Origin of the sequence: Microbacterium sp. cf046, assembly GCF_900114345.1 — a bacterium.
Taxonomy (GTDB): Bacteria; Actinomycetota; Actinomycetes; order Actinomycetales; family Microbacteriaceae; genus Microbacterium.
On sequence record NZ_FOZJ01000001.1, the window covers coordinates 56,384 to 113,536 of the forward strand.

At 69.5% G+C, this 57,153-nt stretch carries 53 protein-coding genes (2 of these 53 only partly in view); 25 read left to right on the top strand and 28 right to left on the bottom strand.

The window, feature by feature from the left end:
• The 4 genes from BM349_RS00285 to BM349_RS00300 form a co-directional block, all read left to right on the top strand.
• Window positions 1–305: the end of a response regulator gene (locus BM349_RS00285; RefSeq protein WP_091700841.1), read on the top strand. The gene continues 358 nt to the left of window position 1, outside the view; only the last 305 of its 663 coding nucleotides appear in the window; the start codon falls outside the window, past its left edge; the stop codon is at window positions 303–305.
• A gap of 78 nt (window positions 306–383) precedes the next feature.
• Window positions 384–1,268 carry an ABC transporter ATP-binding protein gene (locus BM349_RS00290; RefSeq protein ID WP_091700846.1) on the top strand — a complete coding sequence of 295 codons (885 nt, stop codon included), beginning with the start codon at window positions 384–386 and terminating at the stop codon, window positions 1,266–1,268.
• A complete protein-coding gene (locus tag BM349_RS00295) occupies window positions 1,265–2,407 on the top strand; it encodes an ABC transporter permease (RefSeq protein WP_091700850.1) in 1,143 nt (380 codons plus the stop codon). Before BM349_RS00290 ends, BM349_RS00295 begins: the two co-directional genes overlap by 4 nt.
• 121 nt (window positions 2,408–2,528) lie before the next feature.
• Window positions 2,529–3,113 (top strand): nitroreductase family protein, encoded by a 585-nt coding sequence (locus BM349_RS00300; protein ID WP_091700855.1) that lies wholly within the window; start codon window positions 2,529–2,531, stop codon window positions 3,111–3,113.
• 34 nt (window positions 3,114–3,147) lie between these two features.
• Here BM349_RS00300 and BM349_RS00305 read toward each other — a convergent pair whose 3' ends face one another.
• The 3 genes from BM349_RS00305 to BM349_RS00315 all read right to left on the bottom strand — a co-directional run bounded on the left by BM349_RS00305 (window position 3,148) and on the right by BM349_RS00315 (window position 4,769).
• Window positions 3,148–3,525, bottom strand: coding sequence for a VOC family protein (locus BM349_RS00305; protein WP_091700858.1), 378 nt, complete (start codon window positions 3,523–3,525; stop codon window positions 3,148–3,150).
• 50 nt (window positions 3,526–3,575) lie between these two features.
• Window positions 3,576–4,073, bottom strand: a complete 498-nt coding sequence (gene rraA / locus BM349_RS00310) for a ribonuclease E activity regulator RraA (protein WP_091700862.1) — start codon at window positions 4,071–4,073, stop codon at window positions 3,576–3,578.
• 165 nt (window positions 4,074–4,238) lie between these two features.
• Window positions 4,239–4,769 carry a winged helix-turn-helix domain-containing protein gene (locus BM349_RS00315; RefSeq protein WP_091700868.1) on the bottom strand — a complete coding sequence of 177 codons (531 nt, stop codon included), beginning with the start codon at window positions 4,767–4,769 and terminating at the stop codon, window positions 4,239–4,241.
• Between the two features lie 57 nt (window positions 4,770–4,826).
• Between BM349_RS00315 and BM349_RS00320 the strand changes: the two genes are divergently transcribed.
• Genes BM349_RS00320 through BM349_RS00335 form a run of 4 tightly spaced genes read left to right on the top strand, consistent with a single transcriptional unit; the run spans window position 4,827 to window position 9,290 of the window.
• A complete protein-coding gene (locus BM349_RS00320; RefSeq protein WP_091700873.1) occupies window positions 4,827–6,272 on the top strand; it encodes an MFS transporter in 1,446 nt (481 codons plus the stop codon).
• 48 nt (window positions 6,273–6,320) lie between these two features.
• Window positions 6,321–7,454, top strand: coding sequence for a type III polyketide synthase (locus BM349_RS00325; protein WP_091700876.1), 1,134 nt, complete (start codon window positions 6,321–6,323; stop codon window positions 7,452–7,454).
• Entirely contained in the window at window positions 7,451–8,152 is a 702-nt protein-coding gene (locus BM349_RS00330; protein ID WP_091700879.1) for a methyltransferase domain-containing protein, read from the top strand. Before BM349_RS00325 ends, BM349_RS00330 begins: the two co-directional genes overlap by 4 nt.
• Window positions 8,145–9,290 (top strand): FAD-dependent oxidoreductase, encoded by a 1,146-nt coding sequence (locus BM349_RS00335; RefSeq protein ID WP_091700882.1) that lies wholly within the window; start codon window positions 8,145–8,147, stop codon window positions 9,288–9,290. The genes BM349_RS00330 and BM349_RS00335 overlap by 8 nt, the downstream gene beginning before the upstream one ends.
• 34 nt (window positions 9,291–9,324) lie before the next feature.
• Here the strand turns inward: BM349_RS00335 and BM349_RS00340 are convergent, their stop codons facing one another.
• The 8 genes from BM349_RS00340 to BM349_RS00375 all read right to left on the bottom strand — a co-directional run bounded on the left by BM349_RS00340 (window position 9,325) and on the right by BM349_RS00375 (window position 20,385).
• Window positions 9,325–10,194: a UbiA family prenyltransferase gene (locus BM349_RS00340; protein WP_254773665.1), complete on the bottom strand. Its 870-nt coding sequence runs from the start codon at window positions 10,192–10,194 to the stop codon at window positions 9,325–9,327.
• Between the two features lie 4 nt (window positions 10,195–10,198).
• Window positions 10,199–10,669 (bottom strand): hypothetical protein, encoded by a 471-nt coding sequence (locus tag BM349_RS00345; protein ID WP_091700885.1) that lies wholly within the window; start codon window positions 10,667–10,669, stop codon window positions 10,199–10,201.
• Window positions 10,670–10,779: 110 nt separating this feature from the next.
• The gene (locus BM349_RS00350) at window positions 10,780–12,984 is read right to left on the bottom strand and encodes an ATP-dependent Clp protease ATP-binding subunit (RefSeq protein WP_091700888.1); all 2,205 of its coding nucleotides are present in this window, start codon (window positions 12,982–12,984) and stop codon (window positions 10,780–10,782) included.
• 181 nt (window positions 12,985–13,165) lie between these two features.
• Window positions 13,166–14,620 carry an Hsp70 family protein gene (locus tag BM349_RS00355; protein ID WP_091700891.1) on the bottom strand — a complete coding sequence of 485 codons (1,455 nt, stop codon included), beginning with the start codon at window positions 14,618–14,620 and terminating at the stop codon, window positions 13,166–13,168.
• A gap of 167 nt (window positions 14,621–14,787) precedes the next feature.
• Entirely contained in the window at window positions 14,788–16,458 is a 1,671-nt protein-coding gene (locus BM349_RS00360) for a SulP family inorganic anion transporter (RefSeq protein WP_091704566.1), read from the bottom strand.
• 52 nt (window positions 16,459–16,510) lie between these two features.
• A complete protein-coding gene (locus BM349_RS00365; RefSeq protein WP_091700894.1) occupies window positions 16,511–17,533 on the bottom strand; it encodes a GlxA family transcriptional regulator in 1,023 nt (340 codons plus the stop codon).
• A gap of 386 nt (window positions 17,534–17,919) precedes the next feature.
• A complete protein-coding gene (locus tag BM349_RS00370; RefSeq protein WP_368086665.1) occupies window positions 17,920–19,149 on the bottom strand; it encodes a glycosyltransferase in 1,230 nt (409 codons plus the stop codon).
• A 15-nt stretch (window positions 19,150–19,164) separates the two neighbouring features.
• Window positions 19,165–20,385 carry a glycosyltransferase gene (locus BM349_RS00375; RefSeq protein WP_091700900.1) on the bottom strand — a complete coding sequence of 407 codons (1,221 nt, stop codon included), beginning with the start codon at window positions 20,383–20,385 and terminating at the stop codon, window positions 19,165–19,167.
• 129 nt (window positions 20,386–20,514) lie between these two features.
• Between BM349_RS00375 and BM349_RS00380 the strand changes: the two genes are divergently transcribed.
• Window positions 20,515–21,105, top strand: coding sequence for a hypothetical protein (locus tag BM349_RS00380; RefSeq protein WP_091700903.1), 591 nt, complete (start codon window positions 20,515–20,517; stop codon window positions 21,103–21,105).
• Window positions 21,106–21,198: 93 nt separating this feature from the next.
• On the top strand, window positions 21,199–23,202 hold the full coding sequence (locus BM349_RS00385) for a winged helix-turn-helix domain-containing protein (protein WP_139230857.1): 2,004 nt from the start codon (window positions 21,199–21,201) through the stop codon (window positions 23,200–23,202).
• A gap of 7 nt (window positions 23,203–23,209) precedes the next feature.
• Here the strand turns inward: BM349_RS00385 and BM349_RS00390 are convergent, their stop codons facing one another.
• The 11 genes from BM349_RS00390 to BM349_RS00440 all read right to left on the bottom strand — a co-directional run bounded on the left by BM349_RS00390 (window position 23,210) and on the right by BM349_RS00440 (window position 36,433).
• Window positions 23,210–25,618: an arylsulfatase gene (locus tag BM349_RS00390; RefSeq protein ID WP_091700910.1), complete on the bottom strand. Its 2,409-nt coding sequence runs from the start codon at window positions 25,616–25,618 to the stop codon at window positions 23,210–23,212.
• 54 nt (window positions 25,619–25,672) lie between these two features.
• Window positions 25,673–26,812 carry an AI-2E family transporter gene (locus tag BM349_RS00395; RefSeq protein ID WP_091700913.1) on the bottom strand — a complete coding sequence of 380 codons (1,140 nt, stop codon included), beginning with the start codon at window positions 26,810–26,812 and terminating at the stop codon, window positions 25,673–25,675.
• An 85-nt stretch (window positions 26,813–26,897) separates the two neighbouring features.
• Window positions 26,898–28,004, bottom strand: a complete 1,107-nt coding sequence (locus BM349_RS00400) for an AI-2E family transporter (protein WP_091700917.1) — start codon at window positions 28,002–28,004, stop codon at window positions 26,898–26,900.
• A complete protein-coding gene (locus BM349_RS00405) occupies window positions 28,001–28,801 on the bottom strand; it encodes an ion channel (protein ID WP_091700921.1) in 801 nt (266 codons plus the stop codon). The genes BM349_RS00400 and BM349_RS00405 overlap by 4 nt, the downstream gene beginning before the upstream one ends.
• 79 nt (window positions 28,802–28,880) lie before the next feature.
• Complete coding sequence (locus BM349_RS00410) at window positions 28,881–29,984, bottom strand: Gfo/Idh/MocA family protein (RefSeq protein ID WP_091700926.1); 1,104 nt, start codon at window positions 29,982–29,984, stop codon at window positions 28,881–28,883.
• Window positions 29,963–30,664, bottom strand: a complete 702-nt coding sequence (locus BM349_RS00415) for a ThuA domain-containing protein (protein ID WP_091700930.1) — start codon at window positions 30,662–30,664, stop codon at window positions 29,963–29,965. Before BM349_RS00415 ends, BM349_RS00410 begins: the two co-directional genes overlap by 22 nt.
• A 68-nt stretch (window positions 30,665–30,732) precedes the next feature.
• Window positions 30,733–31,212, bottom strand: a complete 480-nt coding sequence (locus BM349_RS00420) for a heat shock protein transcriptional repressor HspR (RefSeq protein WP_091700933.1) — start codon at window positions 31,210–31,212, stop codon at window positions 30,733–30,735.
• Between the two features lie 12 nt (window positions 31,213–31,224).
• The gene (locus tag BM349_RS00425) at window positions 31,225–32,211 is read right to left on the bottom strand and encodes a DnaJ C-terminal domain-containing protein (protein ID WP_091700938.1); all 987 of its coding nucleotides are present in this window, start codon (window positions 32,209–32,211) and stop codon (window positions 31,225–31,227) included.
• Window positions 32,212–32,227: 16 nt separating this feature from the next.
• Window positions 32,228–32,830: a nucleotide exchange factor GrpE gene (locus BM349_RS00430; RefSeq protein WP_091700942.1), complete on the bottom strand. Its 603-nt coding sequence runs from the start codon at window positions 32,828–32,830 to the stop codon at window positions 32,228–32,230.
• A gap of 9 nt (window positions 32,831–32,839) precedes the next feature.
• Window positions 32,840–34,720, bottom strand: a complete 1,881-nt coding sequence (gene dnaK, locus BM349_RS00435; RefSeq protein WP_091700946.1) for a molecular chaperone DnaK — start codon at window positions 34,718–34,720, stop codon at window positions 32,840–32,842.
• A 132-nt stretch (window positions 34,721–34,852) separates the two neighbouring features.
• Window positions 34,853–36,433: an MFS transporter gene (locus BM349_RS00440; RefSeq protein ID WP_091700949.1), complete on the bottom strand. Its 1,581-nt coding sequence runs from the start codon at window positions 36,431–36,433 to the stop codon at window positions 34,853–34,855.
• Window positions 36,434–36,586: 153 nt separating this feature from the next.
• Here BM349_RS00440 and BM349_RS00445 point away from each other — a divergent pair, with 153 nt between their 5' ends.
• Window positions 36,587–37,159: a GNAT family N-acetyltransferase gene (locus BM349_RS00445; protein ID WP_175525138.1), complete on the top strand. Its 573-nt coding sequence runs from the start codon at window positions 36,587–36,589 to the stop codon at window positions 37,157–37,159.
• Here the strand turns inward: BM349_RS00445 and BM349_RS00450 are convergent.
• A complete protein-coding gene (locus BM349_RS00450) occupies window positions 37,147–38,340 on the bottom strand; it encodes a cation:proton antiporter (RefSeq protein ID WP_091700957.1) in 1,194 nt (397 codons plus the stop codon). The two genes, BM349_RS00445 and BM349_RS00450, sit on opposite strands and share 13 nt — an antisense overlap.
• Window positions 38,341–38,347: 7 nt before the next feature.
• The gene (locus BM349_RS00455) at window positions 38,348–38,836 is read right to left on the bottom strand and encodes a cation:proton antiporter regulatory subunit (protein WP_091700962.1); all 489 of its coding nucleotides are present in this window, start codon (window positions 38,834–38,836) and stop codon (window positions 38,348–38,350) included.
• A gap of 139 nt (window positions 38,837–38,975) precedes the next feature.
• Here BM349_RS00455 and BM349_RS00460 point away from each other — a divergent pair, with 139 nt between their 5' ends.
• Complete coding sequence (locus BM349_RS00460; protein WP_254773666.1) at window positions 38,976–40,358, top strand: MFS transporter; 1,383 nt, start codon at window positions 38,976–38,978, stop codon at window positions 40,356–40,358.
• Between the two features lie 11 nt (window positions 40,359–40,369).
• Here the strand turns inward: BM349_RS00460 and BM349_RS00465 are convergent, their stop codons facing one another.
• Window positions 40,370–40,903, bottom strand: coding sequence for a MarR family winged helix-turn-helix transcriptional regulator (locus BM349_RS00465; protein WP_254773667.1), 534 nt, complete (start codon window positions 40,901–40,903; stop codon window positions 40,370–40,372).
• A gap of 119 nt (window positions 40,904–41,022) precedes the next feature.
• Between BM349_RS00465 and BM349_RS00470 the strand changes: the two genes are divergently transcribed.
• The 13 genes from BM349_RS00470 to BM349_RS00530 all read left to right on the top strand — a co-directional run bounded on the left by BM349_RS00470 (window position 41,023) and on the right by BM349_RS00530 (window position 54,163).
• On the top strand, window positions 41,023–41,922 hold the full coding sequence (locus BM349_RS00470; protein WP_254773668.1) for a MarR family winged helix-turn-helix transcriptional regulator: 900 nt from the start codon (window positions 41,023–41,025) through the stop codon (window positions 41,920–41,922).
• Between the two features lie 73 nt (window positions 41,923–41,995).
• On the top strand, window positions 41,996–42,709 hold the full coding sequence (locus tag BM349_RS00475; protein ID WP_091700967.1) for a sirohydrochlorin chelatase: 714 nt from the start codon (window positions 41,996–41,998) through the stop codon (window positions 42,707–42,709).
• Between the two features lie 177 nt (window positions 42,710–42,886).
• Window positions 42,887–44,587, top strand: coding sequence for a nitrite/sulfite reductase (locus BM349_RS00480; protein WP_175525201.1), 1,701 nt, complete (start codon window positions 42,887–42,889; stop codon window positions 44,585–44,587).
• Window positions 44,584–45,327, top strand: a complete 744-nt coding sequence (locus BM349_RS00485; RefSeq protein ID WP_091700971.1) for a phosphoadenylyl-sulfate reductase — start codon at window positions 44,584–44,586, stop codon at window positions 45,325–45,327. The genes BM349_RS00480 and BM349_RS00485 overlap by 4 nt, the downstream gene beginning before the upstream one ends.
• Entirely contained in the window at window positions 45,324–46,232 is a 909-nt protein-coding gene (gene cysD / locus BM349_RS00490) for a sulfate adenylyltransferase subunit CysD (RefSeq protein WP_175525139.1), read from the top strand. The genes BM349_RS00485 and cysD overlap by 4 nt, the downstream gene beginning before the upstream one ends.
• A complete protein-coding gene (locus BM349_RS00495) occupies window positions 46,232–47,647 on the top strand; it encodes a sulfate adenylyltransferase subunit 1 (RefSeq protein ID WP_091700976.1) in 1,416 nt (471 codons plus the stop codon). Before cysD ends, BM349_RS00495 begins: the two co-directional genes overlap by 1 nt.
• 51 nt (window positions 47,648–47,698) lie before the next feature.
• Window positions 47,699–48,787, top strand: a complete 1,089-nt coding sequence (locus BM349_RS00500; protein ID WP_091700978.1) for an ABC transporter substrate-binding protein — start codon at window positions 47,699–47,701, stop codon at window positions 48,785–48,787.
• A 1-nt stretch (window position 48,788) separates the two neighbouring features.
• The gene (locus BM349_RS00505) at window positions 48,789–49,691 is read left to right on the top strand and encodes an ABC transporter ATP-binding protein (RefSeq protein ID WP_091700981.1); all 903 of its coding nucleotides are present in this window, start codon (window positions 48,789–48,791) and stop codon (window positions 49,689–49,691) included.
• On the top strand, window positions 49,681–50,616 hold the full coding sequence (locus tag BM349_RS00510) for an ABC transporter permease (protein ID WP_091700984.1): 936 nt from the start codon (window positions 49,681–49,683) through the stop codon (window positions 50,614–50,616). The genes BM349_RS00505 and BM349_RS00510 overlap by 11 nt, the downstream gene beginning before the upstream one ends.
• Entirely contained in the window at window positions 50,613–51,452 is an 840-nt protein-coding gene (gene cobA / locus BM349_RS00515) for a uroporphyrinogen-III C-methyltransferase (protein ID WP_091700988.1), read from the top strand. Before BM349_RS00510 ends, cobA begins: the two co-directional genes overlap by 4 nt.
• Entirely contained in the window at window positions 51,449–52,825 is a 1,377-nt protein-coding gene (locus BM349_RS00520; RefSeq protein WP_091700993.1) for an FAD-dependent oxidoreductase, read from the top strand. Before cobA ends, BM349_RS00520 begins: the two co-directional genes overlap by 4 nt.
• Window positions 52,822–53,196, top strand: a complete 375-nt coding sequence (fdxA, locus tag BM349_RS00525) for a ferredoxin (RefSeq protein WP_091700997.1) — start codon at window positions 52,822–52,824, stop codon at window positions 53,194–53,196. Before BM349_RS00520 ends, fdxA begins: the two co-directional genes overlap by 4 nt.
• On the top strand, window positions 53,189–54,163 hold the full coding sequence (locus BM349_RS00530) for an NAD(P)/FAD-dependent oxidoreductase (protein ID WP_091701001.1): 975 nt from the start codon (window positions 53,189–53,191) through the stop codon (window positions 54,161–54,163). The genes fdxA and BM349_RS00530 overlap by 8 nt, the downstream gene beginning before the upstream one ends.
• 211 nt (window positions 54,164–54,374) lie before the next feature.
• Here BM349_RS00530 and BM349_RS00535 read toward each other — a convergent pair whose 3' ends face one another.
• The 3 genes from BM349_RS00535 to BM349_RS00545 form a co-directional block, all read right to left on the bottom strand.
• Window positions 54,375–55,175: an ABC transporter permease gene (locus BM349_RS00535; protein WP_091701005.1), complete on the bottom strand. Its 801-nt coding sequence runs from the start codon at window positions 55,173–55,175 to the stop codon at window positions 54,375–54,377.
• Window positions 55,176–55,183: 8 nt separating this feature from the next.
• Window positions 55,184–56,110 carry an ABC transporter permease gene (locus BM349_RS00540; RefSeq protein ID WP_091701009.1) on the bottom strand — a complete coding sequence of 309 codons (927 nt, stop codon included), beginning with the start codon at window positions 56,108–56,110 and terminating at the stop codon, window positions 55,184–55,186.
• Between the two features lie 65 nt (window positions 56,111–56,175).
• Window positions 56,176–57,153 carry the 3' portion of an ABC transporter substrate-binding protein gene (locus BM349_RS00545; protein WP_091701013.1) on the bottom strand. 204 nt of this gene lie beyond the right edge of the window, so the window shows 978 of its 1,182 coding nt (coding positions 205–1,182); its start codon lies off the right edge, out of view; it ends in the stop codon at window positions 56,176–56,178.

Below are 57,153 nucleotides of genomic sequence, written 5' to 3' on the forward strand. Positions count from 1 at the left end.
CGGGCGGCGATGCGCTGCTCGCCCCCGAGGTGACCAGGCGCGTGATCGAGCGCTACGCCGCGGCAACCGTGCCGGTGACAGCTCCACTCGCGGTCGCCTCGTGGTCTCCCGCGGACTCCCTCACCGACCGCGAGACGGAAGTCCTCCGGCTCGTCGCGCAAGCCCGCAGCAACGCCGAGATCGCCCGAGAGCTGTACATCGGCGAGGCGACCGTGAAGACGCACGTCTCGAACCTGCTGCAGAAGCTCGGCGCGCGCGACCGCGTGCACGCCGCCGTACTCGCCCATCAGCACGGACTCGTCTGAGAGTTCCGCGACGGCGACGGCCCGATCTCCCCCGCGCGGAGGATACGGCGGACCCGTCACATCCGTAGCGTGGGTCTCATGCTTCAACTGCGAAATCTCGACAAGAGCTACGCCACCCATCAGGTGCTCAGGGATGTCTCGTTCGACGTGCTCCCCGGACGCCTGACCGGCTTCGTGGGGGGCAACGGCGCCGGCAAGACGACGACGATGCGCATCGTGCTCGGTGTGCTGGCGGCGGATGCGGGGACCGTCACCCTCGACGGCGGCACGGTCGGCTCCGACGACCGCCGTCGCTTCGGGTACATGCCCGAAGAGCGCGGTCTGTATCCGAAGATGAAGGTGCTCGAGCAGATCGTGTACCTCGCGCGCCTGCACGGCTACTCTCGGGCGAGCGCGACCGACGCCGCCACCGCTCTGCTGGAGCGGCTCGGACTCGGCGAGCGCCTGAACGACAACGTCGAGACCCTCTCGCTCGGCAACCAGCAGCGCGCGCAGATCGCCGCCGCGCTCGTGCACGATCCCGATGTGCTGATCCTGGACGAGCCGTTCTCGGGGCTCGACCCGATCGCCGTGGATGCCGTCGCCGGGGTGCTGCAGGAGCGCGCCGCGGCGGGCACCGCTGTGCTGTTCTCGTCGCATCAGCTCGATCTGGTCGAGCGGCTCTGCGACGACCTGGTGATCATCGCGGCGGGTCAGATCCGCGCCGCCGGCGATCGCGAAGCCCTGCGGGCGCAGCACTCCACGAACCGCTACGAGCTGGTCTCGGCGGGTGACGCCGGCTGGCTGCGCGACGAGCCGGGCGTCCGCATCGTCGACTTCGAGGGGGCCTATGCCGTGTTCGACGTCGACTCCGACCAGACCGCACAGCGCATCCTGCGAGACGCCGTCGCGCGCGGCGATGTCGGCAGCTTCGCTCCGCAGCATCCCACCCTCGCCCAGATCTTCCGGGAGGTCGTCCGATGAGCGTCGGTACCAGCCCGCGCACCGCCTCCGCCGCGGACGCCCGCCCGCCGCGGCCCGCCGCGCCGAGCGAGGCCGCGGCGGTGTGGCTCGTCGCGGAGCGGGAGATCGCATCGAAGCTGCGCAGCAAGGCGTTCCTGATCTCGACGGCGGTGCTGTTCATCCTCGCCCTCGCAGGCATCGTGATCGGCGGCTTCGTCGCGCAGAACCAGACCGGCACGCCGGTGGCCGTCACCGTGGACGCGGTGTCCCTCGTTCCGGCCGACGATGGGCTCAAGATCACCGAGGTTCCGGATCGAGCGGCGGCCGAGAAGCTCGTGACCGAGGGCACCGTCGACGCCGCGATCGTCGGCGATCCGTCGGCTGAACCGTTCGGCTTCACGATCGTCGCGGACTCGTCGGCGCCGACCTCGCTCATGCTGCAGTTCGCGCAGGTGCCGACCGTCGAGCTGCTGAACCCCGAGCCGACCGACGAGGCGCTGCGCTATCTGGTCGCGATCGGCTTCGGAATCGTGTTCCTCACGGCCGCGAGCCTGTTCGGGTCGACGATCGCGCAGAGCGTCGTGGAGGAGAAGCAGACCCGCGTCGTGGAGATCCTGATCTCCGCGATCCGCGCGCGAACCCTCCTGGCCGGCAAGGTGATCGGCAACACCGTCCTGGCGATGGCGCAGATCCTCGTGCTCGCTGCGATCGCGATCGTGGGTCTCACGATCATCGGGCAGAGCGGGCTGCTGGGAGCACTCGGCGCTCCGATCCTCTGGTTCGCGGTGTTCTTCCTCTTCGGGTTCGTGCTGCTGGCCGCGCTGTTCGCGGCGGCCGCCGCGATGGTCTCGCGACAGGAGGACATCGGATCGACGACGTTCCCGCTGACCATCCTGATCATGGCGCCGTACTTCCTGGTGATCTTCTTCAACGACAACCCCGTCGTGCTGACGATCATGTCGTACGTGCCGTTCTCGGCGCCGGTCGGGATGCCGATGCGGCTCTTCCTCGGCGAGGCGCAGTGGTGGGAGCCGCTGATCTCGCTCGCCATCCTGATCGCCACCTGCGTCGGGGCGATCCTGGTCGGCGCGAAGATCTACCAGAATTCGCTGCTGCGTATGGGCGCCCGCGTCAAGCTCGGCGAGGCACTGCGCGGGTAGGGGCCCGGACACCGTGTCTCCGTGTTGCGGTGGGCTCGGCGGAATTTATTCACACGCATACGGTTGAAGATGATGGGCCAACGGCGACCCTTCTCATCCGAATCCAAGAAGCGAGGTCGCCATGACCATTCCCCTCCTCAACCGCACCGCTGAGACCGACGCCCCGGTGCTCGACGTGCTCGCCGACCGCTGGAGCCCCCGGGCCTACGCGTCCGACGACGCGATCGACGAGTCGCAGCTGGCCAGCGCGCTCGAAGCCGCCCGCTGGGCGCCGTCGGCCAACAACATCCAGCCCTGGCGGTTCATCGTGGCCCACCGCGGCACCGAGGCCCACGACCGCGTCCACGAGGCGCTGCTCGGCTTCAACAAGGTGTGGGCCGGCGATGCGGCCGTGCTGATCGTGGCAGTCGCGGAGACGGCGGACGCCGAAGGGAAGCCCCTCCCCTTCGCCGCGTACGACCTCGGCCAGTCGGTCGCCCACCTGTCGGTGCAGGCACACCACGACGGCCTCCACGTGCACCAGATGGGCGGCTTCGACCGCGATGGAGTGCGCGCGGCGTTCGGCCTGGACGACCGCTTCGAGCCGCTGACGGTCATCGCCCTCGGCCCGATCGGCGACCCGTCCGCTCTGCCCGAGGCGCTTCAGGAGCGCGAAGCGGCACCTCGGGTTCGGCGGCCTCTCGCCGATTCGCTCATCGCGGTCTGACACCGCGATCCGGCCGGATGCCGGGCGACAGGCGTCAGGACGTCTTGAGCACAGACAGCACGTTGCCGGCGGGGTCGCGGAACCATGCGATGTCGGGGCCGTAGCCCCGGGAGATGCCCTTCTCGTCCCCGCCGTACTCGCCGTCGTAGATCTTCGTGACGACGCCGCGCGCGTTCAGCTCGTCGACCGCAGCCTCGACGTCGTCGACGGGGAAGTTCAGGATCGTGAAGCCCGCCGGCTCATGATCGGGCTTGGGATACGCGATCACGTGGCCGCCCGAGCCCAGCGTGATGTCGAGGATGCCCATCTCGTTCAGCTCCACCGACAGGCCGAGGGTGTCGGCGTAGAAGGTGCGGGCGGCATCGATGTCGTCCACGGCGAAGCCGCTGAACGCGGGTGAGTTCTCCAACATGAGTGCTCCTGATCTCGGTCCGGGGTTCGTCTCCCAGCATCCGGCACCGGTCAGGCGCTGTCCAGAGCGCGCTCCACGAGCACGCCGTCGGCATCCGCCCACACATGCCTGCCGGGCACGAAGCTGACACCCGCGATCACGAGCTCGACATCGGCCTCTCCCGCGCCCAGCTTCGCGCTCTTGCGCGGGTTCGAACCCAGGGCCTTGATGCCGAGGGGCAGCATCCGGATCGCATCGCGATCGCGGATCGCCCCGTGCACGATCAGACCCGCCCATCCGTTCTCGACGGCGGACGCCGCGATCAGGTCGCCCACCAGCGCCGATTCGAGCGAGCCGCCTGCGTCGATCACGAGCACCGCGCCGTCGCCGGGTGTTGCGAGCGTCGCCCTGACCAGTGCGTTGTCGAGTGTTCCTTCAACCGCATGGCAGCGGATCGTGCGGATCGGCCCGTCGAGGGCGGTGCGTCCCCCGAGGTCGCGCAGCTGGAGCGACAGCGAATCGAGCGCGTCGCCGCGCTCGTCGTACAGGTCGGCGGTGGCGATCGTCATGCGCCCCACGCTACGACCGAGCCATGGCTACATGGTGGCCAGGATCCGCCGCAAGAACCCCCGAACTTCTGCAACCCTCACGAACCCACACTCTCCGCGCGAGCCCATGCGCTCCCAGGCCCCTGAACGTGAGGGTTCGCGGCGAGCGTGTGGGTTCGGGTGAGATCAGCGCGGCGCGGCGGGCGGGTTGAGGTCTGGGTGCAGCGCGGTGAACAGCGAGTACGGCCGGCCGTCGGCATCCGGGCCGCGCTCCTTGAACTCGTTGATCAGCTCGTACAGTCGGTTCGCGAGCTCTTCGCGGTGCTCGTCGTTGATCTTCAGGCCGAGCCAGGAGGTGTCGAGGTCGTCGGGCGGGAGCCCCGCGATCTGCTGGAGGAACGTCTCGACCAGCACGACCGAACCGCCCGGCATCGAGGTGCGCCACGACAGCCCCGTCGCCCGATACGGCACCTCCCGGGCGCCCTGCGCACCGGCGCGATCGGGCTCCGCGGCGAGGAACCCCGTCTGCACGAGGGTGCGCACATGATGCAGCATCGTGCCGGGGTTCACGTCGAGCAGTTCCGCGAGCTCCTTGTTCGTCCGCGACTCGTACGCGCAGAGACGGAGCACCCGCAGCCGGGTCACTGAGCTCAATGCCCGGATCCGCGCCTGCGCGGCAGGATCGTCCTCATTCAGGACGATCCGCTCTTCGCTCACACCCTCACTGTAGCCGACTGATTGACAAATCTCAATCGGTGACGCAGACTGATTGACATGTCCCAATCAAACGAGACGGATGCCGAGTCGAACGAGCTGCTCGACGAGGCCCGCGCCGAGAGTTCGCGACCCGGCGGTGTCGCCGGCCCGATCAGCGAATCCTCTGACGAAGACGGGATCGGCGTCCACGCCGCGGAGGACGGTGCCCCGGCACCAGCCGGTGTCCGTTCATCTCCGCGCTCCCTCTGGCACGATCGGAACTTCCTCACGCTCTGGAGCGGACAGGCTTTCAGCCAGTTCGGATCGCAGATCCAGGAGCTCGCGATTCCCGTGCTCGCTGTCCTCATACTGAATGCGAGCGAGCTCGAAGTCGGCGTTCTCAACGCGGCCGGAGTCGCGGCATTCCTCGTAGTGGGACTGCCGGCGGGCGCCTGGATCGACCGTTTGCGCAAGCGACACGTGATGATCTGGGCGGATGCCGTACGTGCGGTGGCACTCGCGACAATACCCGTGCTGTGGTGGCTCGGCGCCCTCCAGATGTGGCACCTGTACGCGGTCGCCCTGATCGTGGGCGTGGCCACGGTCTTCTTCGACGTCTCGTATCAGAGCATCATCCCGTCCCTGGTGCGGTCGTCTCAGATCGCCGAGGCGAACGGCAAGCTGCAGTCGACCTACGAACTGGCCAACATCGCCGGTCCGGGCATCGGCGGTTGGCTGGTGGGGATCCTCACCGCGCCGCTCGCAATTCTGACGACCGTCGGCACGTATCTGATCTCGTTCGTCGCCCTGCTCTTCACGCGTGACCACGAGCCGCAGCGCGCGCCAGAGGATCGCGCGCCGATCCTGCATGAGATCTGGGAGGGCCTGCATTTCGTCTTCACAGAGAAGCTGCTCCGGCGCATCGTCGGCACGACCGGCATGTCCAACTTCTTCAACATCATCTCGATGACGATGCTGCCGATCTTCATACTCCGTGAGCTCGGTCTGAGCCCCGCTTCGATGGGTGTGATCTTCTCGCTTGGAGCCGTCGGAGGGCTCGTCGGCGCGATCGCAACCCCGCACATCGTGCGACGACTCGGCGAGGCGAGATCGATTCCGATCAGCTCGATCGCATTCAGCGTCGTCGCCGTATTCCTGCCGGTCGCCGCGATGGTTCCCGCGATCGCCTTTCCCCTCCTCGTGGCGCAGGGCTTCGTCGGCAGCTTCACCGTGCTCCTCTACAACATCACCCAGGTCACCTTCCGCCAGCGCATCACTCCACCGCGACTGCTCGGTCGGATGAACGCGTCGGTGCGCTTCGTGGTGTGGGGGGTGATGCCGATCGCAGCTCTCCTGTCCGGCCTCCTCGGGACGTGGTTGGGCGTCGTCGCGACGATGTGGATCGGCGCCATCGGCGAGCTGTTCTCGGCGCTGTTCGTGGTCACCGGCCCCTTCTGGTCGATGCGGGACCTCCCCGGCGCGGAGCCTTCCGCCCCCGAGCCGGAGCGGACACGCGAGGACTGATCGCACAACCCCTTCGCGTCTGCGGCCTGGGCGGCATATCGTGACAGCATGACCGCACGCATCCTGTCGATCGGCACCGCGACTCCGCCGACCGTGATCACGCAGGATCGCGTCCGCGATTTCTTCGCCCGGCAGCCCGATGCGGACCGGCTCACACAGCGACTCATCCGCGCCACGTTCGACGCCGCTGAGATCGAGCGGCGCTACACGGTGCTCCCGGAACTGGGCGAAGCCGGAAGCGACGGCATCTTCATCGACGCTCAGGGCGTCCTTCGCTCCCCCGGCACCGCCCTGCGAAACGCCGAGTACATCCGGCAGGCGCCGGACCTCTCCCGTCAGGCCGCTCAGGCGGCGCTCGAGGAGGCCGGGGTTGCGGCATCCGAGATCACGCACGTCGTGACCGCGTCGTGCACCGGCTGCTTCGCTCCCGGCCCCGACTTCCGTCTCGTGCGCGACCTGGGCCTGGCCGACTCGACCGAGCGGTATCACCTCGGCTTCATCGGGTGCGCCGCGGCCTTTCCTGCGCTCCGCGCCGCAGCGCGCTTCTGCGCCGCGCAGCCCGACGCGGTCGTGCTGGTGGTGTGCACGGAGCTGTGCAGCCTGCACATCCGCCCGAGCAGCTCGCCCGACCAGATCGTCGCGTCCTCCGTCTTCGCGGACGGCTCGGCCGCCGCGATCGTCACCGCCGGTTCCGTGCAGCGAGGCGGGCTCGACCTCGAGCGATTCGGCACGACGCTCACGAGCGAGGGCGAGCAGGACATGGCGTGGACGATCGGCGACGACGGCTTCGAGATGGTGCTCACCGGCGAGGTCCCGCGCATCATCGGGCGCGAGATCCGCGGCGCAGTCGACGGCTTCCTCGACGGCAATGTCCCCGATGTGTGGGCGGTGCACCCGGGAGGGCGCAGCATCCTGGATCGGGTGCAGTCCGGGCTGGAGCTCGCGCCGGACGCGCTCGCCACGTCCCGTGCGGTCCTGCGCGACTACGGCAACATGTCCAGCGCGACCGTCATGTTCATCCTCCGCGAGACGCTGCACGACGACACGATCGCCGCGGGCGCGACGATCGCCGGGCTCGCGTTCGGACCCGGTCTGACCGTCGAATCGGCGCTGTTGACCAAGCGAACCGCGGCCGTGAGCCCCGCCTCCGGCCATGACCGTCACCTGGCAGTCGCGGGGTGAGTCTCGCCGAACGGGATGTCGCCCTGCGCGAGCTCATGGACGACCCGGAGTGCGACCCCGAGCTCCTGCGTGCCACCCTGCGCCGGTTCGACACGATCAACCGCGTGGTGTCGGGGTGGGGGCACATCTATCGCTCCCGCATCCGGCCGTACCTGTCCGCGCTGGATCGACCGGCGCGTGTTCTCGATCTCGGATGCGGCGGCGGTGACGTCATGACCCACCTCGCCGGGCGGGCCGAACGCGACGGGCTGCGAGCCGAGTGGATCGGGGTCGATCCCGATCCACGGGCGATCGAGGTCGCAACCGCACGCGACGCACCGACGAGCGTGCGGTTCGTGTGCACCGACAGCTCACGGCTGCTCGCCGACGGCGAGCGCTTCGACCTGGTGCTCTCCAACCACGTGCTGCATCACCTCTCCCCGGACGACCTCGACGTGTTCACCGACGAGTCCCGGCGGCTGTCGCAGGGCCTCGTGATGCACGGCGACATCGAACGCGGCCGCGTCGCCTACGGGCTGTACACGGTGTGGATCACCCCGTTCGCGCCGGGCACGTTCCTGCGCACCGACGGTCTGCGCTCGATCCGCCGCAGCTACCGGCAGGCCGAACTCGCCGACGTGCTCGGTTCGCCGTGGCGCATCGAGCGGCCATTCCCGTTCCGCGTGCTGGCGGTCGCCCCCGGACTCGCCGGTGACTGACGTCGTCGTGGTGGGCGCCGGCCCGGTCGGTGCCCTGCTCGCGGCGGAGCTGGTGCGGCACGGCGTCGACGTGCGCCTCCTCGAACGGCGCGTCACGCCGGGACTCGGGACCAGGGCGATCGGCGTGCACGCGCCGGTCCTCGCCGCGCTGGAGGAGTCCGGAATCACCGAGCGACTGCTCGAGAACGCCCTGCGGGTGCCGCGCGGCGAGGCGCGGTCGGGCGATCATGTCCTCGGAATCGTGCGCTTCGATCGGCTCTCCGCGCGCTTCCCGTTCGTGGCCACACTGCCTCAGGCCGACACTGAGGCGGTGCTCGCCGACGTCTCACCCGCAGCCGAGCGCGGCGCGGAGGTGACGTCCGTGCGCGTACGCGGAACCGAGGTGGATCTCGAGGTGAACCGCACGGACGGCACGGCCGTGGAGGTCACCGCGCCGATCGTCGTGCTCGCGGGCGGGTGGACGGCGCGACCGCTCGTGTACCGCGATGTTCCCACCACGACGTACCCGGATCGCTACCTCATGTCGGACATCGTGGTCGGCGATCGACCGGACGCCGACACCGCGATCGTGAACCTCGCGCCCGGTGGCGTGCTCGAGTCGTTCCCGCTCCCCGGCTCGATGCGCCGCGTCGTCGCGTGGGATGCCGCCGCCGAGCCCGCGGTCGACCTCGCGTCGGTGCGGGTGCAGCGACTGCAGGCCGCGCTGCGCGCCCGAGGCGAGGCATCCGTCGCCGACGCCGTCGAGACCGCGACCGCGTTCGGCGTGCGACGCGTCTGCGCGCCCCGGCTGCGCCGCGGACGCCTGTTCGTCATCGGCGACACCGCGCACGAGGTCAGCCCGATCGGCGGGCAGGGCATGAACCTCGGCCTGCTCGACGCTGCGGGACTCGCGCCGCTCCTGGCCCGATGGGTGCACGAGGGGACGGCGCCCGAAGCCGCCCTGGCGGCGTGGGAGCAGCGCCGCGTCCGCTCGGCGACGCGCGCCGGCCGTCTCGCGGCCGTGAACACCGTGCTCGGCAGACCCCGGCGCGGCGTCACCGACCTCGCGCGGCGCGCGATCGTGCGCGGGATGCTGATGCCTCCGCTCGGCCGTGGCTTCGCCTGGGCGTACGCGATGGGGCTGGACGCCGGCCCCTGAGCCCGGTGCCCCACCGGGCTCGCGAGCGGGGCAGTCAGGCGCCCAGCGCCTGGCCCGTTGCGGCGAGCTGCACGCACAGGAGCAGCGACGCGAGCATCACGAGCCGGAAGACCCAGCGGCCCGGCGGCCGCACGAGTGCGAGCACGAGTCCGGCGATCGCGATCACCACGACGCCCGTGAACGCGATGATTCCGAGCACGCTGATCGCGGCATCCGGCCCGAGCAGCACTGCGATCGCACCGACGACGAGGGCGACCGCCGCGATCACGGCCGAGGCACGACGCCCGAGCCGATGCGGAAGCCCGCGCACGCCGGTCTGGGCGTCGTCCTCCAGGTCGGGCAGCACATTCGTCAGATGGATCGCCACGCCGAGCGCGGCTCCCGCGACCCACGCCCACGCCGCGGCGACGGCCGGCGGATCGGCCGAGAGCGTCACCAACGAGGGCAGCAGGCCGAAGCTGACCATGAACGGCAGCACCGAGACTGGCGTCGACTTGAGCCCGGCGTTGTACGCCCACGCCGAGCCCAGCGCGACCAGGTGCGCCAGCCCCATCGCCCAGCTCAGCACGCACGAGAGCACGAGCGAGAGCACGAGCGCGCCGGATGCCGCGACCCACGCCATGCGGAGCGATACCTCGCCGCGCGCGATCGGCTTGTCGGTGCGCGCGGTGGCCCGGTCGCGAGGCGCGTCGATCGCATCGTTCGAGATGCCGACCGACAACTGTCCGAGCAGGATCGCGAGTCCCAGCACCGCGATCCGCCACGGTTCGAGACCGGTCGCGATCCCGAGCGTGATCGCGACCGCGGTGACCACGACGCTCGGCCCCGGATGCGACGAGCGCCACAGCGCGACGATGGGGGACGGATGCCGCCCGCTGCGCGTCTCGCCCACGGCCCCGCTCACCGGATCACGCGTCGAAGGGACGGCGCCAGCGCGCGATGCCGATGATCGCGAGCACGACGGTCGCCAGATACGCGAGTCCGATCGCGATGGCGGCGACGGTGAAGATCGCCTGGGACGTCTCGTATGTGATCCCGCCACCCGTCCAGGTCGTGAGCGCGGAATCGAGGTGGCCGCTGTCGCCCGAATCGGGAACCGTCAGCGACGCGAGCAGGAACGCTGCCCAGAGCACGAAGCTCGCGATGTCGTAGGCGAAGCGGGTCGCCTTGCCTCGTCGCACCGTCCGGTCGAACAGGGTCATGATCGGCGGCACGAGCAGGATCGCGACGACGAACAGGCCGTAGACGAACCCGATGATCCCCATCCAGCCGAGCTGAGCGCCGACCAGCCCGCGGCCGAGGAAGAAGAACACCGGCAGCAGCGCGGCGGCCACCCACTGGGCGACGAACACGAAACGGCCGGAGCGCGCGATATGCATGCCCCGACCGTATCGCGAGGGTTTCGTTTCGGCCGGTCGCTGCGCCCGTCGAATCGCATCCCGGCTGTTGAGCGAGCCGAGCGAGACGAACGCCGACCGCCCCGGGTTGCTCAGTCGTCGAGCAGCTCGGCCTCGATCACCTCGTCGTCGTCCACAGCATCCTCTGCCGCCGGACCGCTGCTCGTCAGCACGAGCGTCGAGCCGTCGGCGGCGACGTCGACCCGCACGAGGTCGCCGTCCCGCACACCGCCGGAGAGGATCGCCATCGCGAGCCGGTCCTGGATCTCCGACTGGATGAGCCGCCGCAGCGGCCGCGCACCGAACACCGGATCGTACCCGCGCTCGGCGAGCCACGCGCGCGCGTCGGGAGTGACGGCGAGCGTCAGCCTGCGGTCGCGCAGACGCCGCTGGAGCGCGAACACCGCGAGCTCGACGATCTGGGCGAGGTCGTCCTCGCTGAGCGCCTGGAAGATCACGATGTCATCGAGGCGGTTGACGAACTCGGGCTTGAACGCCCGGCGGACCAGCCCCTGCACGGCATCCCGCTTCTGCTCGAGCGTGAGCGTCGGGTCGATCAGGATCGGCGAGCCCAGGTTCGAGGTGAGGATCAGGATCACGTTCTTGAAGTCCACCGTGCGACCCTGACCGTCGGTCAGCCGACCGTCGTCCATGACCTGCAGCAGCACGTCGAACACCTCGGGGTGCGCCTTCTCGACCTCGTCCAGCAGCACGACGCTGTACGGGCGGCGACGGACCGCCTCGGTGAGCTGGCCGCCCTGCTCGTAGCCGATATAGCCAGGAGGGGCGCCGACCAGTCGCGAGACGGAGTGCTTCTCTCCGTACTCGGACATGTCGATGCGCACCATGGCGTGCTCGTCGTCGAAGAGGAAGTCGGCGAGCGACTTGGCGAGCTCGGTCTTGCCGACTCCCGTGGGGCCGAGGAACATGAACGAGCCGGTCGGCCGGTCGGGGTCGCTGATGCCCGCCCGCGAGCGCCGCACCGCATCGGAGACCGCCTTCACGGCCTCCTTCTGCCCGATGAGCCGCTTGCCGAGCTCGGTCTCGAGGTGCACGAGCTTCTCGGTCTCGCCCTGCAGGAGACGGCCGACCGGGATGCCGGTCCACGCGGCGATCACTGCCGCGATGTCTTCATCGGTGACCTGGTCGTTGACCATGCGATCGCCCGCGGGCTCCTCGCGTTCGGCCTCGATCAGCTGCCGCTCCAGAGCCGGGATCTCCGCGTAGAGCAGGCGCGACGCCTTCTCCAGGTTGCCTTCGCGCTGAGCGCGCTCCGCCTCCATGCGGGCCGCGTCGAGCTTGGTCTTGAGGTCGCCGACGCGGTTGAGCGATGCGCGCTCGCGCTCCCAGCGGTTCTGCAGCTCGGTGAGGCGCTCCTGCTCGCTGCCGAGCTGCTCGCGCAGGGCTGCGAGACGTTCCTTCGAAGCGTCGTCCTTCTCCTTCTTGAGCGCCAGTTCCTCGAGCTTCAGCCGGTCGACGTGGCGGCGTAGCTCATCGATCTCGAGCGGCGCGGAGTCGATCTCCATGCGCAGCCGCGACGCGGCCTCGTCGATCAGGTCGATCGCCTTGTCGGGCAGCTGGCGACTCGGAATGTACCGATTCGACAGGGATGCCGCAGCCACGAGCGCGGCATCCGCAATGGCGACCTTGTGGTGCGCCTCGTAGCGCTCCTTCAGCCCGCGCAGGATCGCCACGGTGTCCTCGACCGTGGGCTCGCCGACGTAGACCTGCTGGAAACGGCGCTCGAGGGCGGCATCCTTCTCGATGAACTCGCGGTACTCGTTGAGCGTCGTCGCGCCGATCATGCGCAGCTCGCCGCGCGCGAGCATGGGCTTGAGCATGTTGGATGCCGCAACCGACCCCTCGCCGCCGCCCGCGCCCATCAGCACGTGCAGCTCGTCGATGAACGTGATCACGCGTCCGTCGGACTCGGTGATCTCCTTCAGCACGGCCTTGAGCCGCTCCTCGAACTGACCGCGGTACATCGCGCCGGCAACGAGCGCCGACAGGTCGAGGCTGATCAGCTCCTTGTCCTTGAGCGACTCTGCGACGTCACCCGCGACGATGCGCTGGGCCAGGCCCTCGACGACGGCGGTCTTTCCGACGCCCGGCTCGCCGATGAGCACGGGGTTGTTCTTGGTGCGGCGGGTGAGCACCTGGCTGACCCGGCGGATCTCGCTGTCTCGCCCGATCACAGGGTCGAGCTTGCCCTGGCGGGCGCGGTCGGTGAGGTTGATCCCGAACTGCTCGAGGGCGCTCTGCTGCTCCTCCTGCCCGGGCTGTTGCGTGGCGTTCATGTGTCTCCTGAAGTCTGGTTCCAGCTCCCGATAAAGTTGAGCCGTGTTGACTCAAGTTTAGCAGAGAGCGGATGCCGCGGCAACGGCGCGCGGCAACGCATCCGGCGCAGTCCTAAAACTGCGTTCGCGTAGCGCTGCCTCCAAGAGGGGACGACGAACTGCGTGATTCGGCGTCAGCCGATCACGGCGCGCGGCCGCCGGGCTCGTCCGGTGGCGTCGGCGACGGCGCGGGCACGGTGGGCTCGGGCTCCGGTGTGGGTTCGGGCGTCGGGGACGGCTCCATCGTCGGCTCAGGGGCCGGACTCGGCGTGGGATCAGGGGTGAGAGTCGGCGCAGGAGTGCTCGCCGGCGGTGCGGCAGTGGGGCTGGGATTCGTCGGCGCCGGGGCCAGGACAGGGGTCGACGGCGTGGCGGAGTCCGGCGCCTCGCGGCTCACGGGCTCAGTCGGCGAATCGGGTGCAATCGGATCCGCGGCTGTCGGCGGCGGTACCGCATCGGGCGTCGGTTGAGGGGTCACCGAGGGAGTCGGAGTGCTGGTGCCACTCGAGGCCCGCTCGGCCGTCGATGAAAGGTCGGCTGCGGGAGGATCGGTCTCGCCGCCCGAGGGTGCGACACTGCCGATCGCGAACGCACCGGCGACGGCGGCGCCACTGACGAGCGCGGCTGCTCCGACCCCGATGGCGGCGAGCCACGCGGGCCGCCGATACCACGCGGGAGCAGCGACGCGCACGGGCGGAGCCGCCACGACAGGCGCGGCGGGCAGCTGCGCGATCTCCTCACGCCCGAGGGCGAGCGCCGCACCCGCGGCGGTCGCCCAGCCCGGATGCGGGTCGGTCTCAATCGGATCACCGAATCGCGCGGCCAGGAGTCTGCTGAAGTCGCCGAGACGATCGGATGCCCCGCTCAGCACGATCGCGTCGATCATGTCGATCTCCACGCCGGCCGCGCTCAGTGCGAGGGCGACGGAGTCGACGGCGCGTGCGTCGACGGCGTCGTCTTGAGCTCCACTCGGCGAGATCGGACTGTGGATCGGCGGGCTGATCTGCCGCGACCGGGTGCCCGGCATCTGGCGCACGAACGCCGCCTGAAGCGCGTGGTCGTCGACATCGCAGACGACCAGGGTCAGGTCGGGGTTCGAAGGATCGGTCCGGGCATATCGGCTCGCCAGCGCCTCGGGCGCCGTGATCAACTCGACCGCGGTGCGTCCGTCACGGTCGAATGCCTCTGCGACAGCATCCACCTGCGTTTCGACCCACCACGCCGGGATCACCGCCCAGATACCGGCTGGCTGGGCACCTCGGCTCGAGGCCACGCGCTGCGCCACATTGTCGACGGTCCACGCGTAGAGGTCCGCTGCCGCAAAGCGTTCGCCGTCGATCGTCTGAACGGCTGCCGGGTCGCCGACGCCCGGGACGAAGTCGCGGATCAGGCGGCTGGGCTCGGCGTCGCCGCGTGCGATCGCCTCCTCGCCGAAGAACAGCCGGTCGGGAGCGACGTAGACCGCCGTGGGCATCGCTGATCCTGAGCCGAGCAGGATCGGCTGCGTTCGGATCGCGTCGCTTCGGGAGCCCTCGGCGGCAGCGGCGGCGGTGATGTCGCCGCGAACGTCGATTGCCAGGTAGTAGGGCGAACTCATGTCCAGGCCTCCCCCCCCCAATGGGTTGGACCGAGTCAGGTCGTCAGTCGCCCCATGACGCTCGAGGGACCACGGTCCGAGCAGTCTAGGAGCGCAGATCGCGTGACCGACGGTGCGAAATCAAGAGTTAACACCCTCGACACCGGCCCGCGACGAACCGCGTCGCCTCAGCGCCGCCGGCGCTGCTCCTCGAGCGCGTCGGAGTAGGCCTGCCGCACCGTTTCGCCGATCCACTCCGTGCTGCGGTACACGTTGCCCTCGCCGAGCTCGGCCGCGAAGCCGCTCGATTCGATCTGATCGAGCACGAGCTTCTCGCTGATCACGAGCTTGAGCGAAGCATCCGCATCATTCAGGTCGTGCGCATATCGTCGCAGCACCTCGATCAGCGACAGGCCGATCTGATCGGTTCCACGCAGGCGGATGATCACGACGGCACCCTCGGACTCGCGGCTGACCACGGGGAGCTGATGCTCGAAGATCGGCGCACTCGCGAAGAAGAGGCTTCCGTACGGCTGGAGGATCACGACCGCACCCGCGGGAATCGTCGGCACCGGCTCGCTCTCGCGGATCCGGCCGCCCTCCAGCACGTGCACCTGCCGGACACGCACGCGATTGGACTGCTGCGCGACGAACAGGATGATGCCCAGCCCGACGCCGACCAGCACCGCGAACTGGAGCGGGATGACCAGTGTCAGACCGAACGTGACCGCCATGATCGCCGTCGGAAGCGGTCCGCTCTTGATGACCGAATACACCCGGCTCGGCTTGATCGCGCCGATGCCGATCACGATCAGCAGGCCGGCGAGCGCAGGCATCGCCACGAACCCGACGAGATCGGACGCCACCAGGATCACCAGAGCCATCACGGCGCCGGCGATGATGAACACGAGCCGCGTCCTGGCGCCCGCAGCGACGATGAGCGACGAGCCCGACATCGACCCGCCCACCGGCATCCCCTGGAAGAAGCCGGCCGCGATGTTGCCCGCGCCCTGCCCGATGAAGTCCCGCGAGGTGTCCGCGGGCTTGCCGTCGGGCGTCGGAAGGCTCGCCGACACGGCAGCGCCCTGGATGACCCCGACGAACGCGAGCGAGAACGCGGGCAGGAGCAGGAACGGCACATCCACGATGTTCGGCAGCACGGGGGCGGGCAGGCCACGCGGCACCTCGACGATGTCATCGAGGAGCAGCACAGGCGTGGCCAGCCAGATGTTCAGGAGCACCGCGAGACCGGAGCCGAGCACCACCGCGATCACGAGGCCGAGCGAGCCGACCGGCGTGAAGCGGAACAGGTAGATCAAGCCGATCACGAGCAGCCCGACGGTCACCGACGCCAGGCTCCACTGCGGCACGTGCAGCAGCAGGTCGAACAGCTTCGTCAGGCGGTTGGTCCCCTTCGAGTCGAATCCGGTGAAGTTCGACAACTGCCCGAGGATGATGTTCACCCCGACCGCCGTGAGGAATCCGGTCATGACGGCGGTGGGGACGAACCTGACGAGGCGCCCGCCGCCCAGCAGACCCGCGATGATCATGACGATGCCGGTCATGATCGCCAGCGTGTACAGCGCCCGGTCGGGGTCGGCACGGCTCTGCAGGTCGGAGTCCGAGACGATCAGGGCCATCGCCCCGGTCGCCTGAACGGCCATGAACGTGCTGCTGGTCAGGAAGGTCGCCCCGACCATGCCGAACAGGTACGCATACAGTCCGGCGAGCGGGTTGATCCCCGCGAGCAGGCCGGCGGCGAGGCCGTCGGGAACGGCTTCCACACCGAGAACCAGGCCCGCGACGGCATCCTTGCCGATCGTCTTTCGGGAGAAGAGCTTCCGGAGGGCCGCGCGCACGCTCACACGCTATCGAAGCGCGCCGTGGCGCGTGCGCTGATCGGTGCGCGACTCAGGCGGCCGAACCGGCGAGCTCCGACTCGCGCTCTGCGGCGCGGCGCTCCAGCGCCGAACCACCGGTGCCGATCTCGCAGCAGAACGTCGCCCGGTACGCGGTGGGAGTGGTCCCGAGCACCCGCGAGAAATTCTGTCGAAGGACGGATGCCGAGCCGAAGCCGCACTCGTACGCGATGCGATCCAGGCCCAGGTCGGTCTGCTCGAGCAGGCGCTGAGCGTGGATGATGCGCTGGCGTCCGAGCCAGGCCGCAGGGGTCGTGCCGTAGTCGGCCTTGAAGCGGCGGGCGAAGGTGCGCGGCGACATGTGGGCCTTCGTCGCGAGCTGGTCGACGGTGAGGTCCATCCGCAGGTTCTCCAGCATCCAGTCGGTGACCGGAGCGAGGGACAGGCTCGCGACCTCGGGCAGCGGGCGGAGGATGAACTGCGCCTGCCCGCCGTCGCGCTGGGGCGGAACGACCATACGGCGCGCGATCGTGTTGGTCATCTCGGCGCCGAGCTCCTGACGGAGCAGGTGGAGGCAGGCATCCAGTCCCGCCGCCGTGCCGGCGCTGGTGATGATGCGGCCGTCCTGCACATACAGCACGTCCGGGTCGACGTCGATCGCGGGGTACATCGCCGCCATGCGGTCCGCGTACATCCAGTGCGTGGTCGCTTTGCGCCCATCGAGCACGCCGGCCGCCGCCAGGATGAACGAGCCGCTGCACACGCTGAGCAGCCAGGCTCCGCGGGCGTCCGCGTGGCGCACGACATCGAGTACACGGGGGTCGGTGCGGCCCCACCACTCCTTCGGCGTCGGCGAGACGACCACGAGATCGGCTTCGTAGGCGAACGAGAGGTCGTTGTCGACGTTGAGCGAGAAGCCGAGCTTGGACTGCACGACCCCGGGAGTCGGGGTCACGATGCGGAAGTCGAAGTTCGGGATGCCGTCATCGGTGCGATCGAGGCCGAATGCCTCGCACGCGACGCCGAACTCGAACGGCGCGAATCCGTCTTGGACGATGACGGCGACGGTCTTCATTGGGGTCTCCTCGAGGCTGTGCCGGACGATTTCGGGATGCCGTGCTGCGGCATCCGCTGCGTGGCAGTTTTCGTACGATGCGTGTCTATTCTGCCACTCGTGGCTGAATAACGTCAAGCGTAGCGTTACTGCCATGTTGATGATCATTGCTCTCGGAGCCATTGCCGCCACCGCCATCGGCGCCTCGATCGTCGCTCTTCGGAACGACGGCTACCACCAGGTGCCGACCGACTACACCCGCCTTCCCTGACCCGCACGCCGCCTTCGCCGAACCCACAGGTCCGCGGCGAACCCACGCGTTCCCCGACACAGGAACGCATGGGTTCGCAACGAAGGGATGGGTTCGGCGCAGACGGCCGGAGACCCAGGCGTCAGAAGGCGGAAGTTCAGGCCGATACGCGGGCGTAGATGTCCGCCATCGCTGCGCTGCGCGAGGACTGACGGAAACGCTCGCGGATCGACGGGTCGGGCGAAACGCCCGTCCCGGCCACGATCTGCTCGGCCGCAGTGCGCAGAGTTGAGGCCAGTGCGCCGACGGAGCCATCCGCGACCTGCCAGTACCCGCTTCCGAGCTCGGCGCCGATATCGGGATCGCTCACGATCGCCGGCGTCCCCAGGGATGCCGCCTCGAACACGGTCATCCCCTGCGTCTCGAAGCCGATGGAGGTCTGCACGACCGCGTCGGCCGCCGCGATCCGGCGGAGCGTCTCGGCGTACGGCAGCCTGCCGGAGAACGAGACCGAATCCGTGAGGCCCAGCTTCTCGACCAGCCGCCGAGCCGCCTTCTCCTGCCCGCCGCCGCCGATGATCTCCACGTCCGCGTCGACCCCGGACGCCGCGATCGCCTCGAGGAAGGGGAGGAGGCGCTTCTCCGGGCTCATCCGGCCGAGCCAGACGAAGCGCGGCTTGCCGGGCGCCCGCACCGCCGGGCCCGCCGCGAGCGCGGCATCCAGCACGTCGTCATCGATCCCGTTCCACACGACGTCGACCGTCGGGAGCCCTCGACCCGCGACTGCGCCGTGCTGCTCCAGCCGTCGGCCGAAATGCGATGAGGGTGCCGTGACCGCGTCCGAGCGGCCGGCGAAACGGCGCAGATACGACCAGCCGTCGCGTCGGGGTTCGACCGGACCCGCGACCTCTCGCAGCGCACGGCGCTGCCACCGGTTGAGGAACCGCATCACCATGCGCGGAAACGGCGCGGTTGCCTCGATGCCGACATCCACGCGATTGTGCATCGTGTGCACGACCGGCAGCCCGTGCCGCGCAGCGAACCGATGGCCGATGAACGCACCCCAGAAGTCGGCCTGAACGTGCACGACATCCACCGGAGGGCGCGACGCGAGCGCGTCGTCGACGAACCGGTCGGTGCGTCGCCCCGGCCACGAGAGCGAGTACTCGCGGTCGGGTGTGATCGGGATCGACGGCATGTCGACGTACGGCTCGACTCGCTGACGCTCGCTCAGTGCGAGTGCGGCGTCGTCCGCGCCGGCACGCGGACCGTGCATCTTCGGCGCGACGATCGTGACGGTGTGGCCGGCGCGCTCGAGGAAACGGCGCTGCAGCCGCATCGAGACCTGCGCCCCGCCGAGCGACTCGACGTGCTGGTCGCCGAACATCACGACGTGCATCGGCTAGGCGGGCAGCGGGTCGCCGCGGTACAGCGCCTCGAACGTGTCGAGCGTGCGGTTGATGTCGTGGATCGCGACGCCGTCCAGCGACGCCTGCTGCATCCTGCGCCGTTCCGCGGGCTCCGCGGTGAGCACGTCGGTCAGCCGCGCTGCCATCTCCTCGACGTTGCCCGGCTCGAAGAGGTAGCCGTTCTCACCGTCGTGCACGAGGTGGGGCAGCGCGACGGCGTCCGCCGCCACGATCGGCAGACCCGACGCCATGGCCTCCATCGTGGCGATCGACTGCAGCTCGGCGATCGAGGCGATCGCGAACAGGCTCGCGCGGCTGTAGAGGGTCCGCAGCTCTTCTTCGGGCGCATGGCCGTGGAACGTGACGCGGGTGTCCAGGCCGAGGGAGTGTGCCAGCGTCTCGAGGTTCTTGCGCTGGTCGCCACCGCCCACCAGGTCGACGTGCACGTCGAGCTTCGGATCGAGCAGCGCGACGGCCTTCAACAGGACGTCGATGTGCTTCTCGGTGGTGAGTCGGCCCACGAAGAGGATGCGGTTCGCATCGCGCGGAGTGAGATCCGGACGATAGTTCGCCCGGTCGATCCCGCAGCTGATCGGGATGACACCGGTGATGTCGATCGTCGCCTCGAGGAAGTCCGCGGCCTTGCGGGTGGGCGTGGTCACCGCGCGGGTCATGTCGAACGTGCGCTTGGCGTCGGCCCAGGCGAGATCGAGCATCACCTGGTTCAGCGAGTGCGGCAGCGTGGTGAAGTCGAGGATGTTCTCGGCCATCACGTGGTTGGTCGCGATGATCGGGATGCCGCGCTTGCGCGCCTCTCGCGCAAGGCCCCGGCCGATCACGATGTGCGACTGGATGTGCACGACATCGGGCTTGACCGCGTCCAGCGCCCGGCGGGCATGATGCTTGGACATCCACGGCAGCACGAACGTGAGCCAGTCGTGCGGGAACCACCGCCAGGACGGCAGCCGGTGCATCGTCATCGGCTGGCCCTCGATGACCTCGGTTGCGGTGCCGCTCGTCCAGTGCGTCGCGCTCGGCGCCATCACGTGGACGTCGTGTCCGCGTGCGACGAGCCCGGCGGCGAGGCGCTCGGCGAACCGCGCGGCACCGTTCACATGCGGCGAGAACGTGTCGGCACCGATGAGCACCGTCAGGGGTCGATGATCGTCCGGCTCGGCGGCGCGAGGATCGTCGGGCGTCTCGGACGGGGTCACGGGATGCTGGTTGCCTATCTCTGCGCGGGGGCGGGTCGCACGAGGTCGGTGCAGGTGCGATCCAACTGTACCCGAGGCCCCTCGACGACCCTGGGACAGGGCTCAGGGATCACCTCGTACCCTGGTGGCATGCCCCGATTGCACGCCGATGCCGACAGGACGCGCTGGGTCCCGATCACGGACTCGCTCGGTTTCGGAGGCCGGCGGCACCGGAAGGCGGCGATCCGGATGCTGCTCGCGCAGGCGAGCCGCGCGCTCGGCGCGGAGGAGCGCCCGGGAGGGGGATTCACCGCCTGGGCGATGAGCCAGGCAACGCCGTTCCTGATGCGCCGGGCCGCGGGGCGCGTGCTGGCCTGGGTGTGGAAGGCCGACCCCGAGCTGCTGGTGGTGATGGCGCAGGTGCAGGAGGCCACGTCTCAGCTGCGCGCGGCGCGGGCGAGCATGCCGATGGAGTACGACGACACCGAGACGTTCCGCGGCACGTACCTGGGGGTCGGTGAGAAGCTCGCCATCCCGCTTCCCGCCGACCAGCGCACACCGCCCTTCGCGACCTACACCTGGGACACCGGCACCCATTTCGTCACCGTGACCGCGGTCTGCAGCGACCGCGAGCGGTTCGGCACGGTGATCGGCGCGGTCGACGATCTCGCCCGCGGTCTGCGGATCGGCGACGACGTCGCGCTCGGAGAGTCGCCCACCGTCTTGCGCATCGAGCCCTGAGGTTTCGCCGTAGCGCAGTAATGTGTGCGTGCGGCAGCGATCACGCGCCGCCGACGACCGGTCTCACGGGGAGGGATCGAAATGCTCCGCGCCATGATCGAGCGACCGCCGCTCCTGGCGGCCCTCGAGGGGCGCCGCGGCTTCGTCGCGATCATGGCCGCTGCCGGTTCGGGCAAGACCACGCTGCTCAGGCAGTGGGAGGCCGCCGACCCGAGGCCGTTCGTGTGGGTCGCGCCTGATGACGCCGGCGAGGTGCAGCGGCTGGCCTCCCTGCTGACGGACGCCGCCGCGCCGTTCGTGCTCGTGCTCGATGACATCCATCGGCATCCGGACGCCGGCTCCGCGCTGCTGGGCGCCATCACCGGCCTCACGCTGCCTCCCGGAGTCGGGGTGGCCGTCGCCGGTCGCGAACTCGAGCGCCGGGCCCACTCGCGACTGCGACTGCGGCCGGAGCTGATCGAGATCTCGGATGCGGAGCTTGCCCTCGACGTTCCCGCCGCCACGACGGTTCTCGGTGACGGCGTCGACGAGGCGACCGTCCGGCGGCTCGTGCGCCAGACCGACGGCTGGGCAGCGGGGCTGCAGCTCGCCCGGATCTTCCTCGGTCGATCCGATTCCGAGGAGTTCACCGGCGCGGACCGCCTCGTGCGCGAATACGTCGAGACGGAAGTCCTCGACGAGCTGGATGCCGACCTCATCGACTTCATGCTCGGCTGCGCGCCGTTCGAGGAGCTCACCGGTCCGTTCTGCGACGCGGTGCTCGGCGTGACCGATGCGCAGGCGCGGCTGGAGCTGCTCGAGCGCCGCCACCTCTTCATGGCTGCGATCGATCGGGAGGGGCAGCGGTTCCGGTGGCAGCCGCTCGTCCGCGAAGCACTGGCGGCCGAACTCCTCCGACGCGATCCTTCGCGTGCGAGACGACTGCGCACCGCTGGCGCCGATTGGCTCGCCGAGCACGGCGCCGCCCGGGAGGCGCTCGCCCTGCGCCTGGCGAACGGCGATCGCGAGCAGGCGCTGCAGCTCCTGTCGGAGGTCGTCCTGCCGATGTTCTACGGCGGCAGCCTCGACCAGATCGTCGACATCATCCACGACATCGGTCCCGACATCGCCGTCACCCACGGATATCTGGCGACGATGTTCGCCTACGCGGGCATGATGACCGGCGACGCCGTGTGCGCCCGACGGTGGACACGCGCCGCCGGCGACTTCTACCTCGCGCATTCGTTCGGCGACATCGATGAGCAGGTCGCGTTCCTGACGCTGCGCGCGCACCTGTGCGCCGACGGTGTGCACCGCATGCGGCTCGACGCCGACGCCGCCCGCGTGCGGGTGAAGGAGTCGAGCCCCTGGCGCGCGCCCGCGCTCATGCTCAGCGGCATCGCCGCCGGGCTGTGCGGCGACACCGCGGCGGCTGCGGCGACACTCGACGAGGCCATCCACGTCAGCCGTGAGAGCGGAGCAGTCCCAGCGCTCGTGCTGGCACTCGCCGAGCGGCTCGAGCTGAGCACGCGGCGAGCGACCGAGCAGGAGATCGACGAAGCGGTGCAGGCGGCCCAGAGTGCGCCGTATGCGCACTACCCCCACTCCGCGCTCTCATTCGCCCTGCGTGCGGAGTCCGCCGCGGCTGCGGGAGACCACCGTGCGGCACGTGCCGCACTCGCGAGTGCCAACGCGTTCCGCCCGGTTCTGGGACGGGAGATGCCGTGGCTCGCCGTGCAGGTACGGCTGCACGTGGCTCGCGCGATGGCCGCGCTGGGCGATGTGGTCGGAGCGCGCGTCGTGCTGGCGGAGGCCGAGGAGGTTCTCGTCGCGATGCCCGATCCCGGTGTGCTCAGCACCCGAGCGAGCGACCTGGCGAGGGTTCTGCGGCCATTGGGCGACGCGGCTACGACGGGCGCCAGTCTGCTGACCACAGCGGAGCTGCGCCTGCTCCCGTTGCTGACCAGTCACCTGTCGTTCGAGGAGATCGGCGAGCGACTGCACCTGTCGCGCAACACGATCAAGACGCAGGCCGCGTCCGTCTACCGCAAGCTCGGGGTCTCATCTCGATCCGAAGCGGTCGAGCACGCGGCCCGGCTGGGCCTCGTCGACGCGTGAGCGCTGCTCACGACTCGATATGACGGACGTGCTGCCCGGCGACCTCGGCATGGTGCAGCGCCGCCTGCTCGCGTGATCCCGGCTGCCGCACGTCGAAGTCCACGCGATGGATCGTGCCGGCGAACGGGAACGGCGCCCGGTCGGCGTACACCGGATCGACGACCTCGCCGTTGTCGCGGCCGATGTCCATGCCCGAATAGCCGTTGAACATGATCGGCACGGTGTGCTCCATGCGGCCGCCGCCGACCTGCTCGTCGTTCACCCAGAGCGTGACCTCGCCGGCCGGCGCCATGACGGCGGCATCCGCGTCGAAGTCCATGCGCAGCGTCACCTCGCCGCTCGGCAGGGTGCCGTCGGCCCGCTGGTGGTACGCCTCCACCCCCATGAAGCTGTAGGTGTGGTGCAGGATGCCGCCGTCGATGAAGAGGCTGAATCCGCCGAGGTGGTCGAACGCCGCCACGATCACGCCGTCGGCTCCCTCCGGAGGAACCGTCAGGTGCGCCGAGATCGAGTACGAACGGTTCATGATCGGCGGGATGATCCCGGCGGGCGAGTTCTGCACGTCCGCCCCCCAGTAGGTCCACCGCGTCTGCTCGCGCAGCGGGGGGACGATGCCGAAGAACGCCGACATGCCGCCGAGCAGCGGGAGGACCTTGTTCGCCTCCGCTTCGCGCCACCACAGGTCGGCGAGTTCCCGCACTTCGTCCGGATGCGCGTCGGCGACGTCCGTCGCCTGCGAGAAGTCGTCCGGCAGGTGGTAGAGCTCCCACTCCAGCTGATCGGGGTCGAAGACCCCCGGTGCGAACCGCCGGATCGTCGCCGGCGTTGCGTCCCACGGGATGCGCGGCAGCATGCAGGACGCCCACCACCCGTCCCGGTACATGCCGCGGTTGCCGTAGATCTCGAAGTACTGCTGCGGGTGATGCTCGGCCGCCTCCGATGACTCGAAGGATGCCGCGAAGCTGGCGCCGGCCATCGGGGCCTGCTCGATGCCGTCCACGGTGAGCGGCTGCGGGATGCCGGCGACGTCCAGTACCGTGGGCCCGATGTCGTTGACATGGGCGAACTGCGAGCGCAAGGCTCCGGCATCCGTGATGCGGGCGGGCCACTGCACGACCATCGGGTTGCGCGTGCCGCCGAGGTGGGACGCGACCTGCTTGCCCCAGCGGAACGGGGTGTTGCCCGCCCACGCCCAGGCGGCTGAGCAGTGCGGGGCGGTGTCGGGCCCGCCCCACGCCTCGAGACCACCGTGGGCGTCGATCAGGGCACGCTGCTGGTCGGCGGTGAGCGGGATGCCGTTCTGCATCGTGAGCTCGTTGAACGACCCGGTCAGCGTGCCCTCGAGCGAGGCGCCGTTGTCGCCCCAGATGTAGATCACGAGGGTGTTGTCCCACTCCCCCATCCGCTCGATCTCGTCGAAGAGCCGGCCGACGTTGTGGTCCGCGTTCTCCTGATAGCCCGCGTAGACCTCCATCTGCCGCGCGTAGAGTCGCCGCTCGTCCTCCGAGAGCGAGTCCCATGCCGGGAAGGCATCGTCGCGGGGCGTGAGCTCGGCCGATGCGGGCACCACGCCGAGCTCCTGCTGGCGCTGGAAGGTGCGCTCGCGGTAGCTGTCCCATCCGTCGTCGAACATGCCCCGGTACGCCGCCGACCACTCCTCGGGAACGTGGTGGGGTGCGTGCGCGCAGCCGGTCGAGTAGTACAGGAACCAGGGCTTGTCCGCCTTGTGCGCACGCGTTCCATGCAGCCAGGCGATGGCCTTGTCGGTGAGCGCGTCCGGCAGGTAGAAGTCGCGGTCGGTCGGGCCGCCGTACGCGTGGTCCACCGCGTCGTTCTCGTAGATCATCGGGTCGTACTGCCCGGACTCGCCGGAGAGGAATCCCCAGAAGTAGTCGAAGCCCCATCCGCTCGGCCAGCGGTCGAACGGACCGGCCGGTCCCTGCGCGCGGCTCGGCGTGAGGTGCCATTTGCCGATCGCGCCGGTGGAGTAGCCGTTCTGCTGCAGGATCTTCGGGAACGGTGCGCAGTCCTTCGGCACGACTCCCGAGTACCCGGGGAACGGGCCCGACAGCTCGCCCACCGAGCCGAACCCGACCCGATGATGGTTCCGGCCGGTCAGCAGCGACGCACGGGTGGGCGAGCACAGTGCGGCAGTGTGCATCGCGGTGTACCGCAGGCCCCCGTCCGCCAGCCGGGTGAGGTTCGGTGTGGCGATCGGTCCGCCGAAGGTCGACGCCTGCCCGTATCCGGCGTCGTCGATGAGCACGACCAGCACATTCGGGGCACCGTCCGGCGGCCGGACGTCCTGCACGATCGACCAGTCGGGCGTGGATTCGGCCAGCGTCCGGCCGGCGGTGCCGGCGAAGACGGCGTCGCGGATCGGCAGGTGCAGACGGTCGATGTCGGGCTGGCTCATCGTGACAGCATCCCGCCGCGCCGGAGCACCGGCATCACCCCGGCGGGGTGAAGGTCAGACCTTGAGGTCCTGCTTGGGCACGACGACCTCGCGGATGATCAGAAGCACCGTGGCCATCAGCGGAAGCGCCACCAGGACACCGATCACTCCGGCGAGGGTGCCCCCCACCATCGCGCCGATCAGCACGAGGGCAGCGGGAATGGCCACTGCCTTGTTCATGACGCGCGGGGTGATGATGTACGACTCGAGCTGGATGTAGATCAGGTACGCGATACCGAAGATGAGAGCCTGCGTCGGACTCGAGAACAGGGCAGTGATCGTGGCGAAGACCCAGAAGATCACCGATCCGAAGAGCGGGATCAACGTGATCACGAACGCGATGCCCGCCATGAGAGCGGGGTACGGGAGCCTGATCAGCAGGTGCAGCACGAAGACCACTCCGGCGTTGATCAGAGCGAGGGTGACGGATCCGAGCAGTGAGCTGCCCACCGACGCGGTCACGCGCTCGGTCATGTCGGTGAGCTTGGGACGGTCGTGCGCCGGAGCGAGGCTGTAGAGCGCGTTCTTCATTCCCGTCAGCGAGGAGAGGAAGTAGAGCGTGAGGGCGACGATGATGAATCCTGCCGAGATGGCGGCGACGAGTCCGACGCCGACGGCAAGCGCACCGCCCCCGAGCGCGGCGATCGTCTCCGGCTTCGCGAGGAGCGCGGCCATCTCATCGATCGCCGCGCCCACCGCGTCCTGCAGATCGACCCCCAAGGCGAGGAACCATGACGACTCCTTCGCACTCACCAGCGCCTCAGGGAAGTTCCGGATGAACTCGGCGATCTGGGAGATGATCGGCGGCAGGATGAAGATGAAGAACCCGGCAATCAGCAGGGCGAACACCCCGAAGACGATGAGGATGCCGGTTCCGCGCTTGAGCCCCCGGCGTTCGAGCATGCGCACGAGCGGATCGAGCCCGAGCGAGACGAACAGCGCCAGGATGATGTAGATCAGGATCGTCGTGATCGACGCGATCGCCGAACCGAGCACGATCCCCCCGAGCACGCCGAGGGTGGCGATGAACGCGATCACCAGCGGGCGGTCGACCAGCGCGAGCACGCCCCGCCGCTCCGGCACCCAGCGCGGTGGGGTCGCCGGGACGGGGGCGTTCGGTTCTTCGGGTGGACGTTCAGGCGAGGGGTCCGGCATGCCCCGAACACTAGCGCCGCCTCCGGTGCTGTGCCTCATGCCACGGGGGTGAATCCCACCGCTGCGATGCGCGGTGCGATGGGGCTCAGCCGGAGTCCTGGCGGTCGGGTGGGGCGGTCACGGCATCTCCCGACAGCCAGCGCAGCCACCGGGCTCCCGGGTCGCCCTCCAGGACGAGCGCGCGGACGAGGAGCGTCAAGGGGATCGAGAGGATCGCACCGAGAGGGCCGATGATGAACGTCCAGAAGATCACCGAGAAGAAGCTCAGCGTGAGGCTGAGGTTCACCGCATCGCTGACGAATTTCGGCTGCACAAGGACCTGCAGCGTGACGTTGACGACGCAGTAGATCGCGATGACGGCGAGCATGAGCGGCCACCCGCCCACGACGAGGGCGAGAAGCGCGGGGGGGATCAGCCCGATCACGAATCCGATGTTCGGGATGAAGTTGGTCACGAACGCCAGGATCGCCCACACCGCCGGGGCCGGCACGCCGAGCGCCCACAGCGCGAGTCCGTCGATGATCGCAACGACCGCGCCGAAGCTCGCGTTCACGACGTAGTAGCGCCGGACCCCGGAGTTGAAGCCCTGGAAGCGGCGCACCGTCGGCCGGGCCACGGCGCCGTACGACAACTCCGCGCGCGCGTACCGCGAGCCGTCCGCGGCCATGAAGATCACATACGCGAGCACGAAGAACAGTGCAGTGAGGATGCCGATCGCGGTGCCGCCGAGCGACGCGACGAACGACACGATCGTCGACGGTTCCAGGACCGATGCCGCAGCATCCGACGCCTGCTCGTCCAGACCCATCCCGCTGAGCCAGGTGATCACCGCCTGAGCCGAGGCCTGGAGCTCGTCGGCGTAGTCGGCGACCAGCCGCACGAACTGGGTGCCCGCGAAGAACAGCAGCAGTCCGAGGACGAGCAGGATCAGGTACCCGACCACGATCACGGCGGTCGTCGCCAGCCACCGCGGCCACCCGCGTCTCTCGAGCGGATGCCGCACCGGATGGCAGATGATCACGATGACGGCCGCGAGGACGAGCGGACCGACCAGTTCGCGCGCGAAGAAGAGACCGGCGAGCGCGATGACGGTCGCCGCGAGCCCGAGCAGAACGCGCAGGGTCGGCGACAGGACGGGGACCGAAGGCGCCGGAGGGGGCGGGTTCGGGGCGGAGCGCCCGAAGAGGTTCAACGGGCGTCCGCTCCGCCGGCGGGGGCACCGGGGGGCGGCAACGACGCCTGGCGTTCGGCCTCCACGCGCTCGGCTGCCTCCTGCAGCTCGGTCGTAAGGGCGCGGATGTCCGCGCGACTGGCGGGCACCGCATCGTCGTGCCCGCGCGAGGCGCGTTCGACCACCCACGAGGAGATCGTCGCGACGACGAGGCCGACCACGACGACCCCGCCCGCCATCAGGACGACGGCCGCCGTGCGTCCGGGTATCGTCACCGGCACGTAGTCGCCGTAGCCCACCGTCGTCACGGTGCAGAACGCCCACCACACGGCCGCACCGAACGACGTGATGGTCGCCCCGGGGGCGTAGCGCTCGAACTGCAGCACGATCAGCGAGATGTACCAGACCAGCAGCAGCGCGGAGCCGACGCCGTAGATGAGCAGGCGCGCGCGGATGGAGTTGCCGGTGGTCCTGGTGAACGCGGTCATCCGGGTGAAGGCGTCCAGAAGCCGCACCGGGCGCAGTGCCGGAATCAGCGAGAGGACGAGGTCGAACTTGTGGGTGCGGAACCACAGGCGGCGCGGGTGGGAGAGGCGCAGCTTGACGAGGTAGTCGACGATGAACATGATCCAGATCACAGCGATCGTCACGGAGGTCACCGTGGCCCAGACGCCCTGAACGTCGCCGATCACGTGGGCCGTGTAGGTGATCAGGAAGACCGCGGCCGCGATCGCGAGCGGCCAGTACGTCCACTGCGACCAGCGCTGCGAGCGCTCTGTCTCGCCGCGGGCGGTATCCGGCCCGGTCACGGTGGTCACGACTGCACTCTAGGGGCGCTCGATCTCCGCGCCGTGGAGACCCGCTGAAAGCCCGTTCTCCGGGCCTCCAGCCGCTGCGTCAGAGCTCGGTGAGCTCGAAGGAGCTGCCCAGCGGCACGATCGGCGGACGCTCGACGGTCGTCTCGAGGGCGACACGGCTCCCGGTGCGCGCCGACTCCAGCACGGCGGTCATCACTTCGAGCGTGTGCAGCGCCAGACGCCCCGAAGCGCGCACCTCGGCATCGGTCTCCGCCGCGAGCATGTCGAGCAGTCCGATGCCGCGCGCGGCGTCGAGATAGCCGGCGAGGTCGTCGACCGGCTCCCACTCCCGTGAGCCGAGCGCGCAGAACCGCACCTCGCCCGAGAACATGTTCGGGTCGGGCACCGACAGCGACCCGGCCTCTCCATGGATCTCGATGGGCGACGCGCTGCTCTTGACGCTGTCGAAGCTCGTCGTCAGCGTCGACAGCGCGCCGTTCGCGTGCTCGAGGATGCCGGTGACGTGGGTGTCGACATCCACCGGGATTCGCACGCCGGCCCGCGGCCCGGAGCCGATCACTCGTTCGTCGCGCAGCCGGCTGGCCGATCCGACGACCGCGGTGACCGGGCCGAGCAGATGGATCAGGGCGGAGATGTAATACGGGCCCATGTCCATGAGCGGGCCGCCGCCGGGCAGGAAGTAGAAGTCCGGGTTCGGGTGCCATGACTCGGGGCCGGGCGAGGCCATCGTCGCCGTGGCCGCGATCGGCCGGCCGATGCGGCCCGCGTCGATGACCGCGCGGGCGGTCTGGGTGCCGGTGCCCAGCACGGTGTCGGGTGCGGAACCCAGACGCACGCCGGCCGCGGTCGCCGCATCCATCACCTGTTTCCCGCTCGCGAGATCGACCGCGAGCGGCTTCTCGCCGTACACGTGCTTGCCGTGCGCGATGGCGGCCAGGGCGATCTCGGCGTGCGCGGCCGGGATCGTGAGGTTCAGCACGACGTCGATGTCAGGGTCGGCGAGCAGCGCCGGCACCTCGAGGGCGCGCGCGCCGGGGACCTCGGCAGCGACGGCGGCGGCCCTGGCCATGTCGAGGTCGGCGATCGCGACGATCGCGACGTCGCCTCGTGCGCTGAGCGTCTCGAGGTACACCTTCGAGATCACCCCCACGCCGATGATTCCTATGCGCGGCGCGTTGCCCACAGCATTCCCCTTTCGATGACGGACCGGACGTTCGGGTTCTCGAGCACGTCGACACTGTGCCCGGGTGTGGACACGACGATGCGCCCGGCTCCCCACTCGCGCGTCCAGATCGCGGGCGAGGTGATCGGCCGGTGCCACGGGTGCCACGGCGGGGCCGGGTGGGTCGTGGTCGCGAGCACGTCGTTGAGGTCGTCGCTGAGCACCCAGTACTGCTCGGTAGTGAGAGCGAAGTCCTCCACCCCGGCGGTGATCGGGTGCTCCCGGCCGAGCGGTGTGATCTCGACCGTGTACTCGAGGTAGTTGTCCTCCGGGCCGCCATCCCGCTCGTCCGGGTGCTTGCCGGGGTGCGTGGCGAACTGGCCCCCGACGAGCTGCAGGTAATCGCTCGAGTCGCGGTACGAGTCGGCGATCCCGCCGTGCCAGCCGGTGAACCCGGTGCCCGCCTCGACCGCTGCGCGCAGGCCGGCGACCTGATCACGCTCGATCGTCGACATGGTCATGCACTGCACGATCAGGTCTGTCGCGGCCATCGCAGCGGCATCCGCATAGATCGCCGGGGACTCCTCGACCCGCACCTCGAAGCCGTTCGCTCGGAGGAACGGAAGGAACAGCTCGGTAGCCTCGACCGGCTCATGACCCGGCCAACCGCCCCGCACGACGACAGCCCGCTTGGCAGCCATAAGTCCCCTTCCACAACATTTGCCAGCCTAGCCGTGCCGGCAGACGCTCACCCTCCGGCCGGCGCGGGTCAGGCGTCAGGGTCTGCGACGTCGTCGGACGCCGCTCGGGGTTCGCTGTCGAGGGCGAGCCGAGGTCGCCACACGACGATGTCGGTCGCACGGCGCACGCGGCGACCCTGGCGAAGAGTGACGACGGAGCCGGTCGCCCCCGCGGCGAAGACCCGCGCGCCGGGGCGATTCTCCAACTCGCTGCGGACGCGGGCCTCCAGATCGTGCACACGCACATGCAGTTCGCGCACCCGATCCTCCAGTTCGATGATCCGCGCGATCGCCGGGAGGCTCATTCCGTCAGCGGAGAGACGGGCGACTTCGCGCAGCTGCTCGACGTGGCGCGTCGAGTAGCGGCGGGATCCGCCCTGGGTGCGCGCCGGCACGACCAGGCCCAGCCGGTCGTACTGGCGAAGCGTCTGCGGATGCATGTTCGCGAGCTCTGCGGCGACCGCGATCGCGAAGATCGGGGCGTCCTCATCGATCTCTCGTTCAGGCATCCCTCTCACCCCCTACCCGCGCGCCCTCGCCATGAGGTCGGCGCGGGGGTTGTCCTTCGGCTCCAGCTCGTGGAAGCGCTCGAGCGCTTCGCGTGCCGCATCGTCCAGGTGGGACGGGACGGCGACCTGGACTTCGGCGAGCAGGTCGCCGGTGCCCTTCGCCGTCTGAACGCCGCGACCCTTCACCCGCAGCACGCGGCCCGACGGGGTGCCGGGCGCGACGCGCAGCTTGACGGGGTCTCCGCCCAGTGTCGGCACCTCTATCGTCGCACCGAGGGCGGCCTCGGTGAAGGTCACGGGCACGGTCACCCTGAGGTTCAGACCGTCGCGCGTGAACGCGGGATGCTGGCGCACGGTCACCTGAACGACGATATCGCCCGTCTCCCCGCCATCCGGCGAGGGCCGGCCGCGGCCGCGCAGGCGGATCTTCTGACCGTCGGATACGCCCGCGGGGATCTTCACCTTGAACGGCTTGCCGTCTTCGCCCTGAAGCGTGATGGTCTCGCCCTTGGTGGCGGTGATGAAGTCGATCGTCGTCCGAGCCGTGACATCGGCGCCGCGCTGCGGGCCGCCGTACCCGCGGAATCCGCCGGTGGATTGCCCGAAGCGGCCCGAGCCGAACCCGCCGCCCTGCTGCTGGTTGAACATGCTGAAGATGTCGTCGAAGTCCTGGGGCGACTGGCGGCCCCCGCGGCCCTGGCCGAACATGCTGAAGACATCCTCGAACCCGCCCGGCTGGTCGCCCGCCGTGAATCGCGCACCCGAGCCCATCGCGCGGATCTGGTCGTACTCCTTGCGCTGCTCGGGGTCCGAAAGCACCGAGTACGCCTCGCTGACCTCCTTGAAGGTCGCCTCCGCTTTCGCATCACCCTGATTGGAGTCGGGGTGGTACTTGCGCGCGAGTTTGCGGTACGTCTTCTTCAGATCGGCGTCGCTGACGTTCTTGTCGACGCCGAGGGTCTTGTAGAAGTCCTTGTCGAACCAGTCCTGACTGGCCATACGGTTCCCCTCCGGGTCACTCGGCCGGCACTGCGACGACCACCTTGGCGGGTCGCAGTTCGACCGAGCCCAGTCGGTAGCCGACCTCGACGACTTCGAGGATCGTCGGCTCGGTCACACCCGGTGTCGGTGCCTGGAAGATCGCCTCGTGCTGCTGCGGGTCGAAAGGCTCACCCGCCGTGCCGTACGACACGACGCCGAGCTTCTCGGCGACCGCGCGCACCTTGTCGCCGATCGCCGCGAACGGCGTTCCTTCGACGATGTCGCCGTGCTTGGTGGCCCGGTCGAGGTCGTCGAGCACGGGCAGCAGGCCCTTGACGGCCTCACCCTTCGCGCGCTCGATCTCGCGCTCGCGCTGATCTTCGGTCCGCCGACGGTAGTTGGCGTACTCCGCCTGCAGTCGTTTGAGGTCGTTCAGGAGGGCCGACTCGAGATCCGCGAGCACCGCGTCCTCGGCGGCGGCATCGGCGTTCTGCTCGGTGCCGAGGATGTCGTCGAGCGTCAGCTCGTCGTCCGCGGCGGAGCCGGCGGATTCCTCCGCCGGCTCCTGCGCATCGTCCGGCCCGTCATAGCCCCGCTGTTCGTCAGCGCCGGGCTCTTCGTGGTCGTGCTTGGACATAGGGGCGTCCTACTTCTTCTCTTCGTCCTCGTCGTCGACGACCTCGGCGTCGATGACGTCCTCATCGGAGGATGCCGACGAATCCTCGGCGCCCGGCTCGGAGCCGGCGGAGGGGTCGGCGTCGGGGGCCGACTGAGCAGCTTGGCTGGACGCGTAGATCGCCTCGCCGAGCTTGCCCTGGCTCGCGTTGAGCTTGTCGAACGCGGTCTTGACCGCATCGTCGTCCTCACCCGCGAGTGCCGCCTTGAGCGCGTCGACGTCCGCCTGGACCTCGGTCTTGACGGCCTCCGGCAGCTTGTCGTCGTTCTCCTTGATCAGCTTGTCGATCGAGTACGCGAGCGTCTCTGCCTGGTTGCGGACCTCGGCCGACTCACGGCGCTTCTTGTCGTCGGCCGCGTGCTCCTCGGCCTCCTTGACCATGCGCTCGATGTCCTCCTTCGGCAGCGACGAGCCGCCGGTGATCGTCATCGACTGCTCCTTGCCCGTGCCCTTGTCCTTCGCGGACACGTGCACGATGCCGTTCGCATCGATGTCGAAGGTGACCTCGACCTGCGGGATGCCGCGCGGTGCGGGCGCGATCCCGGTGAGCTCGAACGTCCCGAGCGGCTTATTGTCGCGGGTGAAGTCGCGCTCGCCCTGGAAGACCTGGATCGCGACCGACGGCTGGTTGTCGTCCGCGGTCGTGAAGGTCTCGCTGCGCTTGGTCGGGATGGCCGTGTTGCGCTCGATGAGCTTGGTCATGATCCCGCCCTTGGTCTCGATGCCGAGGCTGAGGGGGGTGACATCGATCAGGAGGACGTCCTTGCGCTCGCCGCGCAGCACGCCCGCCTGGAGGGCGGCGCCGACGGCCACGACCTCATCGGGGTTGACGCCCTTGTTGGGCTCCTTGCCGGCCTCCTGCTTGACGAGCTCGGCGACGGCGGGCATGCGGGTGGAACCACCCACGAGCACGACGTGGTCGATGTCGCCGACCTTGATGCCGGCCTCGCGGATGACATCCTCGAAGGGCTTCTTCGTGCGGTCGAGCAGGTCCTTCGTCAGGTCCTCGAACTTCGCGCGCGTGACCGTCTCGGACAGCGAAACGGGCCCGCTGTCGGTGAGCGACAGGTAGGGGAGGTTCACACTGGTGGACATGGAGCTGGAGAGCTCCTTCTTGGCCTGCTCGGCGGCCTCCTTGAGGCGCTGCAGGGCGATCTTGTCACCCGAGACGTCGACACCCGTCGTGTCCTTGAACTGCTTGATGAAGTAGTCGACGAGACGCTGATCCCAGTCGTCTCCACCGAGGCGGTTGTCACCGGCGGTCGAGCGGACCTGGATCGTGGAGAAGTCGTCGTCCTTGCCCACCTCGAGCAAAGACACGTCGAAGGTTCCGCCACCGAGGTCGAAGACGAGGATGAGCTCGTCCTCCTTGCCCTTGTCGAGGCCGTACGCCAGAGCGGCCGCAGTCGGCTCGTTGATGATGCGGAGCACGTTCAGGCCCGAGATCTCGCCGGCCTCCTTGGTGGCCTGACGCTCGGCGTCGTTGAAGTACGCCGGGACGGTGATGACGGCATCCGTCACGGTGTCGCCGAGGTACTCCTCGGCGTCGCGCTTGAGCTTGCCGAGGATGCGCGCCGAGATCTCCTGGGGCGTCCACTTCTTGCCGTCGACCTCGAAGGACCAATCGGTTCCCATGTGACGCTTGACCGACGAGATCGTGCGGTCGACGTTGGTGACGGCCTGGCGCTTGGCGGTCTCTCCTACGAGCACCTCGCCGTCCTTGGTGAATGCGACCACCGACGGGGTCGTGCGGAAGCCTTCGGCGTTCGCGATGACCTTCGGCTCGCCGCCCTCGAGCACGCTCACGACGGAGTTCGTGGTTCCGAGGTCGATTCCAACAGCACGGGGCATGTGTCTCTCTCTTTCCTGAAGTCTGGGGCGACTCGAGAAGGGTTGAGCCGCAATGACTCAACCTTACCGAGACACCCTGAGCGTGTCAAATGAAGTTGATACGAGTCGACTCAGGTTTCGACCCTGGGCGATTCAGCCCAGGATCGTGTCCCCCGATCCAGCCGCGACAGGATCCGGCAGCCGGCGCATCCGGAAGCCGTTCAGGATGCCTGCGATGCCCGCGAGGATCGGGATCAGGAGCGCGACCTGCAGGGCGAGGTGCCGCGCCTCGGTGTTGATCCGCACCATCTCAGCCGAGACCTCGGGCGGTTCGTCGACGAGCAGGGCTTCCAGACCGGTGTTCGACATCAGCTCGGCGTCGTCCTCGAGCACCGTCGAGACCTGCTGCTGCTGTTCGGCCGTCAACACGCTCGACGAGTTCGCCAGCGCGGTGAAGCCCGCCGCGAGGGTGGCGAGCATGATCGCACCCGCGAAGGCCAGGCCGAACGACAGACCGAAGGACCCGGCCGCGGAATTCACGCCAGCGGCCTCGCTCACCCGCTCATCGGTGATCGGCGAAAGGGTGTAGTTGTTCAGCTGCGAGACGAGGAGTCCGAGGCCGGAGCCGCTGATCAGGAGCGGGATCGTCAGGTACCAGCCGGAATCGGCGATCGGCACGAGCGGCAGGATGACGACGAGACCGATCACGGTGAGCACGAAGCCCCACAGGATCAGGTTCGCCGGGCGCCCCTTCGCGATCCGCCCGGCGATCAGCGCGACGGCGAACATGCTGAGCGACAGTGGCGCGATCGAGAGCCCTGCCTGCAGCGCGTTGTACTCCAGGACCATCTGCAGGTAGAGCGGGAGCACGATCATCGTGCCGCCGAGGGCGATCTGCTGCAGCAGCTGCCCGCTCACGCCGGCCCGGAACGGCTTCAGCCCGAACAGCGCCGGATCGATGAGCGTCGGCTTGCCGCGCTTCTTGCGCCCGTTGAGCCAGAACACCAGACCGCCGAGGGCGACCACTCCCAGTCCGATGATGAGCGCGACGTAGCCGCCGCCCTCCTGCCACACCAGGATGCCGAGTACGACGCCGCCCATGCCGATGACCGACAGCGCCGACCCGACGAGGTCGATCGACCGGTCGCCCGTGAACGGGACGTCCTTGACGAGCTTGATGCCGGACAGCACGATCGCGATGATCACGGCCTCGAGGAGGAAGCCGACCCGCCAGGACAGGAACGTCGTGATGAAGCCGCCCAGCAGCGGTCCCACCGCCGCCGCGATCGCCGCGGAGGCTCCGACGAGTGCGTAGACGCGCTTCTGGTGCGCGCCCTGGAAGTTGCCGTGGATGAGCGACTGCATCGAAGGAAGCAGGAGCGAAGCGCCCAGCCCGCCGATCACCGCCCAGAAGATGATCACGGTGTTGAGGTCCTGAGCGAGCGTCATGGCGACCGCGCCGACGGCGTAGCCGAGCAGCCCCAGGATGTACGCGAACTTGCGCCCGATCAGATCGCCGGTCTTGCCGCCGATGAGGATGAACGCCGCCGAGACGAGCGCCTCGAGGGCGATCGCACCCTGCACCCCGCTCGCGGTCGTGTCCAGATCGGCGACCACGGCCGAGATGGACACGTTCATGAGCGAGGTGTCGAACACCAGGACGAACATGGCCATCGCGAGCAGGATCGCGAGGCGGCCGTTGAACTTCGTCTCGGCCGCGGGGTCGGCGGTCATGCTTCACCTAACCACAGCCGATTCCGCGCCATAAGTGGCGTGGCGGAGCAATCTCAGACGGCGTCCGCGAGGGTCTGGAGCGCGACCACAGCGGGACCCGTCGATCAGGACTCGGCGATGCCGCGAGCCTCACGGGACTGCGAGGATGGTGGCATGGCACTCCCCTGGGACTTCCGCCCGCTCACGGGGTCGCGGGTGGGCCTCGAGCTGCTGCGGCCCGATGACTTCGACGCGCTGTACGCGATCCAGTCCGACCCCGAGGTGTGCCGGTATCTGCTCTACGAGCCCCGGTCGCCGGAGCGCGTGCACGAAGTTCTCGAACGGGATGCCGCGGCCACTCGCCTCGCGACGGGCGAGGACTTCGTGCAGCCTGCGATCCGAGACGCGACGGGCCGGCTGATCGGCACGATGTACTTCAAGCTCGCGAGCGTCGAGGACAGGACCGCCGAGATCGGATGGCTCCTCGACCCGCGCTTCCAGGGGCAGGGATACGCGCGTGAGGCGGCCGCGGTCTTGCTCGATCTGGCGTTCGGCGAGCTCGGACTGCACCGTGTCTATGCGGAGCTCGATCCACGCAACACCGCCTCGGTCGCGCTCTGCCTGAGGCTCGGCATGCGCGAAGAGGCGTTCCTCCGAGAGAACATGTGGTTCAAGGGCGATTGGGCCGACACCGGGATCTACGCGATCCTCGAGCACGAGTGGCGACGTCGGCCTCAGACGCCCTGACGCGCTCTGCGCGCGGTCTGCCGGCGCTTGGCCCAGGCCTTGAACGCCTTCGTGTCGGGCACGCGCGCCAGGATCGGGCCGAGCACGATCGTGATGAGCACGTAGGCGGTGGCCAGCGCCGCCAGTGCCGCGTTCACGCCCGCCGCGACCGCGAGACCCGCGATCACGATCGAGAACTCGCCACGGGGCGTCAGCGCGAAGCCGGCGCGCCATCGACCTGCTTCGGCGATTCCCGCCCGGCGCGCGGCCCGGTATCCCGTCGCGACCTTGGTCGCCATGGTCACCACGGCCAGCCCCAGCGCCGGCACGAGCATCGGCAGCAGGTCGGCGGGATCCGTGGAGAGTCCGAAGAACAGGAAGAACACCGAAGCGAACAGGTCGCGCAGCGGCGTCAGCAGGCGCGCCGCGTGCTCGGCCACCGGCCCCGAGATCGCGATGCCGACCAGGAACGCGCCGACCGCCGACGAGACTTTGACCTCGGCGGCCAGTCCCGCCACGAGGAGGGTCAGACCCATCACGGTCAGCAGCAGCACTTCGGCGCTCTTGGACCACACGAGCCTCGAGACGGCGGCGCCGTGGCGGAGGGCGAGATAGAGGATGACGAGCACCGACGCGAGCGCGATGAGCACCGTCAGGATGCCGCCGCCGAGGTCCATGCCCACCAGCAGGGCGGTGAGGATCGGCAGGTAGAACGCCATCGCGAGGTCTTCGATCACGAGGATCGAGAGGATCGTCGGGGTCTCGCGGTTGGTGAGGCGGCCGAGGTCCTGCAGCATCTTCGCGATCACGCCGGAGGAGGACACCCAGGTGATGCCGCCGAGGGCGACTGCCGCGATGGGCCCCCAGCCGAGGATCAGCGCGAGCAGCACGCCGGGCAGCGCGTTGAGCACCATGTCCAGCAGCCCTGCGACCTTCGAGGTCTTGAGATTGCCGACGAGCTCGCCCGCGCTGTACTCGAGGCCGAGCATGAGCAGGAGCAGGATGATCCCGATCTCGGCGCCGATCTCGATGAAGTCGCCACCAGCCGTGATGGGGACGAGTCCGCCCTCCCCGAAGAACAGGCCAAGGAGCAGGATGAGCGGGATCGATGAGATGCCCAGCCTCGATGCCAGACGGCCGAGCAGGCCTATGCCGAGAAGGAGCGCGCCGATCTCGATGAGGACGAGCGCGCCGTGTTCCATGCTGCGATCAGCCGCTCGTGATGATTCGGACGAGCTTGTCCAGTCCCTCGCGGGTGCCGACGGCGACGAGCATGTCGCCGCTGCCGAGCTTGTCGGCGGGCTCCGGCGCGGGCAGCACGCCCGTGTCGCGGACGATCGCGACGATCGAGCAGCGCGTGCGGGTGCGCGCCTTCGTGTCGCCGAGCGGCCGGCCCACGAACGGCGAGTCCGCCCGCACCGGGATCTGCTCCATATACAGGCCCGAGAGCTGGTCGCGAAGACCCGCGAGCTGGGTGAGGATCAGCGATCCGCCGAGCACCTCCGACAGCGCCGTCGCCTCGTCGTCGGTGAGCGCGATCGTCTCGCCCGCGCGGTCCGGATCGTCCTCGTCGGCGAGCGCGAGCTCGCGACCGCCGTCGCGGAAGTTGATGACCGAGAGACGGCGTCCCTCGTCGGTGAGGATGTCGTGCCGCACTCCGATCCCGGGGAGGTCGGCACGCTCGACATGAGCGGGCATGCGTCCATCATGACACCGGATGCCGCGGCATCCCGAAATGCGCCCTGTTCGGTGCCCGCACCGCTGTAGCCTGGCCCCGACCACCGCATTGCCGCGGCGCGTGCACCGTCGCACCCGCCGTTCACCGAAGGGCTCTAGCGTGACCGACATGAGCGATCCCGACGTTCCCCGCATGACGCCCGACCTGCCGCAGTTCTCGGGCATCACCCCCACCGACGCCCTCGCGACAGCGGTCGGCGCGGAAGGGCCGGGCAGCACACGCAAGCGCGTGGTGCTGGCCTGGGGTCTGTGGGACTGGGGCTCGTCGGCATTCAACGCCGTGGTCACCACGTTCGTCTTCACCGTCTACCTGACCAGCTCGAGCTTCGGGCCCGAGGGCACGGTCGAGGCCCAGCTCGGCTGGGCGCTCGCCGCGGCCGGGCTGCTGATCGCGCTGCTCGCGCCGGTCACGGGGCAGCGCTCCGACACCTCGGGGCGACGCAAGTTCTGGCTCGCGGTCAACACCTACATCGTCGTGGCGCTCACGGCCGCGATGTTCTTCGTGCAGCCCGATCCGTCGTTCCTCTGGCTCGGCCTGTTCCTGGTCGCGGCGGGCAACATCTTCTTCGAGTTCGCCGGCGTCAACTACAACGCGATGCTCTCGCAGGTCTCCACGCCCCGATCGATCGGCCGGGTCAGCGGATTCGGCTGGGGCATGGGCTACATCGGCGGCATCGTGCTGCTGCTGATCGTGTACTTCGGGTTCATCCAGGGACTGTTCGGCGTGCCCGACGAAGACGGCCTGCCGATCCGGGTCGCGATGATCGTGTCGGCGATCTGGTTCGGCCTGTTCGCGCTGCCCGTGCTGTTCGCGGTGCCCGAGTACCGCGGCACCGGCGCCAAGCGCGAGAAGGTCAGCTTCTTCGCCTCGTATGCGCGGCTCGGTCGCGACATCGCCCGGCTCTGGCGCGAATCCCGCCACACGGTCTGGTTCCTGCTGGCCAGCGCGGTCTTCCGCGACGGTCTGGCGGGCGTGTTCACCTTCGGCGGCGTGCTGGCGGCATCCGTCTTCGGCTTCTCCGCCGGAGAGGTCATCATCTTCGCCATCGCGGCGAACGTGGTCGCCGGGATCTCGACGATCGCCGTCGGAGCCCTCGACGACCGGCTGGGCGCCAAGCCGGTGATCGTCGCCGCACTGATCGGCCTGATCGTCTCGGGACTGCTCGTCTTCTTCCTGCACGACGGCGGGCAGATCGTGTTCTGGACCGCGGGGCTCGCGCTGTGCCTCTTCGTCGGTCCGGCGCAGTCGGCATCCCGCACGTTCCTCGCTCGGATCATCCCGCCGGGCCGCGAGGGCGAGGTGTTCGGGCTGTACGCCACGACCGGCCGCGCGGTGTCGTTCCTGGCGCCGACGATGTTCGCGATCTTCGTCACCGTGGGCGGGGCGGCGTACTTCGGCATCCTGGGGATCGTGCTGGTGCTCGCGATCGGTCTGGCACTGCTCATCCCGGTCAAGGCTGTGCAGGAGCGCCTTCACGACTGAGCGCGGTCGGGCTACTGCGGCCAGGCGTCGGCGAGCTTGGTGAGCAGCCGCGCGAGTTCGGCCCGCTCCTGGTCGGTGAACGAGCCGAGGGCGGAGTCGATCGCGGTGCGCCGTTCGCCGCGGAACCCGCGGACGATCGCGGATCCGGTCTCCGTCAGCGCCACCCGCGTGCGCCGCGCGTCGTCGGGGTCCGCCTCGCGTCGCACCAGCCCCATCTCCGCCGCCTGCTGCACGAGCCGCGACGCGCGCGGCTGATCGACCCCCACGGCCTCGCCGATCTCGCTCACCGACAGCGGGCCGGATGCCGCTGCGAGTGCTTCGAGGAGCCGGAGACGTGCCGGCCCGCCGAGACGCGGCCCGGCACCCCACGGCGGGCCGCCCATGCCTTGACGCGGGTCCCCTCGCATCCAGCCCGGCTCGCCGCGGTGATGCGCGTGGCCGGGGCCGTGCCCGCCCTCCCAGGGAGGACGCGGCATGCGCCGGCCGCGAAGACGGGACAGGGCGGCGGCGATCGCGTCGGCGGGGTCTGAGGATGCGGCGGTCATGGAAAAGAATTTACATGCGACTTGACATATTTCCATATCGCATGTCACACTACATATGCATGTTCTTCTACATGCAAATACGGCGGCCTCAGAGCGCCGCCCCAAACAAAGGATTTCTGATGAACAACGAAGACACCGACTTCAACCGACCTTCCGATGAGGGAACCGCCGGCACCGCCCGTGAGGGCGTGCCCACCGAGCGCACTCCGCTCGGCTTCTGGCTGCGCACAGTCGACAGCCTGATCACCCGCGAGTTCGCGGCCGCCTTCGACGGCGCCGAGATCGATCGTCGGGACTGGATGCTGCTGAACGCGCTCTCCGGCGACGTGGAGCTCCCGCCCTTCGCCGAGCGCTTCATCCGCAAGGGAAAGCGCCTGCGCGGCCTCGAGGATCGTGGCTGGGTCGAGGAGTCCGGCGATGGCACCTGGGTGCTCACCGACGAAGGGCGCACCGCCAAGGAGCAGCTCGCAACCGTCGTGGACGGCATCCGCTCGCGGGTCGCCGGCGCGGTCTCGCCCGAGGACTACGCCACCACGGTCGCGTCGCTCGAGGCGATCGCCCGCGAACTGGGCTGGGAAGAGGGGCAGCGGATGCCGCGCCGCGGCTTCGGCCGTGGACGGGGCTTCAGCGGCGGACGCGGATTCGGACCGGGCTTCGGCCGCGGATTCGGTCCCGGCTTCCGCCCGGGCTTCGGTCCCGGGTCCACCGCCGGCTTCGGCCCCGGCTTCGGCCGCGGATTCGGCCCCGGCTTCAGCCGGTGGGACGACGAGGCGGCGCGCGGCGAGGGCCACGGTCCTCGCGGCGAGCACCCCTGCCACGAGCACCCGGCGCACCACGCGCACGGCCACGACGCCCACCGCCACGGCGGGCACCACGGGCACGGCGGGCACGGCGGCCGCGGGAAGGGCGAGCGCTCCGGTCGGGGCGCCGAGCAGGCCTACGAGCGCGGCTTCGACGCCGGGTTCGCCCGCGGACGCTCCGGCGCTGCCGTGGCCGACGCAGCGAACGACACCGTCTGACGCTGCTGAGACCTGGAGGGGCACGATCCGTTCGCGGGTCGTGCCCCTTCGGCGTGCGGGCAGAATGAGACGCATGCCGACCCCCGCACTGCTCGCGATCTCGCACGGCACGTCCTCGCCGGCGGGACAGGCCGCCGTCGAGGCGCTGGTCACCGCGGTCGCCGCCCGGCTTCCCGGCGTGCACGTGCGGCTCGGTCATGTAGACGTGCAGCAGCCCGATGTGGCGGCATCCCTCGCCGCGCTCGCCGACGACGAGCCCGCCGTCATCGTGCCGCTGCTGCTGTCGGCGGGCTATCACGTCCGGATCGACCTTCGGGAGCAGTCGAAGGGCCATGAGGACGTCTCGATCTCGCCCGCGCTCGGACCCGACCCCCGGCTGGTCGAGGTGCTCGCCGCACGCCTCGCCGCGCTCGATATCGGGGAGGGCGACGCGATCGTGCTGGCAGTGGCCGGCTCGAGCGACGAGCGCGCCAACGAGGACTGCCACGTGACCGCGCGCATGCTCGCCGAGCGGGTCGGACGCCACGTCGCCGTGGGGTTCCTCGCCGCCGCCGAACCGCGTCTCGGCCCGGCGGTGGTTGCCGCGCGGGAGGGCGGCCGTCGGGCGGTGGTCGCGAACTATCTCCTCGCGCCCGGCTACTTCCACGACCTGGCCGTGCGGCTCGCCGACGGCAGCCCGGTCGCGCGCCCGCTGCTGGACGACGACGAGCCCGGAGAGTCCCTCGTCGAGCTCGTCATCGATCGCTATCGCGCCGGAGCGGTCGACGCCTCCGCGTCAACTGCATGACGCTGTGTGACGCCGCGTAACGGCGCTTGACGTCACATTTCACCCTCTGCGGGCGGGCACCTAGCTTCGCAGAGTGGGCAGCTCCGCGCCCGCACCCGGGGACGCCCGGGATTCCGGGAGGCCATTGTGACCATCAGCGACATCGGGCAGGACGGCGCATCGTCGCGCGCCGCGCTCATCGCGACCGAAGGCGCACGTGCCCGCGCACCTCGACCGTCGTCCAAACCGAACGGGCAGTGGAAGCTCGACGGGAAGGCCCCGCTCAACGGGAACGAGGAGTGGAAGCAGGTCGATGACGGCCTGAGCGTGCGCGATCGCATCGAGAACATCTACTCCAAGGGCGGTTTCGCCTCGATCGACCCGACCGATCTGCACGGCCGCTTCCGCGTGTGGGGGCTGTACACCCAGCGCAAGCCCGGCATCGACGGCGGCCGCACGGCGACCCTCGAGCCGCACGAGCTCGAGGACGAGTACTTCATGCTGCGCGTCCGCATCGACGGCGGCCAGCTGACCACGAAGCAGCTGCGCGTCATCGCGGGCATCTCCACCGAGTTCGGCCGCGAGACCGCGGACCTGACCGACCGCCAGAACATCCAGCTGCACTGGATCGAGGTGGAGTCGATGCCCGAGATCTGGCGGCGCCTCGAGGCGGTCGGGCTCGGCACGACGGAGGCGTGCGGCGACGTGCCGCGCGTCGTGCTCGGCTCGCCCGTCGCCGGCATCTCGGTCGACGAACTCATCGACCCGACGCCCCAGATCGACGAGATCACCTCGCGCTTCATCGGCGACGCGTCGCTGGCGAACCTGCCCCGCAAGTTCAAGACGGCGATCACCGGCCACCCGAGCCAGGACGTCGTGCACGAGATCAACGACGTCGCCTTCGTGGCGGTCGACCACCCCGAGCTCGGCATCGGCTACGACCTCTGGGTCGGGGGCGGGCTGTCCACCGCGCCCCGCCTCGGCGAGCGCCTCGGTGTGTTCGTGGCTCCCGAGCGGGTGGCGGAAGCATGGCATGGGGTGGCCCAGATCTTCCGCGACTACGGCTATCGGCGACTGCGGAACAAGGCGCGCCTGAAGTTCCTCCTGGCCGAGTGGGGCACGGAGAAATTCCGCCAGGTGCTGCAGGACGAGTACCTCGGCTACGAGCTGCCCGACGGACCGGCGGCGCCGAAGCCTCTGGCGCACGGCGACCATGTCGGAGTGCACCGCCAGAAGGACGGCCGGTTCTACGTCGGCGTCACGCCGATCGTGGGCCGCGTGTCCGGCCCGACGCTGGCCAGGCTCGCCGACCTGATCGAGGAGCACGGCTCCACGCGCCTGCGAACCACGCCGCACCAGAAGCTGGTGATCCTCGACATCCCCGAAGACCGCGTCGAATCGCTGATCTCCGGCCTTGACGAGCTGGGACTGTCGGCCCGGCCGAGCCTGATCCGCCGCGGGACGATCGCGTGCACGGGCATCGAGTTCTGCAAGCTGGCGATCGTCGAGACGAAGGCATACGCGACGGATGCCGTGCTCGCGCTCGAGGAGCGGCTGGCGGGCATCGACCTGCCGCACCCGATCTCGCTCCACGTGAACGGATGCCCGAACTCGTGCGCGCGCATCCAGACCGCCGACATCGGACTCAAGGGCCAGCTCGTGATGATCGACGGCGAGCAGGTGCCGGGATACCAGGTGCACCTCGGCGGTGGGCTCGCCAATGCCGACCGCGAGAGCGCCGAGCTCGGTCGCACGGTGCGCGGACTCAAGGTGAGCGCCGACGGGATCGCCGACTACACCGAGCGGGTCGTCCGCCGCTTCCTGGAAGACCGGGATGCCGCATCCGACGAGACCTTCGCCCAATGGGCGCACCGCGCCGAAGAGGAGGCACTGCAATGACCGTCTCCCTCGCACCCCGAGCCACGGTTCGCCGCGGCCACGATGAGCTGCGCGCCCTCGCCGAGGCCGGCAACATCGAACTCGGCAGCCTCACCGACCACGAGGCCTCGCCCGCGGAGGTCGTCGCCTGGGTGGCGTCCAACTTCGGGGCGGATGCCGCCGCCGTGGCGTGTTCGATGGCCGACGCCGCACTGCCCCACCTGGTCGCCGAGCAGCTGCCCGGCGTGGACGTCCTGTTCCTTGACACCGGATACCACTTCGCCGAGACCCGCGTCACCCGCGACGAGGTGGGCCGCGCGCTCGACGTGCGGATCGTCGATGTGCTGCCGACGCAGACCGTGGCCGAGCAGGATGCCGAGTTCGGCGAGAAGCTCTACTCACGCGATCCGGGGCTGTGCTGCGCGCGCCGCAAGGTCGAGCCGCTGCAGGATGCGCTCGGCGGCTACGAGGTGTGGTTCACCGGCGTCCGCCGCGAAGAGGCGCCGACTCGCGCGAACACCCCGCTGATCGCCTGGGACGAGCGGAACGGCCTGGTCAAGGTCAACCCGGTCGCGGCGTGGAGCTTCGACGACCTGCTCGACTACGCGGGGCTGCACCAGGTGCCGGTGAACCTGCTCGTGAGCAACGGCTACCCGTCGATCGGGTGCGAGCCGTGCACGGCCAGGGTCGAGCCCGGCGCTGACCCGCGCTCGGGCCGCTGGGCCGGTCTGTCCAAGACCGAATGCGGGTTGCACCTATGACCCTCACTGTCACTCGCCTCGACACCCTCGACGTGCTCGAGGCCGAGGCGATCCACATCATCCGGGAGGTCGTCGCCGAGTTCGAGCGGCCGGTGCTGCTGTTCTCCGGTGGCAAGGACTCGGTCGTCGTGCTGCATCTGGCTGCCAAGGCGTTCTTCCCGGGGCGGGTGCCCTTCCCCGTGCTGCACGTCGACACCGGTCACAACTTCCCCGAGGTGCTCGCGTTCCGCGACGAAACGGTGCGGCGCCTCGGCGTGCGGCTCGAAGTCGCCCGCGTGCAGGACTACATCGACGACGGCCGGCTTCACGAGCGCGCGGACGGCACGCGCAACCCGCTGCAGACGCTGCCCCTGCTCGAGGCGATCACCGCGGGCAAGCACGATGCGGTCTTCGGCGGCGCCCGCCGGGATGAGGACAAGGCGCGGGCCAAGGAGCGCATCATCTCGCTCCGCGACGAGTTCGGTCAGTGGGACCCGCGGAACCAGCGCCCCGAACTGTGGAGCCTGTACAACGGCCGCCACACGCCCGGGCAGCACGTCCGCGCCTTTCCGATCTCCAACTGGACCGAGCTGGATGTCTGGCGCTACATCGAGCGCGAGGAGATCCCGCTTCCGCCGCTCTACTTCGCGCACGAGCGCGAGGTGTATGCGCGCGACGGAATGTGGCGCGCCGTCGGCGAGTTCTCACCGGCTCGCGCGGAGGAGCGCATCCAGACCCGGGTGGTCCGCTACCGCACCGTCGGCGACATGAGCTGCACCGGAGCCGTCGAATCGGATGCCGCCGACCTCTCCTCGATCGTGGCCGAGATCGCCCGCTCCACGCTGACCGAGCGCGGTGCGACGCGAGCCGACGACCGCATCTCGGAGGCCGCGATGGAAGACCGCAAGAAGGACGGGTACTTCTGATGACGTCAGTCGAGAGCACCGACGTTTCGTCTCGCTTCGCTCGCAGCGCCAGCGACCGAGACGAAACGCCTGACGCCGTTCGGGCCGCTTCGCTCCCCACCGGGACGCTGTTCCGGTTCGCGACCGCCGGCTCGGTCGACGACGGCAAGTCGACGCTCGTCGGCCGTCTGCTGCACGATTCGAAGGCGATCCTCGCCGACCAGCTCGAGCAGGTCGCACGCACGTCAGCCGAGCGCGGATTCGCACACGGCGCGTTCGATTTCGCGCTGCTGACCGACGGGCTCCGCGCGGAGCGCGAGCAGGGCATCACGATCGACGTCGCCTACCGCTACTTCTCGACCGGCAGCCGCAGCTTCATCCTCGCCGACTGCCCCGGGCACGTGCAGTACACGCGCAACATGGTCACCGGTGCCACGACCGCGGACGCGGTCATCGTCCTGGTCGACGGCCGCAAAGGCGTGCTCGAGCAGACGCGCCGGCACCTCGCCGTCATCGCCCTGCTCCGCGTCCCGCACGTGATCGTCGCGGTCAACAAGATCGACCTGCTCGACTTTTCGCAGGATGCGTTCGACCGCGTCGCCGCACAGGTCGAAGCGGTCACCTCCGAGCTCGGCATCGACGATGTGCACGTCATCCCCGTGTCGGCCCTCGAGGGCGACAACATCGTCGAGCGCTCGGCGCACACACCGTGGTACGACGGGCCGGCGCTGCTCGAGCTGCTGGAGGCGCTGCCGGGTCAGGAGGAGTCTCGATACGCTCCTTCGTCGCTGCTCGACAACCGGGCTGATGAGGACTTCCGCCTGCCCGTGCAGCTCGTGCTGCGCCCGCAGGGCGGCCTCTCTCCTGAGCTCTCCCGCGAGGACGCCGAGTCGCTGCGGGACTACCGCGCGTCGGCGGGCCGCATCGCGTCGGGCTCGGTGCGCGTGGGCGATGCCGTGCAGATCTTCCCGTCCGGCATCCGCACGACCGTCTCGGGCATCGCCGCGGCGGGGGTGCCGGTGGACTTCGCGGCTGCGCCCCAATCGGTGTCGCTGCAGCTGGCTGACGACGTCGATGCCGCGCGCGGTGCCCTGATCGTCGCCGACGGCACCCTTCCGGCCGGGCAGCGCGAGATCGACGCCGAGCTGTTCCAGCTCGACACCCGGCAGCTGGTCACCGGAGCGCGCGTGCTCGTCAAGCACGGCACCGCGACCGTGCAGGCCGTGATCGCGCAGATCGACTCGCGCTACGACCTCGACACGCTCACGCATGAGCCTGCCGATGCGCTCCAGGCCAACGACATCGGGCGCGCCCGGCTGCGACTGGCCGCCGACCTGCCCCTGGAGCCCTACAGTGCGAATCGCGCCGGCGGCTCCTTCCTGGTCATCCACCCGTCCGACGGCGCGACACTCGCCGCCGGCATCGCGCGATCCTGAACGGCTCGCGCACCCACCACAACCGCACCACCCGCTGAAGGAGGCGACACCGTGAACAACATCCGCACTGCGACGACGATCACCACTCTTGGACTTGTGGCGATGATGATGGCCGGTTGCGCCAGCGCCACAGCGGCACCGGGGGGCGCGCCCTCCACCGCGGAAAAGTCCGCCGCACCGTCGGTCACCGAACTCCGCCTGGGCTACTTCGCGAACGTCACCCACGCCCCCGCGCTGGTCGGGCTCGAAGAGGGACTCTTCGCCGACGAACTGCCCGGCGTCGACATCACCACCCAGGTGTTCAACGCGGGCCCGGCCGCGATCGAGGCCCTGACGGCGGGGGCGATCGACGCGACCTACATCGGCCCCAACCCGTCGATCAACACGTTCATCCAGTCCGGCGGCGAATCCGCGCGGATCATCGCCGGCGCGACGACCGGAGGCGCGGCGCTGGTCGTGCGCGACGGGATCGACGAGCCCGAGGACCTCGAAGGCACCACTCTGGCGACACCCCAGCTCGGAAACACGCAGGACGTCGCGCTGCGGACCTGGCTGGCCGATGAGGGATTCGAGACCTCGACGACGGGCGGCGGCGACGTGACCATCACGCCGACCGAGAACGCGCAGACCCTGCAGCTGTTCCAGGACGGACAGATCGACGGCGCGTGGCTGCCGGAGCCCTGGGTCTCCCGGCTGATCATCGACGCGGGCGCTCACGTGCTGGTGGACGAGGCCGACCTGTGGGAGGACGGTGAGTTCCCCACCACGGTCCTGCTGGTGCGCGCCGAGTTCCTCGAGGAGCACCCCGATGTCGTCGAGGACCTGCTGCGAGGACACGTCGCGGCCGTCGAGTGGCTCGAGGACAACCCGGATGATGCGGCCGGCGTCATCAACGCCGCTATCGAGAAGGAGACCGGCAAGCCGCTCTCGGACGAGGTCATCGAGCGCTCCCTGCAGAACGTGACCTTCTCGTTCGATCCGCACGCCGACACGTTCGAGACGCTGGTGGAGAACGGCCTCGCGGCCGGCACCCAGAAGGAAGGATCGATCGACGGCCTGTTCGACCTGACCCTTCTGAACGGCATCCTCGAAGCCGACGACCTCGACACCGTTTCGGCGGCCGGGCTGGGCGAGGACTGACATGACATCCCCCGCACGCACGCCCGGTGGGGCACTCAGTGGGGCTCCGCCCCACACCCCCGGCTCGCTGACGCCGGCCGCCGCGGTGACGCCGGGCGTGCGTGCGCCCAATCTGCTCGGGCCGAGCTTCGATGAGAGCGCGCCGGTGCGGCCGCCCGCACCGGCGGCCCCGCCGGCGGTCCGGGTGGAGAACGTGCAGAAGCGCTTCGGGCGCGGTCCGCTCGTGCTGGATGGAATCGACCTCACGATCGCACCCGGGGAGTTCGTCTGCCTGCTCGGCGCCTCCGGGTGCGGCAAGTCCACCCTGCTGAACCTCGTTGCCGGGCTGGACAAGCCCACCTCCGGGCACATCCAGACTCCGACCGAAGGCTCGGCGGTGATGTTCCAGGAGTCCGCGCTGATGCCCTGGCTCAGTGCGCGGCGCAACGTCGAGCTGGCCCTGCGCCTGCGCGGGGTGCCGCGCCGAGAGCGCCGCGAGAAGGCGCTCTCGTTGCTGGACACCGTGAACCTCGCCGACGCGGCCGAGAAGCGGCCGCACGAGCTGTCTGGTGGGATGCGCCAGCGGGTCGCGCTTGCCCGCGCGCTCGCGCAGGACCGCCCGGTGCTGCTCATGGACGAGCCGTTCGCCGCCCTCGATGCGATCACGCGCGACCTGCTGCACGAAGAGCTGGAGCGGGTGTGGCGGGCGACGGGCCGGACGATCGTGTTCGTCACCCACAACGTGCGCGAGGCCGCGCGGCTCGCGCAGCGGGTCGTGCTGCTCTCGAGCCGGCCCGGCAGGGTCGTCGAGGAGTGGCGCATCGCTCAGACGGTCGGGCGGCGCATCGAGTCGCCCGAGGTCGCGGCCCTCTCGGTGGAGATCACCGACCAGCTGCGGAAGGAGATCCGCCGCAATGCCGCATGACACTGCCACAGAGAGCTCGGTGATCCACGACGCGCGCGCGGATGCCGCATCCCGCCAGTCCGAAGACCTCCGCAGTCTCGAGGCCGGGCTCGACCGGCTCCAGACCGATGAAGAGCAGCGGCCGAGCCGCTGGCGCGCATTCCTCACCAGCGTGGTTCCTCCGGTGCTGTTCGTCCTCCTGCTCCTGCTGTTCTGGCAGCTCTACGTCGTGATCGCCGAACCGCGCCCCGATCGGGTGCCGAGCCCCGCCGCCGTTTTCGGGGCACTGGCCGAGGCATGGGAGACCGGCCGGCTGCAGCTCGCGGTCGCCACGAGCCTCGAACGCGGCATCGTCGGCTTCCTCATCGCGATCGCGATCGGCACTCCGCTCGGACTGCTGCTGGCCGAGGTGCGCCCGCTGCGGCGTGCGGTCGGCCCGATCATCTCGGGCCTGCAGGTGCTGCCGTCGGTCGCATGGGTTCCGGCCGCGATCATCTGGTTCGGCCTGACCGATGCCACCGTCTACTTCGTGATCCTGATGGGCGCGATCCCGTCGATCGTCAACGGGCTCATCGCCGGCGTCGATCAGGTGCCGCCGCAGCTGCGGCGCGTCGGCACCGTGCTCGGCGCGACCCGGATACAGCTGGCGACCGCCGTGATCCTGCCGGCAGCGCTGCCCGGCTACCTCGCCGGACTCAAGCAGGGCTGGGCCTTCTCCTGGCGATCGCTCATGGCCGCGGAGATCATCGCCACCGGCGGCTCGATCGGCTTCGGCCTCGGCTCGATGCTGCAGCAGTCCCGCGAACTCGCCGACCTCGCCGGCGTGCTCGCGACCATCCTCGTGATCCTGTTCATCGGCGTCCTGATCGAACTGCTCTTCTTCGGCCCGCTCGAGCGGCGGATGCTGCGGCGGCGCGGTCTCATGCTCTCCGGAGGTGCCCGATGACACTTCGACAGGCTCCCGATGGCGCAGGACGCGTCACACTCGTCGGCGCAGGCCCGGGCGATCCCGGCCTGCTCACCCTCAAGGGACTGCGCGCACTCGAGCGCGCCGACGTGATCGTCGCCGACCGTCTCGGCGCACGCGGGGTGCTCGATGGGCTCGCCGCGGACGGTGTCCACCTCACCGCCGACATCGTCGATGTGGGCAAGCTTCCCGGCCATCACGCCGTCCCCCAGGACGGCATCAACGCCCTGCTGGTGCACCTCGCCCGCGAGGGCAAGCGTGTCGTGCGGCTCAAGGGCGGCGATCCGTACGTGTTCGGCCGAGGCGGCGAGGAGCTCGAATTCTGCCGCGCGGCGGGCGTCGAGGTCGAGGTCGTGCCCGGAATCACCAGCGCGATCTCGGTGCCCGCGATCGCCGGCATCCCCCTGACCCATCGCGGGCTTGCGACGGCGTTCACGGTGGTGACCGGCCATGACCAGATCCGCGAACTGGGCGGCGCCCGTGACCACACCGTCGTGCTGCTCATGGGGGTCGGCACGCTGGCGCACTCCGCGATCACCCTCGCCGGCGGCGCACGCGGCGACGACTGCCCCGTGGCGGTCGTCGAAGACGGGTTCGGCCCACGCCAGCGCGTCACCGTGGGCACCCTCGCCACGATCGCCGCGCAGGCCGCCGAGCGCGGCATCCGCTCCCCCGCCGTCGTCGTCGTCGGCGACGTCGTGCGCCTCAGCCCCTATGCTCCTGCCGACCTCGCGGTCAATGCGCTGGAGGTCTCCGAAGAGCTCTCCGCGCGCCTGGCCGCGGAGCACACCTCCCGAAAGGCACTGCCCCAGTGACGAACCTCCTCAGCCTTCGCGTCGCGATCGTGGGCGCCGGTCCCGCCGGCATCTATGCGGGCAACATCCTCGCGAATTCGGTGTCCGCCGAGGGCGGCGCCGTCGAGATCGACCTCTTCGACTCGCTTCCAGCGCCGTACGGTCTGATCCGCTACGGCGTCGCACCCGACCACCCCCGCATCAAGGGCATCGTGAACTCGCTGCACGAGATGCTCAGCGCAGGCACGATCCGCTTCATCGGCAACGTGGAGGTCGGCCGCGACATCGCGATCGACGACCTGCAGGAGCGCTACGACGCCGTGATCCTCGCGACTGGCGCGATCCGGGATGCCGAGCTCCGCATTCCGGGCATCGATCTGCACGGCTCCTACGGCGCCGCCGACTTCGTCGCCTGGTTCGACGGCCATCCCGATGTGCCCCGCGAGTGGCCGCTCGACGCCGCGGAGGTGGCGGTCATCGGCAACGGGAACGTCGCCCTCGACGTGGCACGCGTCCTCGCGAAGCACGCGGTCGATCTGCGCTCCACAGAGGTCCCCGACAACGTGCTGGCCGGCCTCGAGGCCTCCACCGTGACGGACGTGCACGTGTTCGGCCGCCGCGGCCCGCTCGACGTGAAGTTCACCCCCATCGAGCTGCGCGAGCTCGGCGAGGTGCCCGATGTCGACATCGTGCTGGCCGACGAGGACTTCGCCGAGCTCGAACTCGCCGCCGGCTCCAGCAACCAACTGAAGGTGATCCTGCGCACCTTCCAGGCCTGGCGCGCCCGCGGCACCACGGGTGCGAGCCGCCGCCTGCACCTGCACTTCTGGCACGCGCCGGTCGCGGTGCTCGGCGATGGGCGTGTCGAGGCGCTGCGCTTCGAACGCACCGCACCGGATGCCGAGGGCGTGGTCCGCGGAACCGGCGAGGTCCGCGACATCCCCGTACAGGCGCTGTACCGGGCGGTCGGCTACTACGGCACGCCCGTCGTGGACGCCCCCTTCGACACCGTTCGGGGCGTGATCCCCAACGTCGAGGGACGCGTCATCGGCGACGACGACGAGACGGTCGCCGGGCTCTACGCGACCGGCTGGATCAAGCGCGGCCCGGTCGGACTCATCGGCCACACGAAGTCCGACGCGATGGAGACCGTCGCGCACCTCGTGGCCGACGCGAACGCAGGTGCGCTCCGCACGCCCTCCGAGCGCGGCGACGTGCTCGAGCTGCTCGACCAGCGCGAGGTCGAGTACACGACCTGGGACGGCTGGCTGGCCCTCGATGCTCACGAGCGCGCGCTCGGCGCCGCGCACACCCACACCCGTGAGCGCGTGAAGGTCGTCCCGCGTGAGGAGCAGGTCGCGATCTCGCGGGCAGACAGCCTCGCCCTGTCGTGACGTACGTCATCGCGCTTCCGTGCGTGGATGTGAAGGATCGGGCATGCATCGACGAGTGCCCGGTGGACTGCATCTACGAGGGTGAGCGATCGCTGTACATCCACCCCGAGGAATGCGTCGACTGCGGGGCATGCGAACCGGTCTGCCCGGTCGAAGCGATCTACTACGAAGACGACGTGCCCGACGAGTGGCAGGACTACTACACGGCCAACGTCGAGTTCTTCGACGACATCGGCTCGCCCGGCGGCGCGGCGAAGGTCGGCGTCTACACGAAGGACCACCCGCTCATCGCTGCGCTTCCGCCGCAGGTCGCGCCCGGCGCGGCTGGGGCGTCGGGCGAGGCCCCGCGGGGCGGAGCCTCGCATGGGTGACCGCGAACCGCACACGGCGGATGCCGCACCCGACGTCTTCGATGTGCTGATCGTCGGGGGCGGCCCGGCGGGCCTGTCGGCCGCACTGAACCTCGCCCGCGCTCGGGCGACCGTGCTGGTGATCGACGCGGGCCGACCGCGCAACGCCGCCACCCTCCGTTCGCACGGATTCCTCACGCGCGACGGCATCTCGCCGCTCGAGCTGCGAAAGCTGGCGCGCGCCGAACTGACCGCATACCCGACGGTGCGAATGCTCGACCGGACGAACGCGATCGCGCTCTCGCAAGTGGATGCCGCGGACGGCATACGATTCAGCGCGACGATCAGCAGCCACGGCTCCGGGGAGCCGGCGACGGTCGTGGCGCGGTCGGCGGTGGTCGCGACCGGGCTGCGCGAGACCCTTCCGGCGATCCCGAGCCTGCGCGGCTTCTACGGCATGAGCCTGTTCAGCTGCGCGGCCTGCGATGCCTGGGAGCTGCAGGACCGCCCGCTCGCCCTGATCGGCGAGACGCCCGACCTTCCGACCCGCGCACGCCTCATCGCCCGGTGGACGGATGACCTCACGGTGTTCACGAACGGCGCGGTCGTGGTGGACACGGTCGAAGAGGCCGAGCTCGCGGCATCCGGGATCGTCGTCGAGCGGCGGCGGATCGACGACCTCGAAGGCGATCGCGGCTCAGTGTCGGCCGTACGGCTGGCTGACGGCACGCGCATCGCGATCGAGGGAGGATTCGTGCGCCCGCACTGGGATCCCGCGCTGGAGTTCCTCGCCGGCATCGGCGTGGATCGCGATCACGAAGGCCATCTGCTCGTCGACCGCTCGGGCCGCACGTCGGTCGCGGGCCTCTACGCGGCCGGGGATGCCGCGGCCCCGGGTCCGCAGCAGCTCATCGTCGCGGCCGGCCAGGGTGCGCGCGCCGCGGCCGTGCTCATCCACGACCTCGTCGGCGTTCGGACCGCCCACTGATCAGCGCCCTGTTCATCCGTCACCGGGGTACGAGGATCGGGCCGGAAAGCGTACGCGGGTGACGGATGAACGCGCGCGGGGGGGTGGTCCCGCGCCCAGTGGCCTGAGTCGCAGCACGAGATCAGGTGATCTCACCGGCACAGGACGATTCGGTGCACGACGCCCCGCGCTCGTGAGATCTCCTGCGTTCGTGCGATCCCCGGATCTCTGATCAGCGCCGAGTCTGCTCCGACCCCGACAATCGCTGGGCCAGGTAGATCGGCACGATCGACACGATCACCAGCACGACGGCGATCACCGAGACCACGGGCGCCTGGTTCGGCCGGAACATGTTGTTGAGGATGAAGATCGGCAGAGTGGTGACCCCGGACCCGGCCGTGAAGGTGGTCACGATGATCTCGTCGAAGCTGAGCGCGAAGGCGAGCAGGCCTCCGGCGAGAAGCGCTGAGCGCAGCTGCGGGAAGGTGACGAGCCGGAAGGTGGTCCACACCCCCGCGCCGAGGTCGGCGGAGGCCTCCTCCAGGTTCGTGCCGGTCCGGCGGAGGCGGGCGATCACGTTGTTGAAGACGGTCACGATGCAGAACGTCGCGTGCGCGATCACGACCGTCCAGATCGACAGCGGGATCCCCATGATCGTGCGGAAGAAGTTGTTCAGCGCGATGCCGGTGATGATGCCGGGAAGTGCGATCGGCAGGATGATCAGCAGGCTGATCGCATCGCGACCGAAGAACTCGAATCGCTGCAGGGCGATCGAGATGAGCGTACCGAGCACGAGTGAGATGAGGGTGGCGACGATCGCCACCTGAACGCTGGTCAGCACAGCCTCCCGGGCGCCCGCGCTCTCGAACGCCTTCACCCACCACTCCAGCGTGAACCCGGGAGGCGGCCAGGCGAGCGAGGTCGAGGTGGAGAACGAGTTCACCAGCACGACCATGAGCGGCACGTAGACGGCCACGAGGATCAGGCCGGTGACGGCCGCCAGCACGATCCGTGCGGTTCTTCCGAGTCGCATGAGTCGTCCTAGAGGTTGTTCAGGGCGCCCGTGCGGCGCACGATCGCGAGGTAGCCGAAGATGATCACGATCGGGATGAGCGCGATCGCCGCCGCGAGCGGCAGGTTGTTGGCGGCACCCACGTTCGTGTAGACGAGGTTGCCGAGCATCTGATTGGCGCCGCCGACGATGTTGACCGTGATGTAGTCGCCGAGCGAGAGCGAGAAGCTGAAGATCGTTCCCGCGATGATCGCGGGGAAGATGAGCGGCAGCACGACGCTGCCGAGGGTGCGCCAGGTCTTGCCGCCCAGATCGGCGGATGCCTCCAGCAGCGAGTCGGGGACGCGCTCGAGCCCCGCGTAGATCGGCAGGATCACGTATGGGAGCCACAGGTAGGACAGCGTGATGACGGTCGCGGTCAGGCCGTAGCCGGGCGTGTGCAGCCCGAGCGGGGCGAGCAGCCACTCGAGGATGCCGTCCTGCGAGAGCACGGACCGCCATGCGTACGCCTTCACGAGATAGCTCGCCCACAGCGGCATCAGCACGGCGATCAGCAGGATCCGCTGCGCCCGCGGCGACGCGACCTTCGCCATGTAGAACGCGATGGGCAGTGCCAGCACGACGTCGATCAGGGTCACCATCAGCGCGACGCCGAGCGTGCGCAGGGTCACGGTCTGGTACAGCGCACCGGTCAGGACGGTGATGATGTTGTCGAGCGTCCACTCCGTGATGATCTCGCCGGTGAACGAGTCCACCGACCAGAACGCCGTGACCAGCAGCAGCACGAGCGCGACGATGTACACGACCACGAGCCAGAAGAGCGGCGCCGTCAGCAGCAGCGCGAGTCGGGTGCGCGGATGCGACGTGAGGAACGACGAGAACCGTCGCGCCGCGGTGTCACGCGGCGGTTGGACGGCGCGCGTCGTGCGCTCGTCGGCGAGTGGTGTCGCGGTCATGTGTGCTCCGGGGTGGAACCGAGGGCGGCGTTTCGGGTCCGCCGCCCCCGGTGATCTCGTGTCGGTCAGCCCTTGATCTCGGACCAGGCCTCGGTCCACTTGGAGTAGTCGACGCACTCGACATCAGTGCGACCGTCGACGCACTCCGCGATCGGCGTGGTCCAGTACCAGATCTGCGATGCGTACTCCGCGTCGCCGGCGTGGTACGCCTCGCAGTCGTCGCGGTAGTCGCACGCCTCCTGGCTGGAAGGAGCCTCACCGAAGTATGCCGTCGCCGCAGCGTTGGTCTCCGGGCTGGCGATCCAGTCGAGCCACGCGTAGGCGCAGTTCGGGCTCTTCGCCGCGGAGGCGATCATCCACGTGTCGGACCATCCGGTGGCACCCTCCTCGGGCAGGACGACCGCGGTGGGCGCTCCCTCACCCTCGAGGACGTTCTGGATGACCTGCCACGTCGTGCCGGCGACCGAGTCGGTTGTCTCGAACGCCTGGATCTCCTTGAGGTAGTCCGACCAGTACTCGCTGATGTGCGGACGCTGCTCCTTGAGCAGGTCGACGGCGGCCTGGAACTGCTCCTCGTCGAGGGCGTAGGGGTTCTCGATGCCGAGGTCGGGCTGGTGCGCCATCAGGTACACCGCAGCATCCGCGATGTAGATCGGCGAGTCGTACGCCGTGATCTTGCCCGTGTAGTCGCTCGCCTTGTCGAAGACGATGTCCCATGAGGTGGGCGCCGGGGTGACGACGTCCGTGTTGTAGAGCAGGAGGTTGGCGCCGTAGCCGTGCGGCACGCCGTAGGACTCACCGTCGACCGAGTTCCACGCCTGGTCCTTGAGGAAGTCGTAGATGCCCGCGTAGCTCGGGATCAGATCGGTGTTGACCGGGGCGACATCGCCGCCCGCGATGAGGCGGAGCGTCGCGTCGCCGGATGCGGCCACCACGTCGTAGTCGCCGGTCTTCATCAGGCTGACCGCCTCGTCGGAGGTGCCGTAGGTCTTCGATTCGACCATGCAGCCGGTCTTCTCCTCGAAGCCGGACACCCAGTCGAC

What these genes read in the sequence shown, in the direction of transcription:
- BM349_RS00380 (WP_091700903.1), top strand. Translation starts at nt 20,515, where the DNA reads ATGCCCCGATTGCACGCCGATGCCGACAGGACGCGCTGGGTCCCGATC.
- BM349_RS00485 (WP_091700971.1), top strand. Translation starts at nt 44,584, where the DNA reads ATGACCGTCTCCCTCGCACCCCGAGCCACGGTTCGCCGCGGCCACGAT.
- BM349_RS00470 (WP_254773668.1), top strand. Translation starts at nt 41,023, where the DNA reads ATGAACAACGAAGACACCGACTTCAACCGACCTTCCGATGAGGGAACC.
- BM349_RS00450 (WP_091700957.1), bottom strand. Translation starts at nt 38,340, where the DNA reads ATGGAACACGGCGCGCTCGTCCTCATCGAGATCGGCGCGCTCCTTCTC.
- BM349_RS00325 (WP_091700876.1), top strand. Translation starts at nt 6,321, where the DNA reads ATGACCGCACGCATCCTGTCGATCGGCACCGCGACTCCGCCGACCGTG.
- BM349_RS00395 (WP_091700913.1), bottom strand. Translation starts at nt 26,812, where the DNA reads ATGCCGGACCCCTCGCCTGAACGTCCACCCGAAGAACCGAACGCCCCC.
- rraA (WP_091700862.1), bottom strand. Translation starts at nt 4,073, where the DNA reads ATGACGATCGCCACCGCCGACCTGTACGACGAGCGCGGCGACGCGCTC.
- BM349_RS00430 (WP_091700942.1), bottom strand. Translation starts at nt 32,830, where the DNA reads ATGTCCAAGCACGACCACGAAGAGCCCGGCGCTGACGAACAGCGGGGC.
- BM349_RS00535 (WP_091701005.1), bottom strand. Translation starts at nt 55,175, where the DNA reads ATGCGACTCGGAAGAACCGCACGGATCGTGCTGGCGGCCGTCACCGGC.
- BM349_RS00510 (WP_091700984.1), top strand. Translation starts at nt 49,681, where the DNA reads ATGCCGCATGACACTGCCACAGAGAGCTCGGTGATCCACGACGCGCGC.
- dnaK (WP_091700946.1), bottom strand. Translation starts at nt 34,720, where the DNA reads ATGCCCCGTGCTGTTGGAATCGACCTCGGAACCACGAACTCCGTCGTG.
- BM349_RS00530 (WP_091701001.1), top strand. Translation starts at nt 53,189, where the DNA reads ATGGGTGACCGCGAACCGCACACGGCGGATGCCGCACCCGACGTCTTC.
- BM349_RS00495 (WP_091700976.1), top strand. Translation starts at nt 46,232, where the DNA reads ATGACGTCAGTCGAGAGCACCGACGTTTCGTCTCGCTTCGCTCGCAGC.
- cysD (WP_175525139.1), top strand. Translation starts at nt 45,324, where the DNA reads ATGACCCTCACTGTCACTCGCCTCGACACCCTCGACGTGCTCGAGGCC.
- BM349_RS00365 (WP_091700894.1), bottom strand. Translation starts at nt 17,533, where the DNA reads ATGAAGACCGTCGCCGTCATCGTCCAAGACGGATTCGCGCCGTTCGAG.
- BM349_RS00475 (WP_091700967.1), top strand. Translation starts at nt 41,996, where the DNA reads ATGCCGACCCCCGCACTGCTCGCGATCTCGCACGGCACGTCCTCGCCG.
- BM349_RS00350 (WP_091700888.1), bottom strand. Translation starts at nt 12,984, where the DNA reads ATGAACGCCACGCAACAGCCCGGGCAGGAGGAGCAGCAGAGCGCCCTC.
- BM349_RS00415 (WP_091700930.1), bottom strand. Translation starts at nt 30,664, where the DNA reads ATGGCTGCCAAGCGGGCTGTCGTCGTGCGGGGCGGTTGGCCGGGTCAT.
- BM349_RS00445 (WP_175525138.1), top strand. Translation starts at nt 36,587, where the DNA reads ATGGCACTCCCCTGGGACTTCCGCCCGCTCACGGGGTCGCGGGTGGGC.
- BM349_RS00370 (WP_368086665.1), bottom strand. Translation starts at nt 19,149, where the DNA reads ATGTTCGGCGACCAGCACGTCGAGTCGCTCGGCGGGGCGCAGGTCTCG.
- BM349_RS00440 (WP_091700949.1), bottom strand. Translation starts at nt 36,433, where the DNA reads ATGACCGCCGACCCCGCGGCCGAGACGAAGTTCAACGGCCGCCTCGCG.
- BM349_RS00505 (WP_091700981.1), top strand. Translation starts at nt 48,789, where the DNA reads ATGACATCCCCCGCACGCACGCCCGGTGGGGCACTCAGTGGGGCTCCG.
- BM349_RS00465 (WP_254773667.1), bottom strand. Translation starts at nt 40,903, where the DNA reads ATGACCGCCGCATCCTCAGACCCCGCCGACGCGATCGCCGCCGCCCTG.
- BM349_RS00300 (WP_091700855.1), top strand. Translation starts at nt 2,529, where the DNA reads ATGACCATTCCCCTCCTCAACCGCACCGCTGAGACCGACGCCCCGGTG.
- BM349_RS00385 (WP_139230857.1), top strand. Translation starts at nt 21,199, where the DNA reads ATGATCGAGCGACCGCCGCTCCTGGCGGCCCTCGAGGGGCGCCGCGGC.
- BM349_RS00345 (WP_091700885.1), bottom strand. Translation starts at nt 10,669, where the DNA reads ATGCATATCGCGCGCTCCGGCCGTTTCGTGTTCGTCGCCCAGTGGGTG.
- BM349_RS00305 (WP_091700858.1), bottom strand. Translation starts at nt 3,525, where the DNA reads ATGTTGGAGAACTCACCCGCGTTCAGCGGCTTCGCCGTGGACGACATC.
- BM349_RS00320 (WP_091700873.1), top strand. Translation starts at nt 4,827, where the DNA reads ATGTCCCAATCAAACGAGACGGATGCCGAGTCGAACGAGCTGCTCGAC.
- BM349_RS00390 (WP_091700910.1), bottom strand. Translation starts at nt 25,618, where the DNA reads ATGAGCCAGCCCGACATCGACCGTCTGCACCTGCCGATCCGCGACGCC.
- BM349_RS00420 (WP_091700933.1), bottom strand. Translation starts at nt 31,212, where the DNA reads ATGCCTGAACGAGAGATCGATGAGGACGCCCCGATCTTCGCGATCGCG.
- BM349_RS00425 (WP_091700938.1), bottom strand. Translation starts at nt 32,211, where the DNA reads ATGGCCAGTCAGGACTGGTTCGACAAGGACTTCTACAAGACCCTCGGC.
- BM349_RS00540 (WP_091701009.1), bottom strand. Translation starts at nt 56,110, where the DNA reads ATGACCGCGACACCACTCGCCGACGAGCGCACGACGCGCGCCGTCCAA.
- BM349_RS00455 (WP_091700962.1), bottom strand. Translation starts at nt 38,836, where the DNA reads ATGCCCGCTCATGTCGAGCGTGCCGACCTCCCCGGGATCGGAGTGCGG.
- cobA (WP_091700988.1), top strand. Translation starts at nt 50,613, where the DNA reads ATGACACTTCGACAGGCTCCCGATGGCGCAGGACGCGTCACACTCGTC.
- BM349_RS00295 (WP_091700850.1), top strand. Translation starts at nt 1,265, where the DNA reads ATGAGCGTCGGTACCAGCCCGCGCACCGCCTCCGCCGCGGACGCCCGC.
- BM349_RS00290 (WP_091700846.1), top strand. Translation starts at nt 384, where the DNA reads ATGCTTCAACTGCGAAATCTCGACAAGAGCTACGCCACCCATCAGGTG.
- BM349_RS00355 (WP_091700891.1), bottom strand. Translation starts at nt 14,620, where the DNA reads ATGAGTTCGCCCTACTACCTGGCAATCGACGTTCGCGGCGACATCACC.